This window comes from Lysinibacillus sp. JNUCC-52, from assembly GCF_015999545.1.
Lineage (GTDB): Bacteria > Bacillota > Bacilli > Bacillales_A > Planococcaceae > Lysinibacillus.
Genome location: NZ_CP065546.1, coordinates 2,037,501 through 2,095,171 on the forward strand (window position 1 = coordinate 2,037,501; position 57,671 = coordinate 2,095,171).

Sequence of the window (57,671 nt, forward strand, 5' to 3'; positions counted from 1 at the left end):
AAGTCCTGCACCTTCACGCTCACGGAATTTACGGTTTACTTTTGTTTTATGCTTGCGAATTTGTCGCTCTAATTTATCAACAATTAAGTCGATTGCAGCATACATATCATTATGACGTTCTTCTGCACGAAGTGTTAAGTTCTTCATTGGAATCGTAACTTCCACTTTTGTTTGCTTGTCATTATAAACCTTTAAATTTACGTTAGCATTGGCGTTAACATCTTCGTTAAAATAACGTTCAACTTTTTCGATTTTATTTTCAACATACTCTCGAATAGCTGGCGTTACCTCAATATTTTCACCACGAATGTTAAAGTTTAACATGTAAACTCCTCCTTTATGACTGCTATACTTCTTATTTCTACACAAGTGTGTGAAATTCCTCTAAAATAATTCTTTTTTTCACAATAAATTTTAAGAATTAATTTTTTTAGCTTTTGCTTCTGCCGCTTCTTTTTTACGACGCAATTTCAGCTCGTCAACAATCAAATCCTCAATAGCGCCTTGATTATTGAAAAATACACCGTATTGTTTCCCATTCCCATAAGGACGGCTCCAAATAACTTCACCATATACTCGAATTTCTCTTGTATCTAGAACAAATCGCAAATCAAGAGGAGAAGGACGTAAACCTAAATCGACCTCAGTAAACATCTTTAAACCCCTTGGACTGATATCCAATAAATCCGCCATTGCAGTTTGCGCATGATTCACTTTTCCATTCTCATATATCGCAAAAGTCATATTAACAGGCTCGTCAAATTTAAAACGAAAGCCTTCTTGACGCTTAAATATCATTTTCCCCACCCCAATACTTTTCAAACATATAGTTAGCTTGATTATGACATGAATACATGATTTTCATCTAGAGGGAATTAGTAACATATTTTACCGTTAAATCACCTAATTTATGACTATATGTAAAGTTCCTCTTGTCGATTTTTGTATAATCTTAATAACTTTTTCGTTTTTTTATTTGCATAATTTGTCTAATAAACAAAAGAGACCATCATCAAGCGATGGTCTCTAATTTTTTATTAAACTTGTCCGTTATTCCCATTACCGAATTGTTGTTGTCGATTAATGCGAATAACTTCTTTCCAAGTATCCCTAAATTCCGTCACTAAGCCTTCAACCTCTTCAATAATGCTAATATCATTTTGGATATTTGCTTCTACTAACCGACGATTCATATATTCATAGAGTGCTAACATATTTTTCGACACTTCAATATCCATATTAAGCGTCGCCATAAGCTCACTAATGATTGTTTGAGCTTTTATCAAATTTGTATTTTTGTCTTGAATATTTTTATCTTGAATCGCAAGTTTAGCTTTATTTAAAAACTTTAAGCATCCATTATAAAGCATTAATGTTAGCTCACCAGGTGAAGCAGTTGTGACACTATTTTGCTTATACGCGTTTTGTGCTGTTAAATTTGCTGCCAATAAAGGACAACTCCTTTTAGATGTTACTTATTTACTATTTTAAACCATTAAACAAAGAAAAGCTAATAGAGAAATTAATTTTTCTTATCGTAATACATACCGTCCATCACACGGACATTACCATAAGGATTAAAATATTGCACTTCACTTTTTTTCGTTTTTTGAAGGTTTGCCATATCCTGCTTTACTGCGCTCATTACAGCAGCCAATCGTTCTTTAATGCCATTATCTAATTCAAGCAAAGTACGATGAACGCGATCCTGTTCATCATAATGAAAACCTTCTTGTTTCAATCCATTGATAATCGTTCCACGCTTGTCCAACATATTATTAATAGTATCCACATAGTCATCACGATCTTCGCCATTTGGAATGTCACCTAATAATTTATATAGATTTGCAGACGCCTGTAATAGTTGATTGGTTAGTTGCATAAATTTCTCCTACCTTGCTTCATTAAAAACTTCATCAACCTTGAGCGAACAAGCTTGATTGTGAATTGGCTTTATTAATCGCTGACTCCATAGCTGTGAATTGCTTCCAATAGCGAGCTTCGATATCTTCTAGTTTTCGCTTCCAAGTACTAATTCGACTTTCTGTATCCACTAAATTTTTCCCAATCGAATATTGAGCGTCTGTCATTGTTGAGCGGCCAGCTTTTTTCTCGATAGTAATTTCGAAAGATTTCATCGACTCCCGTAGCTTCTCTAAATAACCACGTGAATCTACTGTTTTACCATCTATTACATCCTCTTTTTTACCTTCACTATTTTTAAAAAGCTTTTCAACCGCATCTGGATCTTCTTCTAAAGCTTTTCGTAATTTTGCTTCATCAATTTCTAATGTGCCACCATCATTATAATTTTTAGAAGTAGAAATCCCAATATTATAAAGCGTATTATACTTAGAATCAATAGATGGATTAGATTGATACACTAATGAACGCATATTTGAAATTCCTTCACGAATAAGAGTGTCTCCTCGAAGTAAGCCACTCTTCGCTTTTTCTTCCCAAAGCTTAATTTCACTTTCCGACATTTCTTCTCTTTGATCACTAGTTAATGGCGTATAATCACGATATTTCGTTTCTTTCGTTTGATCATTTAAATCTTTTATAAAACCATTATAAGTAGTGACAAATTCTTTAATTTTAGCCATAATGTCGTCAACATTTGTTGTTGATGTCATCGTCACTGCTTGTGCTTTTGGTGCGGCATTTACGATTGTATCATCTACACTGCCATCTGGTTTTAAAATACCAGCTGCATCAGCATCTGCTTTGGCCGCATTTTGCGTACTAGTAGCTTCATTTAAGCGTGTAACAGCAGCTTTTTCTTCAGCATCTGCAGTTAAATATTCGTTTCGCAGAATATTTTGATCCGCAAGTGCGTAAAATTTATTTTTTTGATCAGCTGATAAGTCATTCCAAATCTTTTTTTGGTCATCTGTTAAATTCTCTTCTTTTACAGTACCATTTTGTAAACCTTTTAATACAGCATCGCCAAATTGACTATACTTTAGTTTTAAATCATCTCCTTGCGCTTTTTCCGCATACGTTTTTAACGTTGCTGAATCTGTTGCAATTAAATTAGTTAAATCATCTTTACTTAATGATTTTAATGCATCTTTTACTTCTTGTGAAAATTCCGTATTATCGTCAATATCTTTATGAATTTTATCAATAGAATCATTAGCATTATACGGGAAGCGTTTTAGTGCATCAATGGCATTTTGATCAAAGTCTTTTAATATTATCCCATACTGTTCGTAATCAGCTTGAGTTTTAAATGCTTTTAGTTGCGTTGTATCAAGAGAAGATAAAGCTTGTAATTCACCATCCGTTAAAGATTGGAATTTTTCTATCTTCTCTGGACTCATACCACTTTCATCTATTGCCTTCCTTATATCCTCGACCGATTGACCTGCAGATAATTTATCATTAATAAAACTAGCTTCATCGTTTGCTAAGCCTTTCCAAAAATCGCTTCCTAGTTTATTATATTGCACTTGTTGTGAAAAAGTTAAAGAACCACCAAAAGCATCTGTATAAGCCTGGTTGTGTGCTGTTGTGTAATTATTAATATCGCTCGCACCATAGGCTCCTTTTTTAGTTGCAAGGTTTGCTTGTTTATTTGCTAAATTAGTTGTAGCATTTTTAAATTCTTCCACAGCAGCCTTATATTTATCTGCTATTGTTTGAACACCGTTGAACGTTTCTTTTAACGTAACATTATAACCCGAAATATTAAACGTATTAGTTGTTCGTTCTGTTGCTATACCATTCACTGTAAAAATAGCATTTTTTCCTTCTGTAGTTTGGACTTTACTAGGGTCAGCAAATCCTAACTTATTGAAAATATCTACTCCACCTGTAACTTTAATTTCCTCATCGCCTTTAACATCACCAGTGTTCTTGGCAGTAAATGAGAATCGGCCGTTTTCAAATACAGCACTAATCCCTGCATTGCTATTATTCACTTTATTAATAAACTGATTTACAGTCATATCAGAAGTGATTTCAATTTTTGTTGCTTCACTAGCTAATTGACCATTGTTTTGAATAGCTTTAAATTCAATCGTTCCTGTTGCTCCTAAATCAGCCATTTTTGTTGAACCTACAGCACTTACTTGATCACCGACTTTCCGACCTGCTGTAGCTAATTGTGATACCCCTTCAATGGAAAGTGATCCTGCAGCACTTCCCGTTGCAATAGCAGAGACTAAATTAGAATTTGAACTTGCTGCAGTTTTAGAAATGAGGCTCTTTAATATTAGATTATCTGAAATGTAAGTATCGAATGTTTTAAGCTTAGTATTTACGCTACGATACGCATCACGTTGCCACTCATATGTTTGTTTCTTTTGATATAACTTATTTAACGGTGCTTTCTCAGCACTCATTAATTTTTTTACTATCGAGTCTATATCCATTCCGGATGCTAATCCACCGATTCTATTTACCATAATATTTTCCTCCTAGATGTACTTATATTTTTTCGTCTACAATCATTCCTAATAACTTTTGCATCTCATAAAACGCATCTAAAAGTTTTTTTGGCGGAATTTCTTTTACAACTTCTTCTGTTTGGGTATTAACAACCTGTACGAAATAACGATCTAAACCGTCATGTAACACAAACTTAGAAGCATTATGATTTACTTGTAAAAACTCATTTACAGTATCTACCGCATTTTGCAGCTTGTCTTTTGATATTTCTTGGTCTTCGGCAGTTGGTAGTTCTCTTGATTGCACTACCGACTGCGATTTAACAGTTGTCATCGGGAGTTCCTCTGAACCAACTTTTTTAGAAAATGTTGATGAAGTTGCAGTTCCTACATCTGTAGATTGTCCTTGAGCTGCAATACGCATAATATGTAACCTCCTAAACATTTCTTATTCTTATATTTAGTATCGGAAGTTTTTTGGAATGTTTCACCTTTTTACTGTAAACTACTTTTCATGATATTTTTTTCGAGAAAAAAAGCCTCTAGTTCAAAAAATATCAAACTAGAAGCTTTGTATATTATTAAAATATTTTTTTAAGTGAACAATTAATAATCAAATCTTATTAGAAACTCCCTTATTTTAAATCTTTTATAGTAATTCTATCTAAGACATGCTGAACATTACATAATGTACTGCAGTTAATTACTGATCATTACAAACATATGGCCCATTGTAGTGTATCCAGAATCTTCCATTCCTTTACGAACACCTTGTAAATATGAAGAGTGATGTTCAATGGTTTTTACTAATTGCTGTATACATTCAATTACCATGTCTTGAGTTAATTTTTGCTGTTTTGCTGCAATACCAACAATATGTAATTTAATGAGTGTAAAGTGAATAATAAGCATCATATAGCTCTCGAACATTGTATTATAATCAAATGGAAAAAGATTTTTAAATATATAGTTAACAACATAATTTTCAAGTATATGGCCTTGCTTTTTCATAAATGGTTCATACAATTCTTGATAGCTATGTTGATATTTTGCAATCGATTGACCCATGTCCTGAACTTCGTTATTGTTGTCTTCGTCTAATAATAGTCCATCTAATAGTTGATGTAAAATAGCTAAATATTTTTCCGATGACACTCCTCCTGCAGACATGCGATAACGTATTAAGTCTCTAGCTAAATTCAGCTGAAAATTCAAGTTCCCTTCGACGTTCTTCAAGGATTCAATAAATTCTACGTTATCTAAGCGATTTAAATAGTCTGCCATAATTTTAGGTAGTTGTTGTTCTAAGTCGTTTTGTTTTAACTGCTCAATTTTTTGAATAAATAGACCCAAAATGATTAATCGAATTTCAATAGGTTGTGTACGGTTTTGCATCAGCTCAATAGTAAAAACTCTTATATCCCAAAAATGTGGATATTTATTTAAATTTAGTTCATGACCAATCAAACCACGTGTATCTTTAGGCTCCTCAGTCTCAATAAAACCTAAACCTTCCTCACGCAAAAGTACGACTCTAGCTGCCTCGGGGCAAGATAAGGTTAAACTTTTTTCGACAAAGGAACCTACTTTTGTAAATTGTCTTGGATAAGTAGCGCAAGTATTACATAAAAATTGTTCTCCCAATTCTTTATGAATACCACATAGCCCATCCTCTAACATCATATGACAATTCTTATTTTCGTCTAATAGTAATTTTGCATAACTCGAATCATCCTGCTGTTTTCTATTCCGCTTCACATACCGTTCTAGCTTCTCACTAATTTCAGGATGCTTTACTTTACGATAATTTTGATATGTCTTTTTATCTACTGTAATATTCCATCCAGCACAACAAGTATCTTCACAAGCTCCACCAATACAACTAAAATCTTCTAAATACTCAGGAACCAAAATAGGTCTCATATTTGCACCTCCTGCTTTAAATTTAATTAAACTTACTGATTTTACAAACGCTACAACCTCTTGATTACCAAGAGCTTAATCCACCATCAATCATAATGTTTTGTCCTGTTACATAACTTGAAGCATCTGAAGCTAAATAAATTAACGCTCCAACCATTTCGTCGGCTTGAGCCATTCGACCTAACGGAATACGATTTGAATAATTTTGTTTGAATATTTCATTTTGTCCACTTTCCACTCCACCAGGGGTGATTGTATTTACACGTATTTTATCTTTCGCCCAATAGGTGGAAAGATATTTAGTTAATGCAACTACGCCTCCTTTGGATGCTGAATAAATTGCTGGTGTATTAATTTGACGATCTAAATAAAAAGAACCTTCATAAATACGATTATCTGGAGCAAGTACACCATAAATAGAAGCAGTTTGAATGATAGAACCACCATTTTTTTGTTGTTTCATTACTTTTCCTACATATTTAGCTACAAGGAACATCCCATCTAAATTCGTGCTCATAATTTCTTTCCATTGGTTCAATTCATATTCTTCAAATGGGGCAAAAAAGGCTTCTAAGTTACTAGATTTTCCAGCTGCATTATTATGAAGAATATCGATTGTCTTAAACTCCGATACGACACTATCAACCATTTCTTTTACTGATTGTTCAGATGTCAAATCGCAATAAACCGCTAGTGTTTTTACTCCATAATCTTTTTCAATTGTACGTGCAAGTTCATTCGCCTTTTCAATATTAATATCAACTACTGCTACATTAGCACCTGCATCAGCCAATCCCATACAAAAATGGCTACCTAAAATGCCTGCACCGCCTGTTACAATAGCAGTTTTTCCACTTAAATCAAATAATTTTATAAATTGCTTTTTCATTTAATAACCTTCTATTCCTAAATGTTTATACAAATCATCCAAAACTATTTTTTTATTCTCTTCTTTCGACATTTTCCCAGCTATCAGTAGAATAATTGAAATAAGTGTATTTTCGGGATTATAAAGAATCTCATTTGTTTCTACCAACTTAGTAAATCTAAATAACATACGTCTAAACATTGAAAAATTATCTTCTACTTCAATATTTGCTCTTTTCGATTCTCCCCAAATCTGTATATTAAACGTTTTAGGTGCATTTCCAAGAATATTAATAGTCCAAACCAAGCCACTTTCAAAGCTTACGACATACATTTCAGTACTACTATTAATATATTGAATAGATTTAGGTTTTTGATTTAATAATCCTAATACTCCATCAATTATATGTATACCGTATTTTTCCCAATCGTTAATTACTGTTGACTGAATAAATTTTAATTCTCCGAATGATTTTATATTAGCCTTAGTTTCATCTAATTCGATTGCAAATCGCAATCCTGCTACAGACATTAACTGACCTTTATAAAGATATTCTTTAAAATATAATAAATCTGATAATTCCATTGTAAGTGGTTTATCTATTAAAACTTTTATCCCAGCTTCTAAGAAAGGCTTTGCCATTTCTAAATGATGCTCATAATCATCCCTTGCAATAATTACCGCATCAACTTCTCCAATCATCTCTTTATAATTTTCTATTACCTTTTCTGCACAAATCGCTTGTTTTAAATTTTCACTTAAATATTTGTCCTGAGTCCAAACATGTGTAACTTTAATATTATTAAACTTGAATTCAGAAATATCTCTTTTCTTAATATAATTATAAATTACATCCCAATTTGCATTTTTAAATGCTGATTCATCGTATCCATTAAGAATAGCACCCCAAGAATAAGGATGACCATTACCTTCTGTTAAGCCTAGCAAACCTATCTTTTTCATAATATTTTTTTATACCTTTCATCTGCAGTACCTTTTAACCACTCAATTCCACTAAGTTCAGGTTTAAGTGGAATTTGATATCCTAACCAATATAATCCTTCTGTTATCGTTTGTTCATCTAAATTAAGTAAATAATCTACAGTTGGATGACATACTGACGGATCCATTACACCATTAGGCGCCATTTTAGTTTTACAAGGTCCTGGACTCATCAAATTAATTTTAATATTATAATCCTTGTACTCCTTTGAAGCAGTTTCAGTAATTGCATTTAACGCTGCTTTTGAAGCACTATAGGCTGCAAAGCCTTCCATACAATTTAAAGGTGCACCTGAAGTAAGATTAATAATTCTTCCATAATTGTTTAACTTCATTAATGGCAAAAGTTTATTCATTATTTGAAGTGGGGCATATGCATTTACTTTAATAGAATACTCTAAATCCGTAAGACTTAAATTTTCAATTTTAGATTGATGCATAATACCGGCATTATTAATTAAATAAGGTATATACCCTTGCTCTTCAACTATTTGGTCTAATAGATTGTCTAATTCTTTTTCTTCTATTAAATCCACTTTATATTTAAAAACATTATCTTTCTCTATAATCTCTTCAGTATTTCTAGCTAAAGCTATAACATCATATCTTTCTGATAAGAATGAGACTAAGGATGCTCCAACACCACTGTTAGCCCCAGTAATTAAAATTTTATTTTTCCCCATTTATTACTACCTCCGCTACAAGTAAATCTATTGGATGATCGATATCAATAGAACGCTCTTTCGGCATAACAATTGCCCCTATGCTTCCATTCATTAAACCAACAGTATTTTCATCAATTATTCCTACTTTTGTAAGATAAATTGCTCCATTTAATTGATAAGACTTCGGTAATTCCTGTCTTGGTAACCACGGATTTACACCGTCTATAAAACTCATTGGTTTATTATCAGCGATTTTCCAAGCTCTATGAGGATTTAACTCCGCCTCTTTATATGTAGCAACTGAATCTAACTGTTCCGTTTCAATTAGGTTTATACAGGATCTTATATCTTGGTCAGAACGTAAAGGGCATGTTGGTTCTAATAGCAACAAATAATCGTCATCATTTAAATCATTTTCCATATTACTTAGGACATATCGAACTGTATCAATTACTAAAGAGCTATCGCTTGCTAATTCACTCGGTCTTTCTTGTACCTTTGCACCAAAATTATTTGCAACCTCTGCTATTTCTTTGCAGTCTGTAGAGACTAATATTTCATCTATAAAATCAATTGATTTAGCTACTTCGATTGACCAGGCAATTAATGGTTTACCACCTAACAATGCTATATTTTTTTTTGGTATTGATTTGCTTCCACCTCTTGCTGGAATTAAAGCAATTATTTTTTTTCCATTTATCACTTAGAGATTCCTCCTATTTCATTATTCGCTCTTTCAAAATCGCCTATTTGTCCAATATCTAACCAATATTCATGGATTGGAAAAACCGTTGTTTTCATCCCTTCTTCTACCAATCGCTGAAACAATGTAGGCATATCAAAAAATTCATCATTTGGTATGTAACTAAAAACATCCGGGCTTAATACATAAATACCAGCATTAACAAAGCTACGATGAATAGGTTTCTCCTTTATAGTCACTAAATCTGTTCCAACTGTTTCAATAACACCATAAGGAATTTGATATTCATATTCTCTTACACACATCGTGGCAACAGAATCTTGTTCTATATGAAATTGCATAAGTTGATCAAAATTAATCTGTGTTAATAAGTCACCATTCATCACGAAGAATGGTTTTTCCGGTCTATTTTTCAGTAACGAAAGTGCTCCAGCAGTTCCCATTTTCTTGTCTTCCTCGATATATTCAATCGTTACATCAAATGCTTCACCATTTTGAAAATAGTCCTGAATTATCTCTTTTTTATAATTGACTGAAAAAATAAAATTAGTATAGCCATATTGCTTAAAACCTTCTATAATTGTTTCTAAAATTGGCTTATTACCAACTCTAAGCATTGGTTTTGGTGTATCATTTGTTAATGGTCTCAGCCTTGTACCTAACCCGCCTAGCATTAATACAACTGTGTTCTTATTTAATGAAGTTTCAATATTATCCGCAAAAAGTATATTTATAATTTTATTATTATCATCTACTATAGGTAACTGCTTAAGCATTTTCGATTTCATTAGTTGCTTATATTTGTGATATTTTTGACCACTTCCTGCGCTTATTGGATTTGGGTTCATAATGGATGTAATTTTCACATCCAGTCCCTCACCTCGTAAAATACCTCGGCGTATGTCTCCATCTGTAACAGTCCCAAGCAAATGTTGTTCTTCATCTACAACTACTGCAAATTGCAAAGAGGAATTATCAATAATTTTCATTGTATCTAGTAAAGTATGATTTTGATTAACTAATGTTTTTTGCCAATGTTTCATAGCATTACACTTCCTTTGCAGGTACGCCAACTGCTTTTATGCCATTTGCAATATTATTAACCACAACAGCTCCTGCACCAATTAAACAATTTGATCCTATATGAATGCCTTGGATAATTGTTGCACCTGTTCCGACATGTGTGCCTTTTTCTATATGAACACTACCCGATATTTTAGTGCCCGGTGCAATATGTATATGGGAACCTATTTGACAATCATGATCAATCAGCGCACCAGTGTTTATAATACTATTATCGGCAACTGTTGTATTCGTTTGAATAATAGTTCCAGCCATTATTTGTACTCCTTGTCCGAAATGAACGGAAGGCGCAATAATGGCTGAAGGATGGATTACAGATTTAAAATGATACTTCTTTCGTGTAAATGTATTAAAAATTTTTTCTCGTAATGGTGACGGTTTAATTGTCCCTATAGCGAGTACTAGTTCAATGTCAGATGGATTATAGTCTTCTATTACATCATCAGATCCTAAATAAGATAAACCAAATGCATTCTCTTCTAAAGTAGGTGCAGTAAATCCGGTAATCATTTCCTTCTGTGCTAATAAAATTTCAGTTAATACGGAGGCATGCCCTCCATTCCCAATCATAATAATCGGCTTATTCATCGATTAACTCATCCTCTTCGTATGATTTTGAAGCAATTTTACCGATGAGAGACCAGTATTTAGAAGGTTGCATACCATCTCCAGGTCTTTTTACAGTTAAATTATCAGTAGTAAATACCTCACCTACATTTATAGGAGTTTTAGCAACAAGGCTTTTTCTGACAGGAATCCGATTTTTAATCTCTACTGAGTTAGGTTTTTTAATTCCATCCCCCAGTGCCAGCTCTACATCTCTAATTCCTTTTATCATGGACTTTAACTCTGTTGGATTTAAGGAGGCAATATGATCAGGACCTTCTAGTGTTTTATCCAAAGTAAAGTGCTTTTCTACCACTTTTGCTCCAAAGCTAACAGCTGCAACGGGTATATTGATACCTTCTGAGTGGTCTGATAAACCAATCGATAAGTGGAAGCTCTTCTGCATTTCAGTCATTGCATTTAAATTAATAGAGTCCATAGGTGCTGGATACTGCGTTGTACAATGTAACAAGGTTACATACTTTTTTAACACTTCTTTCGCTTCTTCAGTAGCATAAAAATTATTTACGCGCTCTATCGTAACAGGTTCCTTCGATTTTACTAAACCATAAGCTATAAATGCTAATGCCTCATGTATTTCCTCAACTGTTGCCATTCCAGTAGATAAAATCATTGGTTTTTGTTTTGTTGCAATATAATGAATAAATGGAGCATTTGTTAATTCTCCAGAAGGAATTTTAGCTATCGATATGTTCAATTTATCTAGCAAAAAATCGACACTTTCAAAGTCAAAAGGTGTCGATAGAAATTCTATTTGCTCTAAATGACAAAATGATTGCAATTCAATAAATTCCTCATAAGTTAATTCTAGCTTTTTCAACATCGCAAATTGAGATGAAGCCTCACCTAAATTTTCAACTTGATAAGCTGCTTGCTGTGCTTGCTTTGTCACTAAATTTTCCGCTTTAAATGTTTGAAATTTTACCGCGTCAGCTCCAGCTTCTTTCGCAACTTGGACAAGTTCTTTTGCCATTTCTAATGATCCATTATGATTAACGCCTGCTTCAGCTATAATGTAAGTTTTCATAAAACTCGCTCCTTCAATAGCATAAATGCTTCTGCTGCTTCAAAACCACTTGCAGTCCCACGAATATAAGCTAAAGATTGAATAGCCTTTTCACTTCGTGGAAATGGAAATGCACTTATTTCTGATTCATAAATTTTCATAATTTCAATTTTCTTGCCAAGAAAGGACTCGATATTTACAAATACATTTGGTCTAAAGCCATTTGCATCGGGATTCATTATAAAATCTGTTTCCGATAAAGTTTCATAACCTAACACTTTTTCTACAGATGGGTATCTAAACCATTTTGTACAGGCCATTGTTCCGTCAAATACTGCTTTATGATCTGAATGTATATCACCTGGATAAGGTACATATATGATATTTGGCAATATTTCTTGAAAAACTTTACCTATTTCTCCGATTAAATCCCCGTCCGGGACTTGATCTAATGTTGCTGCCTCAAAGCCAAGTTCGAATGTTTTTTCAAATTGATAACTTGTAGCTACATTTTTGATTTCTTTAGCTCTTTTGATCTTGATATCACGCTCAAAATTATTTCCCATTGACGTAACAATTAGCCAATATACCTTATCTCCTTGACTAATATGCTTTAATAACGTTCCACCACATCCTAGTGTTTCATCATCAGGATGGGGAGTTAAAATAACCACATTTTTACTCATAAATATTCCCCCTCTTTTGGTATAAAATCACCTTCATATTCTAATATTTGCAGCAATTTATCCGATGTTTTAACAATAAAAGAATTTTCATATACATTTACTATTTTTCCGGGTTCTATATTTTCCATATCTTTACTTTCTAATATTCTTGCTCGCCAAATAATAATATCCTTATTATTATATTGGAAATGAGCACCCACATAAGGCTTCGTTAACGCTCTTATTAACTGTAGAATTGATTTAGCATTCATCCGCCAATCTATCTCTCCATCTATTTTACTTCTTTTTCTCCAATAGGATGCTTGTTTATCATCTTGAGTTATTGGAATGATGGTTTGATTTATGATACTATTTGTCATTTCAACTACTTGTTGTTCGCCAACAAGTAATAGTTTTTCATATAATGAATTGGCATCTTCAGAATCACCTAGAATAATTTTTTTTTGACTTAAAATATCTCCAGCATCAGGAATATCCGTTAAGTAAAAAAATGTAGATCCAGTTTCTTTAAGTCCTAATACCAATGTCCATATTATAGGGTGTCTTCCACGATTTTTTGGTAGTAATGTTGGATGATAACCTATCGCACCTAAAGGTGGTAATGAATAAATCTCTTTTGGTAATAAATATGACCACCCAAAGCAATAGATGATATCCGGATTTTTTTGTTTTACCCAGTTTAATAGTTGTTCATTATTTTTATAATTCAACCATTCGATATTTTTCTTTTCACAAAACCCATCTAAAGATACGTGGTCTGCATTATAATTAGATTCAATTTTAGTTACAACACCAATTATTTCAGCAGTCGTTTTATGGTAGATTGCTTTTAAAAAGCGTTCGCTGGATTTTACACATCCAATAAATAATATTTTCATACTTACCTCTTCAAATCGTAAAATCTCTTTATAATAATATTTTCAAGATTTTTAGTTTTTAATATTTCTACAATTTGCTCTGATGTATTTCCCTCTCCATATACCATTGGGATTGTCTTTATTTTTTCTTTAAAGGTTGTTGACAACCCATTTTTTATTGCATTTATTATTTGATTTTCATCAAATGAACAATCTATTACTGATCCAGCCTTTAGACGACCCCTTTGACGTAAACCTATATTAACAGTAGGTTTCCTAAAAAACGGTACTTCTAGTAATCCACTAGAGGAATTGCCGATTACAAGTTGACAATGTTTAATTGCACTTAAATATCTCAATTGTCCAAGAGAATCATACACACATGCTCGATGTGAATTTTTTTTCACATATTCTTCTATGTAATGATTTATAATACGACCGTCTGTGTCAGCATTTGTCTTGGTAAATATAATTTGATATTGAGGAAATTTATCTAGAGAATTTAATAAAGTTTGAATTTGGATTTCCGCTGTACTATCTTGTAAAGTCGTAGGATGAAGAGTAACAAGGAAAAATTTATCCAAATCCAGGTGAACACTTTCAGAAAGTTCCTTTTTACTAAGGCATTCTATTTTTTTTATCCCTTCTATTCCTAGTGTTCCTACGTTAAAAACAGTGTCAGGTTGTTCCCCCATTTGAATAACACGATTTCTATATTCATTACTTGCTGTAAAATGAAGGTGAGCCATTTTTGTAATAGAATGTCGTATTGGATCGTCAATCAATCCTTCGGTTAGCTCGCCACCATGAATATGAGCAATAGGTATCCTCATAATCATCGCAGCTTGAGTTGCAGCGAAAATTTCAAATCTATCACCTAAAATAACTAATACATCAGGCTTCAATCTTGCGAATGTATCTGCAAAAGATATAGCTCCTAAACCAATAGATTTTGTAATAGCTGTTGTAGTGTCGCTCGAGAGTAACATTTCAACCTTTTCATTAATAACAAATCCATCTTTTTCTATTTGTTCAAATGTTAAACCAAATTCAGGAGAAAGATGCATGCCAGTCGCTACTATTTGTAATTCTAGATTTGAGTCACTTGCAATGCGTTTCATTAACCAAATTAAAAGACCGTACTCCGCTCTAGTACCAGTCACAATACAAATTTTTCGTTTCATCGTTATCCCTCACTTAATGGTGTACTAGGTATATTGACAACTATTCTATTCAACTGTTCTGTTACACTTAAATCTGATTTCGGACAGTTTTGATAGATTGCTAGGTGGTGCATTGGCGTCCAAATTGGGCGGCTCATTACACCTTGCTCATTTAAAAAGCTTAATACTTCATCACGATTAAACTGCTCATCTAGTAAAATAGTTTGTAGCCAATAATTACTTCTAGTATTTGCAGGCTCTTTAAATAAATGGACGCCATCTAAATTACCTAACCATTGCTCATAGTGCTTCATTAAATCGCGTTTTTGTTGAATAAACGTGGGCATTTTTTCTAATTGCGCACAACCTAACGCTGCATTTATATTCGGCATGCGGTAGTTAAATCCGATTTCATCGTGCTCATAAGCCCAACGATGTGGAATTTTAGCAGTCGTTGTTAAATGTTTTGCATAATCCGCTATTGCATCATCATTTGTTACAATCGCGCCGCCACCGCCTGTTGTCATTATTTTATTACCATTAAAGCTTAACGCACTTACTTTTCCAAAGCTGCCTGTATGTTTGCCTTTATAATAAGTACCTAATGATTCTGCTGCATCTTCTATAAGAGTCAAATTATACATTTCACATACTTTAAGTAAACCTTCCACATCAACTGCATGACCAAAGGTATGCATCGGTACAAGTGCTGAAATACGTCTTCCCGTTTCTCTATTATAAAGCTGATTATTTTGTATTTTTCCAATTTTCTCTATATAGATTTGTAATTTATCTGCATCTACACCTAAAGTATTAAGTGAAACATCTATAAAATGTGGAACAGCGCCTAAATATGACACAGCATTGGCTGTTGCAATAAAAGTAAGTGACGGCATCAACACTTCATCTTCAGCTTTTACGCCTGCAACTTTTAATGCTATATGCAGTGCAGCTGTACCATTTACAACAGCAACCGCTCGCTTTACACCGACAAATTTAGCTAAATCCTCCTCAAAACGATTAACATAAGCGCCAACTGAAGAAACCCAACCTGTTTTGACACAATCCGTAACATATTCAACTTCTTTTTCATTGAATGTAGGCTCATGTAAAGGCACAAAATCTTTTCCGTAAAACTGTTTTACATTATTCGCAAATTCCACCCATTGAGTATTCATATATTATAAACATCTGCCTTATATTGAGATAAGTTCTTAGGATTTGTAAACCATTCTATTGTTTCTTCAAGACCTCTACGGAAGCCATCTTTGCCACCATATTGTGGCTCCCAACCAAGTAGTTCCTTCGCCTTTTTATTCTCAGCCCAAAGACGTTCGACTTCACTTTTTTCAGGACGTAGGCGTTGTTCATCCGTTTCGATTGTTAAATCTACACCCATAATATCAGCAATCATTTCTGCAGTTTCACCAATAGAAACCTCATAATTTGATCCGATATTAATGACTTCACCGATTGAATTAGTTGAATTCATTACAGATATAAAACCGTTAACTGTATCTTTTACATAGTTAAAATCACGTGTAGGGCTTATAGCTCCAAGCTTTATATTCGTTTTGCCGCTTGCCAGTTGGCTAATAATCGTCGGTATAACCGCGCGTGCAGATTGGCGTGGTCCATATGTATTAAACGGACGAATAATAGATACAGGTGTATCAAATGAGCGATAAAATGACAAAGCCATTTGATCAGCGCCTATTTTTGATGCTGAGTATGGCGATTGTCCTTGTAATGGATGCTCTTCATCAATTGGCACATATAACGCTGTTCCATATACTTCACTTGTAGAAGTATGAACTACTTTTTCTACATCTAACTCTTTCGCTGCTTGTACAACATTTAACGTCCCTGTCACATTTGTATCTACATAAGTTGCAGGAGAATGATAGGAATAAGGAATTGCAATTAGCGCTGCTAAATTAAGGACATGCGTACACCCCTTCATAGCTTCTTTCACACCATACGGATCACGAATATCCCCTGAAAACACATCCAATGAAGATTTAATTTCCGATGATGATTGGTCTAACCAGCCCCATGAATTAAATGAATTATAATAAACAAATGCACGAACATCAAAACCTTGTCGTATCAATGTTTCTGTTAAATGCGAGCCAATGAAACCATCAGCACCCGTAATTAATATTTTCATAAAAAAACCCCTTCTAAAATGCTATCTAATTTATATTACCATAACTAGTTAATTATATTTACTATCGACATTTTTTTAAAAAAATCAACCAATCGCTTTTGGATTGGTTGATTAAATCTAAGTTTATTTATACCCATAAAAGGAATTAAAGACCATTTCAAATTATTAACATAACTTTAACGTTATTAATTCTTTAATATTCTATTAAAACCAATTATTGGATAGTACCTGTCGCTACTTGTACATCTTCAAAAAAAGGTGCAATTTCATATTCAAATAAGTCGGCGACTAATGCATAGTCTTGACGTTCTAAACCTTCATTAATCTCAGATAAAAACTCACGAATTTTATTAATTGCTAAGGGAGCTTCACCTTTATTTTCAATTATTAATTCGCTAGCATGAGTTAGCCACATGACCCCTTCAGAGAAATTTTTAATACTTTCTAACGCTTCTCCAATTTGGTTATCACGTAAATAATTAGCTATAGACATGGTTCCCTTAGGAATTTTATTAATATATTCATTATAACTCTCGATTACTTCCATTAATTCTAGCATTTAATTCATCCCCTAACTTGATTGCTTCTTCAGTATAAGTTTTAGTTTTCGATACAGCCTCTTGTAAACGGCAATATAATTCTAAATTTTGATTAAAAACTCTGTCAAATTTCTCTTCATCATTTTCACTTTTTTTGCCTTTATAATTTCTCAGAACATCTGCTATTAAAGGATCCGCTATCCTATCAAACATCAAATAATCTAGCTTTTCACTTAGGAATTTATCCATATTATCAAGTAATTTAATTGTTTGTGTAGAAAAGAACTTTTTCAATCGATCTTGTTTTAATTTTAATATTATATCTTTCAACCTTTGATCAATTGACTTATATACTCGTATTTCTTCTTCTAACCCAAGATGAATAATATCCCATTTTTTACCGATTGTATTTAGCTGTTTTATTATCACTTTTGGATTTTTGGCATATGCTTCACAAAATTCTTTGAACTCAATTTGTTCGAATCCCTTTATTTTCACTCCACCTTCTGTACAGTTAAAAATAGTAGAGCTATTTGGTAAAAACTTTATTAAGTCCTCAAAAGCTAATTTCATCGAATGCAGGGGATAATCCGTCATTACTTTATCCTCATAATAACCTTCCGTTTCAAAGGCATCTCGATTTTTTAAAAATGCGTCATCGATTTCCATAGCAAACTTATTACCACTAGCATGAGTTTGTAAATTAGTATATGCTAAATCTTGCCCAATTAATGCAATCGGACCAGATGACAATTTTCTAGCCACAGTTAAAGTAAAATTGGCAACAGAACCTCCGCCAGCTATTAATGGTAATTCGACTCCATACTTATCTTCTATAATTTTTTGAACTTTCACATCTCCAGTCGTTAAAAAAGCATATCTCTCGTTTGTCCATTCATATTGAATTTTATAATTACTTGATAGTCCATAAATTAATTTTGCGTTTTTTATAGAAATATTCTCAAAATGATGATAGTTTGCTTCACTACCATCTATCGTTACTACATAGTCAGGTTCTATATTATGCTCAAGTAAAGAATTGATCGTAGACCCTGCTGCTACTAAAATAATATTATTCCGAATACTTTGTAGCAGAGGAAGCTGTTTAATTAATGAAGGTCCTCCTGATGCTATAACTACAGGTGTATCTTTTAATTTTTCAATATGCGTAAGAGGGCAATCCTTCATTAATAAAGGTAAATTTTTCACGTAGTTTTCTTGCCAACTTTCGCTACCTAAACGAATCGTATTTTCATCTACTTGATTTGATCGCTGAACATCTTTTACACATTGTAATACCTCTTTATAAAATTCAGGGGCGATTTTCTCGTAATTTAAACTACAAATCACTTTAATTTCTCTACTTAAATTTTCTAAACTAGAAGATAATTGGGTTTGAAATTCTTCTATCTGGTCTATTCCATAAATTGTATCACCATTTAAATTTAACTCTTCCTTAAATGGATCAATTACTATAATTACTTCATCATCTATCAATTTTTTTAATTCATCAACTAAGTAGCCGCAGCCATAACCAAAAACGATATGTAGGAAATTTTCTGTGTATTCCTTTTCGGCAATTCTTTGTGCCTCTTTTATAGGATCGTATTTACTATGTAATAAGTAACTATCAAATTCTATTGTCTTTTTTCCCGTTTTCGTATCAATATATTTAATTTCATGAGTCAACTCTATCACCTCAATAGAATTATCGGCTAAAGTTTATAAAAATGAAATAAGACTTTCCTCTATTTGAGGAAAGTCTTAAAATTTCTCTAATTATTAATTATTGTAATAATTGAAGAACGCCTTGTGGTTGTTGGTTAGCTTGAGCTAACATAGATTGAGCAGCTTGCATTAAGATATTGTTCTTAGTGAAGCCCATCATTTCTTTCGCCATATCTGTGTCACGGATACGTGATTCAGCAGCTGTTAAGTTTTCAGAAGTAGCACCTAAGTTGTTGATTGTGTGCTCTAGACGATTTTGAACAGCACCTAGTTTAGAACGCTCTGTTGATACTTTTTCTAGTGCATCATTAACTGTTTTAATTGATTTATTAGCTAAAGATTGTTTATCGATTTTAATACCTGACAAGCCTAATGATTTAGAACCCATATTTCCGATAGTTAACTTTAAGTTTTGGTTAGAGTTAGCACCGATATGGAATACTTTTGATTTAAATGAACCATTTAATAGTTTTTGCGTGTTGAACTCAGTATCAGTAGAAATACGGTCGATTTCTGATACAAGTGCATCTACTTCTTTTTGTAGAGCTCCACGGTCTGCATCAACGTTTGTATCATTCGCAGATTGTACTGCTAATTCACGCATACGTTGTAGGATAGAGTGAGTTTCGTTAAGTGCACCCTCAGCAGTTTGGATTAAAGAAATTGAGTCTTGAGCGTTTTTAGTAGCCATATCAAGACCACGGATTTGTCCGCGCATTTTTTCAGAGATTGCTAAACCTGCAGCGTCATCGCCAGCACGGTTTACTTTGTAACCAGAAGATAATTTCTCAAGGTTTTTTGAAGCTTCAGTGTTGTTGAAAGTAAGGTTACGGTGTGTGTTTAAAGCTGAAATGTTGTGTTGAATTCTCATTTGGAATTCCTCCTTGAATGTTTGTTTTGTTATTCCACATCCGTGTGGAATATTGTCGGTTTAGGTTGTATGTATGTACTTCCCTTACCCTACAATCTATATATCGTTAGTAGTTGGAAAAGTTTAATAGTTTTTTAAAAGTTTTTTTATTTTTTTATGTAATAGATTTGAAGCTTCAGAAGACTACTATTTTTTCTTCAGCTGATTTAAAAAAGTCGAAGATGAAGCAAGTGCTTCTTTATTTTGCGCTTGAATAGCTTCGAAAACTTCCGAACGATGTACTTTTACTTTTTTAGGCGCAACTATTCCAAGTTTAATTTGGTCACCTTCGACAGCTAATATTTTTATTTCGATTTGATCGCCTATCATAATAGACTCATCTTTTTTTCGAGAAAGTACTAGCATTATTTCGCACTTCCTTCCAATGGCAGCATCGGATAGCGTAATGGATATGCTTTATTGTCTTGGAGAACGATTTGTTTCCCACGTTTTTTATTTATATTTAAAATAACTGGTGCTAATAAGTTTATTGTAGACTCTTGGAATGTTTCTTTCATTGTGACAATGGCATATGGAAGAACATCTTCTTGTTTATCAATTTGTAATTGCTCGCGATCCTCTTCGCTAATGTCAAAGCTATAATCTTTTTTGAATGCAAATGGATAGGCAACGACAAAGCCGATTTCTACATGTTGAATAGATTGAAGTAATGCAAGGGGCAAGTCTGCATCAATTGGAAGCAATACGAACTCTTTTTCTTCTTCTAATCCTAATAAGCCATGTTCAAATGTCAGGATATCTTGTTCAACGATTTCGACTTCTCCTAAAAATTTAGTAGCAATTTTCATATTTTCGGGTGCACTCCTTTAAACGATGACATCAATGTCAACGTCTGGTCTTTGTATCATTGTACCAGTTACTTTACCTGGTGTGTATTCATGGATCGGTTTGTTCACTTGGGCGTCAATTATTGGTTCTCTACGCTGAATATTGACGTCGGTTGTGCCTGGTGTATAGTCAATTTTCACAGATCCAACAGACGGTACAAATTTTACATTGAATTGAACGCGATGGGGGCCGTGGTTTTGCTTGGCGATATTTTGAATCGTTGCCCTACCTTGATCTTTGCCAGCGCCCTCCATCATTTGCCGACCTTCCCTTGCTCTTCGTGCCATGCCCTTCATTGCCTCTTGTTTCCCTTTTTGCGCATAATTTGCACTTGATTCTAATGGTCCAATTAAGCCTAAGTCACGTCTTGCTTGAGATGAATCAATTTTCAGCACACTGCGTGTTGTATTAATCTCGAGTATTGCAGCAGGCTGTTCAATATGCTGCGTAGCACTTGGTTGTTTAATGTATTGCTGTGGCTTAGCAATATTAAGGTCAATTTGTGCGTCCGTTGTACGAATTTGGATTTGTGGGAGTCTCATGTACACTTCTCCTTTCAAGAAAAGCGTCTGAACAAAATGTTCAAACGCTTGGTTTTATTTAGTAGGAAAATCAATTGTATTTATCTAATAAAATCAACTAAAGATTGTTGAATAATTTTAGCGCCGACAGACAATGCTGCCTGATGAATCGATTCTGACGTTACCATTTCTGTAATAGCTTTTGAATAATCAACGTCCTCGTTATTCGACAATTGCTTCGTTACGCTGATTTCTCGGATTGATAAGCGGTTTTCCATTAATTCCACACGGTTTTGACGCGCACCAACATCTGCCTGTGCTTCGAGAATTTTATTGTGCATTGTTGTAATATCATCAGTTGTACTATTACTTGTAACGCCACCTAATGTAGAGCTGATTTCTTCACTTGTTGCAAGAGGAATTCGATTTGGATCTAACAAACCTGAAATTTTGCTCATCATGTCATCAACACTTTTAAATAAATCCACACCAGCAGTATTGACTTTCATTTCAATACCCTCATATACTTCAATCTTAACATCTTCGGAATTGACATTCGCATTGTTAAGTGTGCCATTTATGAATAATGGTTGTCCTGTTTTTGTACCACTGAATATATAGCGGTCTCCAATTTTCGTATTGGCCACATCCTGAAGCTGTTTTTGAATTTGGTCAATCTCAGATTTAATCTTTGCTCGTTCATCTGGTGTATTTGTATCGTTCGCTGCTTGAATAACAAGTTCACGGACTTTCTTCATTTGTTCGCCCACTTGATTTAATGATTCATCCGATGTATCCAGCCAATTATTAACCTCATTCATATTACGTGAATACTGTTCTACTTTACCTAAATCACGTCGGTAGCCCATCCCTTTTACTGCTACAACAGGGTCGTCTGAAGGTCTTGTGATTTTAGAGCCTGAAGTGATTTGGTCTTGTAGCTTGGACATTTTTCCGTAGCTATTATTTAAGTTTAGAAGCATGTTATTCGATAACATGGATTGTGTTACGCGCATGTTTGTAAAAGCTCCTTCCTTTAGTCGTACTCATTTATTTTTTAGTTAAATTCCTACTCGGCCCATGCCGTTAATGATTTTGTCTAATGTTTCATCGATAACAGTAATCATACGAGCATTTGCGTTATACGCTTGTTGGAATGTAATCATATTCGTCATTTCTTCATCAAGCGATACCGAAGTGATGGAAGCACGGCTGTTGCTGATTGTCACAAGTAGTGTTTCAGAAGTGGCGTTTAGGCGCGCTGCTTCTTCTCCATCGACACCGAGCTTACCAATGATTCCTTGATAGAATGTATTAAATGTTGCGCCGTCTAAATTTGCTTGAACTTTTGATTGGATATTTGAAAGCTCAAGTGCCCATTTACCGTTCCCTTCTTCATTTGGTTTGCTAGATGCAGCCAATTTTGAAGGATCTTTTAAAAGGTCAGCATTCACTTTAATATTTCCTGCAGACATCGGTTTTGTATTATCAATTGGTTCAAAGAAATCGATTGTACTTTGAGCACCTGTTAAATCATACCCTTGCTTATGCATCGCATTAAAGACATTTGCAAATTCTGAAGCAAGTTTGTCGAGGCTAGCCATCGTTTCTGGATAATAGCCTTTAACATTTGCTCCATCTTGATATCCATAAGAGTTGATCAATGATAATAATTTACCTTTGCCAGGCTCTAACTGGTCATATGTAATCGTGCCTGAGTCAGCTGTACCTGTGCCAACTACATTGATGCTCGTAAATACTTTTGATAAATCCGTTCCATCAATTTGTGTAGTTCCACTATTTACTTCAATGCTAGCAGCATCTTTACCATTCACTAATTTAATAGCTGTGTTTGTGCCATATGGTTTAAATGTAATAGTTACACTGCCTTCAGCTACACTTGAAGCAAGTCCACCCGAAGGAACGCGTTCAATTGAGACTGGGATGTAACTATTTAATTCATCAATTAACACATCGCGAGCATCATATAAATCATTTGGAACATGACCATTTGGCTCAACCTCTTGCACTTGCTTATTAATAGAAGCAATTTGCTTTAGTAAGGAATTGATGCGGTTTGTCGAAACACTAATTTCGTTACCTAAGTTACCTTGAATTGTTTTTAATTGCGTATCGATATAGTTAAATGATTCGGCTAAATGGTTGGCACGTTCGATAGCTACTTTACGTGATGCCGCATTTTCTGGACCTGTACTAACATCTTGTAGACCTTTCCAGAACTGTTCTAATGCTGCGTTTAAACCGTACTGAGAAGGTTCGTCCATAATATCTTCCATTTGAGAAATAGCATTTGAACGTGATTCCCAATAACCTAACTTGTTTGTTTCCTGACGATATTGACGGTCAATAAATTCATCGCGAATACGTTGAATAGATCCTGTCTCTACCCCTGTTCCCATATGTCCAGGGTAATTAGGCGTGTTTAAACCGGCTGTTGGAAAACCTGGTGTAGCTTGCATGTTTACTCGTTGGCGTGAGTAACCTAGTGTGTTGGCATTTGAAATATTATGACCTGTTGTATATAAAGCAGATTGTTGTGTAAATAAACCGCTTCTACTAGTTTCTAAGCCCATAAATGTTGAGCGCATCATTATTCCTCCCTTTAGTAACGATTAAAAATTAAGCTTGTGAATCGAAGTACGATTTTTTGGCTACTGTATTCGTGCCACGCACCTCACGACCAGAGTAATTTATTTGCTCTGGGCGTGGGCGTAGGGCATCTAATGTTAGATTGACAAATTGTAATGATTGGAATACCATTTTTTGATTGAGTTCGTTTTGTTTTCGTAAATCATTAATGATGAGCATTAGTCGATTGCGAACAGCTGAAAGTGCTTCTTTTTCAGTTTCTAGTTCAGCAGCATCGATGACATCAGCAACAGACATTTTGTCAGTTAAAGCAATTCCTTTTGCTTTAAGGTATTCGGTTACCTGTACCTGACGCTGTTGCTCGAGCTTATCAATGGCCGCTACATGTGCCTGCTCATCCTTGAGCATTTGGTCTAGTGCTTCGATATCGCCAGCTTTAATAATTTCTGTTTTTCTAAAGGCTAGTTCGAGTAAGCTTTTATGCATTCTCTCTAATATTGTTAATGTAGAACAAATTGTTTCTACAGTCATATTACTAAGCACCCTTTCTGTATTTCCTAGAAGCGATAATATTTCAGCATATCTTCAGCAACTTTACGAGCATTGACCTTATATTCTCCAGAATCAATATCTGCCTTTAATTGTTGCACGCGTTCAGCTCGTTCAGTGCTGTACGTCGTTACACCTTGCATTTCTTGAGCTGCTTTTGAAATTTCAATTTTGTCAGCGAATGACGCTTTGTTGTCGCCAGATTTGACATTACGTACTTGATTTTTATATGCGTTTACAGCATTAACACCATACGATGTAATTTTCATATTCATCCCCCTATCTTAAAAGCTTATCTTACTATTATTTCGGATTGTCTCCAACAATGTTAAGTTTTCAAATATAAAAAAGTGTGCTAATTTTGTTTAAAATTAACACACTTTCGCTTATCAACCATCTTTAAGGTGTATAATTTAACTTCGTCATTTTGAATTTCCTGTTACAATTTGCATGCTGATTCGCATTAGCATTGAACATATGTAAGTGAAGGAAGCTCAACTCTAGTGTAAAAAACAACACGTTTCATCTTGTTATTTTTTACGTTCAGCATGATATGTTACACGATCATGCTCAGCCACACTTTCACGGAACTCCTTAGCTGCCTCAAATGTACGAAGTTCTGACTTTAATTCGTCTTGGCATTTTGTACACAGTTTCCCCGTTGTCGTTAAATGACCGCAGTTATCGCATGGATAGCCTAAGTTCGGAAACATTGCTGGCTGCAAACGCCCTTTACGAACCCATTTATATAATAGTTCTTCTTCAGCACCAGTTGCCTCCACAATTCGTTCCACTGTAGCCGCACGATTTTCGCGTTTTCGTAAAAAACGATATACTATTTGATATAATTCCTCTTCTGATTGTGCGCATTTATGACATACGTCTCTGACCCCAGTATAATTAAAAAACTCATTACATTTTGGACAATTTCGAACCTCAGCCATCTCTTCTTCCTCCTCTTGCATGATCACTATTTAATTACACGAATCCTAAATTCGTAATCTATTATACATGATGTATTAGCATTTTCATCCATTAATTAATGTGAAGGTTCGAACATTTCGGGCACCTGCTTCTAGTAAAACCTGTTTAGCATGCCGCATTGTTGTCCCTGTAGTTTGTATATCGTCAAAAAGGAGATAATCTTTATGTTCAACTTGTGCTACAGGATTTAGTCGAAAAAGTGAAGCTGATTTTAGACGTTGCTCCCTATTTTTGGAGCTTTGTGTTTCTACTGTCGTTTTTTCTAAAAGTTGTGTATAGGGAATATTTGCAGCTTTCAGAAGCTCCTCGGTATGTGAAAAGGTACGCTCTTTTTGTTTAATCGGATGCATTGGAATCGGAATAATTGTTGCTGCTTCACATTTAAATTGTGTATGAATCTGCTGTCGAAATACTTTAGCAAGTGCAACGTCTTGAAGAAATTTATATTGATGCAAATACTTCTTCATTGCATCGTTATATTGATAAAGTGCTGTCGTTGTTGAGGAAAGCTCAAATTTGGAGAAACATTTTTCACAAAGACAAGGTGGGAAGTGTCTTATAAAAAGTGTTTTCCAGTTAGGAACGATTCGCAAAGGCTGAGCACATAGCAAACAAAACATTTCTACTTTATTCATTGGGAGAACCCTACCTTATTGTTATAAATTATTTTCTCGCGCGCTTCATCCATGGCGATTGTGATGCCATGATGAAAAAACACGACATCTCCCTCTGCATATGCTTCATGTCGCCCAACTCGTCCTGCAATTTGAATCAATGCACTTCCAGTAAAAATAGCCGATTCTGCCCCAACAACAGCGACTTGTACATTTTTTATCGTGATACCTCTTTCTAAAATCGTCGTCGTTACTAATCCAGGAATTTCTTCATTACGTAGCTGAAGTACTTTTTCTTTTCGTTCTGGGTCGTCAGCATGAACGGCTAAAATATTTGCATGTATCCTTTGAAAAAGTGGCATGGCAATTTTCAACAATTCAACTTTCGGTAAAAAAATAAGAAATGGTTCTTTTTTAGTTAGCCGCTCCTCTATCCAAACTTTTAGCTTTCTCGGGAGTCTTCCCCGTTTTAAGCTTTTTTCATATCCCCATAGCGAGCTAAAGCGTGGCACTGGCAAAGGATTATTGTGATATCTTTTTGGAATAGATGAGCAATATTTAAACTGATCAATTAATGTCTGTGATGGTGTTGCTGTAATAAAGTAAGTTGAGGCTTGTGCAGTTTTGGCTTTTTTCACGGCTCTTGCTAATGTTTCATCGAATGAATAAGGGAATGCATCCGCCTCATCAACAATCATGACATCAAATGCCTGTTCAAAGCGATATAGCTGATGTGTCGTCGCCAGTATTAATTGCGCATAACCGTTCTGCTGCGGCGCTCCACTATAATAAGCGTGAATGACGGTTTCAGGAAAAGCCTTTTGAAAGCGTGGCAACAACTCTAGCACAACATCTGTTCGTGGCGCTGCAATACAAACGCGCATCCCTTTTTCCAGCGCATACTGTACTGGTTGAAAAAGCAGCTCTGTCTTACCAGCCCCACACACCGCTGAAATCAAATGACATCGACCTGCTTCAATACTTTCAAGCAACTCATTCGCCGCCTGTTGTTGAAGTTCCGTCAGTTGGCCTTTCCATTTGAGTGGATGCTGTCTTTTTCTATAAGCTTTCGGCCCTCGCCATATGATCAGTTGCGTGCAGCTACTCACTCTGCCCATACTTAGGCAATGTCTACAATACACACATTGTTGTTGGCATTTTGAGCAATCAAACATCGTAAAAAACTGAGGCTTATCATTATAGCAACGGTTACATCTTAATCGTGGTCTTGTTTGAATACCTTCTATTATATGAAGATACTTTTTATCAATAGCATACTGTATGTCATAATTAGCAAATGGTGAATGTTCCATTAACCATATACGCCCTTCATGAAAATCTCGTAAAGCAGGAGGCAACAGCCATCCTTTATATTTCATTTTAATTTGCTCCTTTCTTTTTGTGATAATGGTTCTAGCAGGGGGTTCTGCAGGGTTATCGGCGATTTACTCAGGTTTATCGGCGATTCCTCGTGTTCTATCGGCGATTCGATAGAGTTTATCGGCGATTCACGCGGTTCTATCGGCGATTCCTCGTGTTCTATCGGCGATTCGATAGAGTTTATCGGCGTTTCATGCGGTTCTATCTAAGATTTCAACCAGGTTTACTGGCGATTCGCTCACGCTATCAGAGATTTCTCGCCTACAATAAATAAAAAAAGCCCCTACAACAAGTTGTAGAGACTTTTTTATATTATTTTTTTGTCCAGCCTAATCCCATCGCACCTTCACCAAGGTGTGTGCCAATAACTGGGCCGAAATAGCTCAATTTAAAGTCTACGTTCGGATAGGTTGCAGCGAGCTGTGCTAACCATTCTTCAGCTTCTTTTTGGCAGTTACCATGTATGACTACTGCATCCATCTTGTCATACTTGTTTGCATCTTCTGCTAGTAATTCTTCTGCACGCTTTAGTGCTTTCTTACGTGTACGAATTTTTTCGAAAGGTACAATTACCTTATCTACAAAATGCAAAACAGGCTTTACTTGTAATAAACCTCCAATTAAAGCTGCTGCTGAAGATAGACGGCCTCCACGTTGTAAGTGCGCTAAGTCATCTACAATGAAGTAAGCACGAATAGACTGCTTCATGTCCGCTAATGCTGCTAATATTTCTTGTGCCGTGCAACCTTGCGCCGCCATTTCAGCTGCACGTAGCACGTAAAAGCCTTGAACCGCACAAGAAATCTCGCTGTCAAATGCGAATACATCAATACCTTCCACCATTTCTCCTGCTTGAACAGCACCTTGATATGTACCGCTTATACCACTTGATAAATGAATAGAAATTACTTCGTCATAATCATTTGCCAACTCTTCAAAGAGAGCAGCAAACTCACCAATTGGTGGCTGTGTTGTTTTAGGGAATTCTTTTGCCCCACGTACTTTATTATAAAATTCAGAAGCCGTAATATCTACTTCCTCTGCGAATAATTCACCTGCGATGTTTACACTTAACGGAATCATACGAATATTTAAGCGCGCTCGTTCTTCTGGCGTAATGTATGCAGTACTGTCTGTTACGATTGCCGTCCTCATTCATGTCCACTCTCCTATGTTCCAAGTTTACCTCAAAAAGAAATGAATGTGAATTGAATTACGACCTAACGTAATTACATCCTAATTGAACTACTAGTAAGTACGAGTTCAAACGATGATGTCCACTTCACATTCATTTCCTATGTATAGTAAGGGAAGAATTTCCCTTATTGATTGCCCGTGCTAGATTTTGAATCATCACCAATATAAAAGACGCTCGTCACTTTCCAAGCCCCATCCTCTTTTACAAATACCGTAACTTGTCGTCCAGCACTATCGTGTTCGACATTCGTCTCAAGTTGTAAAGAGTGCATCGTCATATTAGCAAATACTTGTGCTTCTTCCTGACCATACTTTGCAATCGTTACATTAGTAACATCACGTTTCGTATCAAATTGGTCAAATATTTCTTCTGCAAATACTTTTTCTTCATCATATTTAAAGCCTTTTGGGTTCTTAGATATCGTTTTCATATAACGATGAATTTCTTCTTCATTTAATGCGGCAATATATTCTTCAAACGCCGCTAAAATTGCTTCTTCCTCATTAACTGGTACATTCGTCGCTTTTTCGACTTCTCCACCCATCATTTCAAAGCCTACTGTACCATCCTCAATAACCTTTTCTCGCTCTTTTGCAGTTAAGTCTTCATCTTTATTGCCACAGGCAGTTAACACTAATAAGGTTAAAACTGCTAGAATACTTTTCTTTAACATCATAAAACCTCCCGCGCAATATTGTAGCATATAAATGCATTAGTAGGAATTTTGTTGCGCATTTTCTACATTTAGGTGCTTATATCATTCTTATGACGTCTTTTAATTTAAAATGTTGCACAACAAAAAAAACTGCCTTAAAAGCTACTTTATCTGTTAAAGTAGCTTTTAAAAACAGCCTTTAATACTATACTATGCAGTTATCGTACTTCAACCCAACCATTTTTAATGGCAGTTACTACGGCTTGTGTACGGTCGTTTACATTCATTTTTTGTAAAATGCTTGAAACGTGGTTTTTAACCGTTTTTTCAGAAATAAACAGTGTCTCACCGATTGTACGGTTAGATTGACCGTCTGTTAGTAATTGTAAAACTTCACATTCACGTTTTGTTAGTAAATGGAATGGACGACGAATTTCCGTTTGATGGAAGTTACCTTTGTTTTCATGTTCAGAAAGGCGACGGAATTCTGCTACTAAATTTTTTGTTACTTTTGGATGTAAATAAGAGCCGCCATTTGCCACTACTTTAATCGCTTCTACGATTTCATCAGCATCCATCTCTTTTAGCATATAGCCAAGTGCACCTGATTTTAATGCATGTGTTACATATGTTTCATCATCATGGATAGATAGCATGATGACTTTTGCATCTGGAAATTCTGCAATTAAATCAGCTGTTGCCTCTACACCATTTTTTCCTGGCATATTGATGTCCATTAAAACAACATCCGGTTGATTTTCCGCATATAAGTTTACAACATCTGTGCCATCGTCACCTTCTGCAATTACATCAAACGTATCTTCAAAATCTAAGATACGTTTAACCCCTTCTCGGAATAGCTGGTGATCATCTACAATAATTATCTTCGTCATAAGTCTTTACCCCCTAAAATTCTGCAACACATTCTTTAATCTACTTCTAACGGAATTTTAAATAGTACCGTTGTACCTCTATTAATCTCGCTTTCAATTGAGATTGTACCATTTAATATTTCAATTCGTTCTCGCATTCCTAAAATACCAAAGGAATGATCTTTTACAACTTTTTGATCGAATCCAACGCCATCATCTTTCACGACAATATTTACCGCGTTATTCAACCATTCAAGCTTTACCCAAATATCCTTACATTTCCCGTGTTTCATAGCATTTGTTACACATTCCTGAACTAAACGGAAAATGGATACTTCATAGTTTGATGGAATACGTTGTTCTGTACTCCTTGACTGAAAATGGATTTCAACTCCCGGATTATATTCGGTCACAGTCGACAAATATTTCTTTAATGTCGGTACAATACCTAAATCATCGAGTGCCATAGGACGTAAATCATAAATAATACGTCGCACTTCTGATAGCGCATTGCGCACTGTTTTTTTCAAATCAGCAATTTCAGCCAAAGCATATTCAATGCCCTTTTCACGATACGTTCTTTCAATTAAGTCCGTACGCATTAAGACATTGGCCAACATTTGCGCAGGTCCATCATGAATTTCTCTTGATAAACGTTTTCGCTCTTCTTCTTGCGCTGCGATTATTCGTATACCAAAATCTTGCTTCATTTTCGCTTGTTCAAGCGCTAACCCAACATTTTTTAAATCAGACGTTAAATAATTTAAAATAACATTTACTTGATTAACAATATGATCAGCACGTTCAATTGTATCGAGTAATCCTCTTAGACGTCGCTCTAAATCATCTCTTTTGTCGCGCAGTTGCTTTTCTTGTGTTTTAATGACGGAGAGCTTCAATTGAAAATCATGGGCCGTTTCATATGCATCTCTAACTTGTTCTTCGGTATAATTATCAAAAGCTTTACTCACTAACACAAGTCTTTGCTTAGCAAGTTGCGTGCTTTTTTCTAAAGCATCGCCTTCATCGATGACAGTTGAAATCTGTTTTCGAACAATTTCTAGCTCTCGTTGCATATCTTCAAAGCTTCTACGGCTTTGTTCACTTATAATGAAAATATCGTCTTTAGAGCTCATTATTGTTTCTAACATTCGATTGAATACGTCATCAAGCGACTTTAAATCGAAGGTATCATTTGAAAACATAGTGTACTCCCCAGTCTAATGTCCTTATTACCACATAGTATTTTGAAAGACCAATTTCATAGAATCTAAGTCTAAACCTATTATAGCATCACAATGATAAAAATTAATGCTTTTTCTTTATGAAATTTATAGCATACAACCCTACTTTAAAGGAGAATGACACATATGAGAGATAACTATTTAACTGTAAAAGGCTATGGAGAAAGTGAAATCATAATATCTAAATCTCGCTTTCTCACTTATATAGAACGCGCTGAAAGCGAAGAGGATGCAATGTTGTTTATTGAGCGCATAAAAAAAATGCATCATAATGCGACACATAATTGCTCTGCTTATATAATTGGGGAGCATGATTATATCCAAAAGGCAAATGATGATGGGGAACCTAGTGGCACGGCAGGCGTCCCTATGTTAGAGGTTTTAAAAAAACAAGGCTTAAAAGATACGGTCGTTGTCGTCACACGCTACTTTGGTGGCATAAAATTGGGCGGCGGCGGTCTTATTCGTGCTTACGGTAAAGCAACAACAGAAGGATTACTCGCTGCACAAGTTGTCGAACGCAAGCTACACCACCTAATGAAAATTGTCATCGACTACACTTGGCTTGGAAAAGTAGAAAATGAGATTCGCAACTCCGCATACTCATTAGAGGAAATTCGCTACTTAGAAGGTGTCGAAATCATTGTTTCCGTGTTGAAAGAGGAAGAAAATCAGTTTACCAATTGGATTACAGAACTTACAAATGGACAAGCTTCTGTCTCATTCGAGAGTGCGCAATTTATCGAATTTATTGTGAAATAAATAGTTTTAATTGTCTAATGCTGAAGGTCCATAGTATAATTTTAATATTGAGCTAACTTACTCAGTTACGCCTCTGTGCTATTATGAATAAAATTTAGTTCAATCGCGTAATTATTCCCAAAATCAAGAGGAGAATATACCAGATATGAAAAGAACAAATGTAAAAAGGAAAAAGAGGTCTTCTAAAGCGTCTTTCATTATAAAAGTAGCATTACTACTTGTTGCTAGTTTCCTAATTTGCGTTACGGCCTACGGAGTATATATTACAAAGCAAGCCGAGCACGCTGCAAACTCAGCACATGAAGAATTAGAAGGTCGCGATGTTTCTACACTAAGAGAAGAAAAAGTAGAACCAGTTCATGATAATGTTTCGATTTTATTTGTAGGTGTTGATGATAGCGAAAATCGTGGACAAGGTTCTGATCACTCACGCTCAGACGCTCTGATTTTAGCGACTTTAAACAACAACACAAAAACGATTAAAATGTTAAGTATCCCTCGTGATTCTTACGTTTATATTCCTTCAGTAGGTTATAAAGATAAAATTACCCATGCACATGCTTTAGGCGGTACACTAGCAACAATTGAAACAGTTGAAGGACTTCTAGATATACCAATTGACTACTACGTGCGCATGAACTTTAATGCATTTATTGATGTTGTCGACGCATTAGGCGGCATCGAAGCAGAAGTGCCATATGCATTACACGAAAAAGATGAATTTGATCGTAATACAATTAATTTAAAACCAGGTTTACAGCATTTAAGTGGTAGTCAAGCACTTGCACTTGCCCGTACTCGTAAACAAGATAATGATATTCAACGTGGTATTCGCCAACAAGAAATTTTAACAGCTATTACAAATAAAGTAGCTTCAGTCGGTTCTATTACAAAGTATGATGATGTCATTAAAGCAATTGGTGATAATATGAAAACAAATATGACATTTAGTGAAATGAAATCATTCCTGTCATATTTAAAACAAGGTAAACCACGCATCGATTCGTTAACTTTAGAAGGTAACGATGATATGTCTACAGGTGTTTACTATTATCAACTAGATCAGCAATCAGTTGATGACGTATCACAAATTCTTAAAAATCATTTAGCTTTAAAATCTTCATCTTCAACGTTAACAAATAATAATACAGATAAAGATAATGCAGCTGGCGAAGACAGTTCGACTAACGAGTCAGCACAATAGAGTTTTTGAGAAACAGCCAGTTGCGGGTATTTAACCTGTGACTGGTTGTTTTTCGCTTCCGCTTTGTTATTCCGCGCTTCAAGACCCTTTTTCCGCGATACGGCATCTTTTTTCCGCGTTACATGGGATTATTCCCGCGCTTTAGACCTATATTTCCGCGAAGCAACAAGGTTTTTCCGCGATAGTACAAAAAAGACAGAAGACAAACTCAAATGCCTTTGAGTTTGTCTTCTGTCTGAGCAACTATAGTCCAGTATAGTTGGTTCGAATGTTATTTATTAAAAATCCGCATGAAATTTAAGAGCGGTTTATAATTTTTGCCAGCGAGTCCTATGATTTCAACAAAAATTTCAATGGCGATTAAAATAACTGTAATAAGCAATATTGCTCCCCATAATTTAGCCATTGAGAAGATAATAGCAGCTAAGCCGAACATCATCGCAATGCCATAAATAATCAGTACAGTTTGACGATGTGTAAAGCCCATATCCAATAATCGATGATGTAAATGCGATTTATCTGGATCCGACCATTTTTTCTTCATACGTAAGCGACGAACAATTGCAAAGAATGTATCAGAAATCGGTACACCTAGCATAATAACTGGGATAATTAACGAAATGATCGTAAAGTTTTTATATCCTAATAATGCTAATACTGAAATCATAAATCCTAAAAATAGTGCTCCAGTATCTCCCATGAAGATTTTTGCTGGATGGAAGTTATAAAATAAGAAACCAATTGTCGCTGCAGCTAAAATTGCTGCAAAGGCTAATACGAACATATCGCCCATTATAAATGCCATACCTGATAATGTGATTAGTGCAATAGAAGAAACACCTGCAGCTAAACCATCTAAGCCATCAATTAAGTTAATCGCATTCGTAATACCAACAATCCATAGTATAGTAAATGGAATACTTAAGAAACCGAAATCTAATTGGCCACCAAATGGCAAGTTAATAAAGTCAATTTGAATTCCGCCAACAAAAATAACGATAAGGGCCGCTACTACTTGCCCAAGCATTTTTGCCTTTGCGGAAATTTCGCGCATATCATCAATGACACCAGTTGCTACAATAATACAAGCTCCGATAATAATCGCTAAACTATTTTCACCTTGTGGCTGTAAAAACGCCACCCCTATTAAAAACGCAAGGAAAATTGCCAGACCACCAAGCCTTGGCATTATGCGTGCATGTACTTTTCGATAGTTTGGCGCGTCAACGGCACCAATTCTAAACGCTAAACGTTTAACTAGTGGAGTTAACAAAATGGAAGCAACGAATGCTGCTATTAAAGACACGTAAAGCATGTCTCTCCCCCTCAAAAAATTAATCTACATTTGAATCCAATTTGATTATAGCATGAACAAGCTCTGAAATATACTTTTTCTATTCATTTTCCACCATTTCACAATTTACATTTTTCTCTATTATTCTACTTGTATTACTTAATGTCAAATGTAGTCATCATTCGTAAAATTTGATAGAATAATGAGGTGTCTAGCATTTAGACAACTTTAAAGGAGCGTAAATTCATGTTCTCAATTTTTAAACGCAACAACGAGCAAACAAGTGCTCGTCAATTAAAACGCTACTATAAAATAGTAGAGCAAATTAATAATCTAGAAGAAAACTATGTCAATAAGTCAGATGCTGAATTAAGAGAAATGACTTTTATTTTCAAGGATCGCTTAGAACAAGGCGAACCAATTACATCAATTATCCCAGACGCATTTGCAGTTGTACGCGAAGCCTCAAAGCGTGTTTTAGGAATGCGCCATTTTGATGTACAGCTGATTGGTGGACTTGTATTAACAGAAGGCAATATTGCAGAAATGCCTACAGGTGAAGGGAAAACGCTTGTCGCTTCACTGCCCTCTTATGTACGCGCATTAGAAGGTAAAGGTGTTCATGTCATCACAGTCAATGACTACTTAGCTAAACGTGACTTTGAGCTTGTTGGACAAATTCACCGCTTCCTAGGTTTAACAGTTGGATTAAATATTCCAATGATGGAACCTACTGAGAAAAAAGAAGCGTATAACGCAGATATCACGTACGGTGTAGGTACAGAATTTGGTTTCGACTATTTACGTGACAATATGGCACATAGCTTAGCGGATAAAGTGCAAAGTGCTTATCATTTCGCCATTATCGATGAAGTCGATAGTGTGCTTATTGACGAAGCAAAAACGCCACTAATTATTGCTGGTAAAATGCCTGCAAATGATGAGCTACACCGCATTGCAGCAATGTTAGCTAAACGCTTTAAAGCTGAAGAAGACTATGATTTTGATGATGAAACAAAAGCTACTTCTTTAACAGATAAAGGCATTGAAAAAGTAGAGGCTGCTTTCAATGTTGATAATTTATATGATTTAGAACATCAAACACTTTATCACTATGTGATCCAAGCTGTTCGTGCCCATGTCATGTTCCAGCGTGACGTTGATTATATCGTTAAAGAAGATAAAATCGAGCTTGTAGACATGTTCACAGGTCGTATTTTAGAAGGTCGTTCTCTTTCTGATGGCTTACACCAAGCTATCGAAGCAAAAGAAGGCGTAACAATTACAGAAGAAAATAAAGCACAGGCACAAATTACAATTCAAAACTATTTCCGTATGTATCCGAAGCTTTCTGGGATGACAGGTACAGCGAAAACACAGGAAAAAGAAATTCGTGAAGTGTATGGCATGGAAGTAATTCAAATTCCAACAAACCGTCCACGTCAACGTGTTGATCAACCTGATATGATTTTCAAAACGCAAGCTGCCAAATATAAATTTGTAGCTGCTGAAGCGAAACAACGACATGCTAAAGGACAACCAGTGTTAATTGGAACAACATCTATTCTACAATCCGAAATGGTTGCAGATCATTTGAAAAAAGAGGGCCTGAAATTCCAATTGTTAAATGCAAAAACGGTTGAACAAGAAGTTGAGCTTATTTCTCAAGCAGGTCAAAAAGGACGTATTACCGTTGCTACAAATATGGCTGGTCGTGGTACAGATATCGTGCTAGGCGACGATGTCCATGAACTTGGTGGACTGTATGTTATCGGTACCGAAAAGCATGAAAGCCGACGCGTTGATAATCAGCTGCGCGGTCGCTCTGGTCGTCAAGGTGACGTAGGTGAAAGTCGCTTCATTCTCTCTATTGAAGATGATATGTTCCGCCGCTATGCAAAAGAAGAAGTTGAAAAATTCTCTGCAAAAATGGTTGTGGATGAAAATGAGGTCATTCAAAACAAAGATGTACAAGAGCTAATTAATCGTACACAGCGCATTGTTGAAGGCTCACAATACGGCATGCGTGAGTACAATTTAAAATTAGACGATGTTATCAATGATCAACGTACTGTTATTTATGGTTTACGTGACAAGATTTTAGCTGGCGAGGATTTAATGGGTGAGTTGAAAAAAATGCTGAGCGAAACGGTCGATTTTGCAGTGCGAGATGCTGCGCCTGAAGAGCTCCCTTCTGTAGAATGGGCTTATGACCAAATGGAAAATTCACTTAATTCGTTATTCATTACTCCAGTCACGATCGATCGTGAAGTAGGTAAAGTGAAGCAAATTTTAGCTGATGTCCAGCCTTCTGAGCAAGAACTCCTTGATCATATGCAAAAATTTGCAGAAAATGAGCAAGTAATGGCTGTTATTCCACAAGTTATGTTGAGTTATTTAGATAGTGGCTGGGTGAAGCATTTAGAAGCAATGGCTCACTTAAAAGAAGGTATTGGCTTACGTCATTATCAACAAGAAGATCCAATGCGTATTTATCAACGCGAAGGACTTGAATTATTCGGAAAGAACTTCCAGGAATTACGCCGTTCTATTATTATTGAAATTACAGGCTTCATGAAAATGATTGAAGGACAACAGGAGGTACAATAATGGGTTTATTTTCATTTTTTAAGAAATCAGACAAAATCGTTCAAGAAAACACAATTGATTCTAAAGATTTACTAGGAAAAGTTTCAGCAAATAAAGGTGACAATCGTGACGTTGTAACGAAACTTTCATTCCATCCTGAATGGGATGTACCTCAGGAACAAAAATACATTTTTAACTTCCTAGCAAATGACCTAGAGCCATTAAAACCAAATCAATTATCACTATCATCTATTAGTATTGAAGAGGAGCCACGCACGGGCAAATGGCTTGTACGCGCCTTCTTCCGTTCATCATTAGCAGAAGCAATTGAACTAGGTGAAATTGAATTATTCATTATGGATAAAAATGATGAGCTAATAGCTTCTAAAAAATTCGATTTTAAAGCGCTTGGCACAATTCCAGCTGAAAGTGCACGTCCATGGGTATTTGAATTTGAAAAATCAACTATTAAAGTTGACGAAGTACCAGAAGACGGCTGGAAAATTGCCTTTAACCTTGTCTCATTACGTGGTCACCAATTAGAGTTAGACCCTACATGGGAGAAACAGTTACCAGCTGCACAAAAGGAAGAGCTTGCAAAAATCGTGAGTACATTACCAAAGTTAGGTGAAACGGAAGTTAACTTCACTGGTCTACAAGCAAAGCTTGCTGATAATGGGAACCTAAATGTATCCATCTTTATCCGTAATGGTCACAACAAAGCGATTAATTTAGAGCAATTACCATTAGAAATCATCGATGCAACAGGTAAACAAATTGCAAAAGGTTCCTTTACAATGGATCCAATCTTAACTGTCCAACCGAACTCAACAAAACCTTGGACATTCATTTTCCCAGCTGAACTTGTTGATGCACAACAAGCTGATCTTTCTCGCTGGACAGCACGCGTTACTCAATAAAAACAGCAAAAATCCTTCTTTTTTCGGAAAGAAGGATTTTTTTAGTGAAAATATGGTGCTCACTTTCTCGCGGAAGTTGAACAGCGCTTCACTCCAGTTTACAGCGTTTCATTGACTTCTATCGGCGGTTCGTCCGAGTTATCGGCGATAAGCACTGTCCTTCTGGCGATTACCGTACTTTACTGGCAATCCGCACGTCCTTCTAGCACATAAAAAGGCGATATTTGCACAATGCAAATATCGCCCTTTCCTTATTTCACTGTATCGAATCGTTTATAAGCTACTAATCTAGTTGACCAGTAAGAGTACGTAACATCAGAAAGTTCTACACCATCCGTACCTGCGTGGATAAATTTATTGTTACCGAGGTAAATACCCATATGAGAAATACCTTCTTTATACGTATTTTCAAAAAATACTAAGTCTCCTGGTACAGGATTTTTCACTTGCGTTGTACTGTTATTGAAATAGCCTTCGCTGCTATCTCGTCCAATTTTCAAACCGCCTTGATTGAAAGCGTAAAAAATAAATCCACTGCAATCAAGACCTTCTGGTGTGTTTCCGCCATAAAGATATGGCGTTCCAATTAGTTTATTAGCCAGTTCCACCGTTTTTTTGTATATAGCCTGTCCATTCGCTGTCGGATCTTGATTTGTTACTTTTGATGGTGCCCCCGTATCTGAAGTCACATTGTTATGTATTGTATCACCCTCGGGTATTACGGCTACTGGAGAAATTTTTAACACTTGTCCAATATAAATCGTGTCGTTCTCTATTCCATTCCAATCTTTAAGCTCTTTTAATGTCACATTGTATTGCTTTGCAATTTTCGAGAGCGTATCGCCTTTAATAACTGTATGAACGGCAGTCGATGGCTTAGAAGGTGTAGTTGTTGTTGGCTTTGACGGTTTAACTGTTTCCGTTGTAGGTTTTGACGGTTTTACCGTTTCAGCTGTCGCCTGCTTTGTAATCTCTAGTTTTTGGGCTACATAAATCGTATCCTTTGATAAATTGTTCCATTTTTTTATGTCTTGAATTGTCACTTGGTGGGTTTGGGCGATTTTGGATAACGTATCGCCTTTTTGTACTGTATATGTTGCAGCTTCTGCAGTTTGTATTGCAAAAAATGAAGTAGCAATAGTGCTTAAAGCGAGAATTCTCCATTTTTGTGATTTTAGCATATCAAATAGCCTCCGTTCATGGTAGAATATTTCCTTGTGTGTCTATCATACTAAAGATATGTCTAAACAAAAATCGGAAAAACTGACTATTTTTCAAACAATTTATGAATCCTATAGAATACTACAGAATCCGACTATCTACTATTAGTATAATAATTGCAAGTTTTATAGTCCTATGATAACATACATGTCTGTATTTAAAATTTTTAGAAAGTTTTATTTTTTCAATTATAAAGGAGTTTTAGTATTTATGAGAAACATCTTGATTTTCATCAAAGAGAATTTAGCTGTAGGCTTACTACTTTTTGCCTTGTTCCTAGGGGCGGGCAACATTATCTTTCCACCGTTACTAGGCCAACAAGCCGGTGAACATATTACAATTGCTATGATTGGATTTTTAATAACGGGTGTAGGTTTACCATTACTTGCTATTGTCGCTGTTGCAAAAGCAGGTGGCGACTTACAGCTACTTTCAAGTCGTGTTCACCCTGTTTTCGGAATCATTTTCACTTCAATTGTCTATTTAGCAATCGGGCCATTTTTCGCCGTTCCGCGTACTGGCTCTGTGTCTTACGAAATCGGCATTGCACCATTTCTTTCAGAGGCAGCACAAGCACATTGGGCTCCTCTATTTATTACATCGATCGTATTTTTTGCGTTTATACTTTATTTAGCCTTCAATCCTTCTAAACTAGTAGATCGTGTAGGCAAGATTTTAACCCCTGCACTCTTAATAGTTATTTTACTATTAGCTGTTAAAAGCTTTATTACACCAATGGGTGAAGCAGGAATGGCTGTTGGGAAATACAATGTTTCGCCATTTTCCGAGGGCTTTGTTCAAGGCTATTTAACGATGGATGTTCTCAGTGCACTTGTTTTTGGTATTGTCATTTTACAAGCTTTAAGTGATATGGGAATGAAAGATACTAAAAAGCAAGTTAAAACAACAATTTTTGCAGGCATTGTGGCTGCCATTGGTTTAGCCTTCGTATATATTTCACTTGGCTATATCGGCAATACAAGTATAGGAGCAATAGGTACATCTGATAATGGTGGCGTCATCATCGCAAAATCTGCAGAATACCTTTTCGGCAGCTTCGGAAGTATTATTTTATCTCTTACTATTTTATTAGCTTGTATTTCTACTGCTGTCGGCTTATTGACAGCCAATGCACAGTTCTTTAATAAGCTTTTCCCAAAAATTTCATATAAAACGTTCTTAATCGTATTTACATTATTAAGTGTAGCCATTACAAATGTTGGATTATCAACAATTATTAATACATCACTACCCGTACTACTAATTATTTATCCACTGGCAATGGTTTTAATGGTGTTATCGCTTGCTGATCATTTCTTTAATGGTGGACGAATTGTTTACATTTTAGCGTTAATTCCAACATTCTTTGTTAGTGTTTATGACGGCTTAAAACAAATGGAAATTAAAATTACTTCCTATGAAAATATTTTAAAAGCATTACCACTGTACGAGCAAAGTCTTGGTTGGCTTGTCCCTGCAATGATCGGTGCGCTTATCGGCTTCATTATTCATAAGCTTTTCAAGAAAAACTAAATAGGTAATGCTAGCAGACACGTTCTACGATAGACGTGTCTGTTTTTATTCGACGTCAATATGGAAATTCATGTATAATATATGTAAATAATTCTGAAAAGAGGTGTCTTATGAAAAAAGTATTATGGTCTTTCTTGTTCGTATTGAGCTTTGTCATTTTTCCATTATCAAACGCTTCTGCTGCAAATAATAATGACCAGCAACTAGTTGAAGAAATAAAAGAAATTATAACAGAAAACTATGTTGGGAAAATTAATGGAGATCTACAAAAGGCAACAACCATTTCTGACATTATTAATATGTTAGACCCTTATTCAACATATTTTACTAAACAAGAATTTGAAGAATTTATGAATAGCATCAATCTATCCACAATTGGTATTGGTGTTGTTATTGAGGAACATGATGATGGAATACACATTTTACAAGTAATCGACGAAGGTGGAGCATCTGATGCAGGTGTCGAGGCTGGAGATATCATCATTTCCATTAACGGTCAATCCATAGTAGGTAACTCCATAGAAGAAGCCTCTTCCCTACTAATCGGTAATGAAGGTACACAAGTACAGGTTAAGCTATTACACGAGAACGGGTCTACATCCACAAAAACAATTACACGTAAAAAATTCACACTGCCAAACGTAGAATCTGCTTTATTATTTGGTAATGTTGGTTACATAGCAATGTCTTCTTTCTCTGAAGATGGTGCGCAACTAGTAAAAGAGGCACTGATTCAGCTTAAACAGCGTGGCGCTACTTCTTTTATTTTGGATTTACAAAATAATGGCGGTGGCTATGTTACAACAGCAGAAGAGCTTACTGGTTTATTTCCTAAAGCAAAAATAGCTTATTTATTGCAAGAAGCACATGCCTCTTACGAAGTACGTGCTAAGCAACAAAACGTTAAATTTCCAGCAGATACTCGTATTTTAGTAAATCGATATAGTGCAAGTGCATCTGAAATGCTCTCAGCTTCGTTACAAGATCAACAATCTGCCATTCTATATGGTGAAACTACTTACGGTAAAGGGGCTATGCAAGGCTTCTATGAATTGCATGACGGTAGTTATTTAAAGCTTACTGTCGGTAAATTTACTGGTCCTGCAGGTCATACAATTAATGAAGTAGGTGTGAAGCCTAATATACAAACGAAGACTGCTCCAATTTTCCAAGCACATTATGATGCTATTAAGGCACAATACAAAGATTATCAAGAACTAACTAGCCTAAAAAATGTACCTACTACTAAAACGTTTACTGTGAAGTTTTCACAGGCATTCTCTACACCAATTCCTGAAGGAAGCGTACAGCTAGTTGCTTTAGGTGGAGATGAAGTTCCATTTACAACAAAGGTGGAAAAAGATAATTCCTTAATTATTAAACCTGCTGAACCACTTGTTGAAGGGCAAGAATACATGCTGCTTGTGCATCCAACTATTCAAAAATCTTCAGGTGACAAACTACAAAAGGGGATTTATCTCCATATAGCAGTAACTAATTAAAAATAGATTTTTCCATAATAGAAAGCGTTTGATAGTCGCGCCAATGCGAAATCAAACGCTTTTCTAATCCATAAAAACCACTACAAAAAAGTGTTAGATTGTCTATAATCAATCTAACACTTGCTGTCGACGTATTGAGACCCTCTCTATTGGTACTTCCACAGGCGTAGCGTATGCCTTAGGAATCCTTTCCTTCGTCCCCAATGTTCTTGTGTGCCGTAGTCTTAACGCTCTCTCCAAGCTATGTGGAGATGGGTTTTATACTTCTAATAAGCTACATCTACATTCCCGACTTATGCGTTTCTCTTAGGAGAAAAAATACATGCACTAAATTGCGTGCAAGTTCACACGGCTTGCTTTTTTGTTCTAGTAAATTTGTTAATATTAAACGTTCAAATGAGCCAACTAAACTATCTGCTACTATTTTTATATCTATATTTTGTAATTGAAATAGACGATCACAATCATGACGATAAACTAGTTCAATAAATTGCTGTGTTAATTGTGTTTTAACGCATGATGATTGTTTAGATTCAAAAAAGCCAATTTTCGTTAGTTTCGGATTCTCAATTATATAAAGGAACAACAAATATAGCTTTTGCTCCAACATTTGAATAAAGCCCTCTATCCCTTTTTCCACTTCTTCATTTTGATTGGACATGATTTCATTAAATCCTTGTTGGAATTTTATATTCAAATCATTATAGAGCGATTCTTTACTTTTAAAATATAAATAAAATGTAGGCTGAGTTACATCTGCCGCTTTCACTATATCGCTTATTTTTGTAGCATAATATCCCCTTTCAGAGAAAAGCTCCACAGCTTTTTCAAGTAATAATTGTTTACTTCTTTCTCCATTCGAATTAATCTTCCTACCTCTTGCCATACTAGTCACCTTACTCTATTAATAAATATTCGTTTTGTTTTGTTTAAATATGGTATTAAAAATATTTAATACCATATTTAAACCCACCATTTACCTTTTCACTGCCTGAATAATGTTAATTATAATACAATTCAAAAAATTACACTATGCATTTTTAACAATAATATGATACATGATACTTTTCTTGCCTCTTACAAACTACTACCATCAAAAAAAGAGACTACCCCACTCTTCATCACAACCCTTTACAAATGCCCTTTCACTAGCTTTAGATACAATATAAAAAGCATGTCGGAAGTACTCCCGACATGCTTTGATAAAGATAATCTGTCTAAAATAAGCATATTTTTAACAAAGAAGAAAACGTTGATTTTTTAGCTGACTGTTTATACAGTCACTCATTTTTATTGTTTTAACAGCTTCTTTTTCAGCTTATCATAATATTCTTTTACTTCATTAATGCCAAATACTAAGTATGATCCAACAAAGACAGCGATAAAAATAGCTAGACCTACAATGAATGTTAACCACTTGTATTCAAACACTAAATAATGGCTTGAGAAATACATGACAATCGTAATGATAATCATTGGCGGCATCGCTCTGAAAAAATGTAACTCTTTGCTGAAGATGCCCATTTTCAAGTCATACTTCGGTATTGCATAAGCGACTAGCATAATAAAGTTTGTAATAGAACTAATTAATGTACCCCAAGCAATTGCTTCAGCACCGTAATTATCCACCATCAGCATAATAACCGCAATATTGACACCAAAGACATTAATTAAGCTAAAAATAACAGGTGCCATCGAGTCGCCTTTTGCATAGTAAAAGCGTGTAATGTACGTATTCGCAGCTAAGAAATACATGGATAATACGAATATTGCTAAGACAGGTGCTGTAATGGCAGTCGAATCAGCATCGAATTTACCATATTGGAATATAACTTGTATAAGGTTTTCTGAGTAGAAGTAAGAATATATTGTTACTGGTATAAGTAGCAACAATAGATAATGTAAACCTTTTGAATACAGGCTCTTAATAGAAGCAAGATCATTGTTAGCTTCTTTTTGGCTCAGAATTGGATAAATGACCGTTGTCACAGCTGTAATTAAAATCGCTTGCGGGAATTGCATTAGCTTAGAAGAATAGTTCACAGCTGCAACTGCCCCTTCTGAAAGCATTCCAGCAAATACACGCTGTAATAAGGCATAAAGTTGAATTGTCGCTCCTCCAAGCATAATTGGTAAAACCATTATCCAAAGTTGCTTTGAGGACATATTGTGTTCAAAAGAAAACCCAACTTTATGGGAATCTAATTTACGATAACCAACTATTAAGAAATAAACCATAATAACCGCACTGGCTAAAGCACTAATACCGTACCCAATTGGGCCGATCCAGAGAGATAAGCCAACAGCAATTACTAAGAAAATGGCATTGTAAATTAAAATGGCAAAGCTTGATAAGTGAAATTTTTCATTCACATTCAGTAAGCCGCTATACCAAGAAGATAACACAAGTAATATAGATGACGGCATCATCCAAAAGTAAAGATGTTTCAATAAGTCTAAATCACTTTGGGTATAATCTTCCGTATTTTTATCTTGGTTAAATATGTCCATAATTGGGTTTGTAAAAGCTAATAAGATGACAGTCATAATGGAAACTGTTAACAATACAATCGTAAAGGACTGTTTTACAAATAATGCTCGGTCTGTCGTTTCCCGATTATAAATCGAGATAACGGCCGTTGTAAAAGCCCCACCTACTACTAAATATAAAAAATTCGGAATGGTATAAGCAGTGAAGATGCTATCTGCAATATGTGTACTACCATATTGGTAACCGATAATCATTTCACGTAAGAAGCCGAAGACACGGGCAACGATATTAATAATCGCTACGGCTCCTACAACTTTTATAAATTTATTCATAAGTCATCCCCACCTTTAATGGCCGACTTATAAATGGCAATACATCTTGCAGTTATATTTTTTTCATCGTGAACGTCTAATACTTCTTCGACCGCTTCACGATTCATATATTGTTCTTTCGGCGTGTTCACGGCACGCAGCATCTCCTCAGATAAAGCGATTGCGTCTTCAGGCTCCACTAAATGCCCTGCACCTTCACCAAGTAGTGATACGAGGCCACCAACTTTAGAAGCGATGACAGGTGTGTCTGTCGCTAATGCCTCTAATGCTACAAGTCCGAATCCTTCTAAATGTGATGGTAATACGAAGACATCGCTTGCCTGGAACCACTTTACAAGTTCCTGTTGTTTTAGTGGGTCTATAAATTTGACGTCTTCACTGAAGAATGGTTGCAAAGATTGGAAAAATCCCTCATCTCTTCTAGAGCCTACAATAACTAGCTCTATAGGACGCTCCACTTTCGTCTTTAACATTTGGAATGCTTGCAGTAGCTCTTCAACACCCTTTTGTTTAATAACATTTCCTACGAATAGAAAAACAAAAGGCTCTTTGGCTAATTGCAATTGTTGTCGTGCTTCTGCTTGTCTACCTTGTGAAAATACTTCACGATTCACGCCCATGCTAACTACTGAGATTTTGTCGGGAGCTATATCAAAGTCTTGCTCAATTTGTTGTGCTAACACAGGACCTACTGCAATGACATGCTCACTTTCACGTAAAATACTCGCTGTCCAGTTGCGAATTCTCGCACTTTTCTTTGCCATACGTTCAATGTCTCCACCATGAGCAGTAACAATGTACGGTATACCAAACATTTTCTTTAAAAGTAGCGATAACATCCCTGAAGGAAACACATAGTGCGCATGTGTAATATCGATTGATTTTCGATTTTTTAACCCCTTCAATAATGTAGAAAATCCCCATTTAGCATATTTTACAATGGTGTTTTTCTTGCCTGTAGCTGGGTTTGTATTCACTGCTATTTCAACGTCTAGTCCAGCTTTTTCAAGAGCTGTAACTTGATTTTTTACAAAAATACCGAATGATAAATGATCAGATGTTGGATACATATTACTAATGACGAGTATTTTTTTCATAGACGTGTCACTGCCTTTTTCATTAATTCCTGACCATACATGGCCTCTTTATGAATATGTGTAGCAATTTGTTTCGTCTCTGCAATTGACTGTTCCCAATTGCTACTTAGTTTACCAACTAATTTAGAAAGAGCATTCTCATCATCTTCTATATCCTGCATCTGTAAGCAACGATCTGATGCACCAACAAAGGACATAAAATCTTGCACTTTTGTATGATAGGATACAGCAATAATGGGAGTCTCTGAATTGGTCGCCAAAATAAGCGAATGTAAACGCGTACCAATTATTATATCTTGTTCGCCCGTAACTTCTAGTAAACGCTCAGGCACAAGATTGCCCTCAATTATTTCTGTCTGTGCACGATGCTGCATTTTCTTCTGAATATCTTGTGTCACGGTTACATCTTGAGGAAATTTCGTTGCAAAAAATGTGATGTGAGCATTTTGCTCCGAAATGACTTTATCTAAGTTTTTCGCCATACCTGTTACATATGCATCATATTTTGCTACATTACCTTCTGGCCAATAGTTTGCATTATAATACGGAACGGCAGATACACCAATTTTTCTTGGCTTTTCAGCATAATCTTTGCGATCGCCTTTTAATGTAAACGCAGGATCACCAATCACTTCTATCGGTTTTTTGACCCCGATACTTTGTAATAACTTTTTAGACTGCGGATCACGCACAGAGATATTTGCTGCATAACGGCACATGAATCGGATACTAATTTTACCTGAAAATGTATCTAGTGGTCCTGCGCCACATCCGTAAATAATGTAGGGAATATTATTTTGTTTTGCCATCATTGCGTATGTTCCATAAAGATGGGCTTCACGTTTATAAAAATCCATTAAAATACCACCACCACCAATGATGAGGAGGTCAAAGTTCGATACATATTGTTTGTTATTTTTATACGTATGGATAAACGTTTTATATAGATTGCCCTTTTTATGATACAACGGATAGCTATGTACCCCATAACGCTCGGATGTTTGTTTTGTGTTATTGCTAAAAACGGTAATGTCGTCACTCGTTACCGAAAATGTTTGTTTTACTTGTTGAAGAATGCCGTATAATATTGATTCATCACCATTATTATCATTGCCGTAATTCCCCACAATGCCTATTTTCATTAAAAAACATCCTTTTACTTTTTAATACAGAGATTATACCACAATTGCACTTATTCGTTCTTTTTAAAAATAGTAAAAAAAAAGGGAACCTCGAATATCTACGAGATTCCCTCTATTTCTACCGTCTTATGGCTACAATTCATAGCTTAAAACAGCAAAAAAGTACTACTTCATTTTTAAGCGATTATTTATTAATCGTTCTGTAAAGGAACAGACCAAAATGTGCTCGACTGATCGCTTCGTTCGGTTTATAAATGTTACCGTCATAGCCAGTCGTAATGTTGTTTGCTGCTAGTTGTTGTACATATGTGTAAGCCCAATGATCTTTTGGAACATCCTTAAATGCAATACTACTTGTTCCTTTTAAATTATAGGCAATTGCCACAATTTTCGCCATCTGCGCTCGTGTCAATGTTGCATTCGGGTCAAAAGTATTATTTTCACGACCACTCATAATCCCTGCTTCTACAACAGCTGCAATTTCTTTATAGTAAATGTGATTTGCCTGAATATCTTTGAAGCTTGGATTTTTCACATTTTTTGTATCTAAATTTAATGCACGGCTAATAATGACTGCTGCATGTGCACGAGTTAGCTTGTCATTCGGTCTAAATGTACCATCAGCCTGACCTGTAATGATATTGTGCGTCGTTAAATATTCAATCTCTTTATAGTAGACATAATTATTCGGAATGTCCTTAAACAACGCTGGTTTCGCTACAGAAACTGTAGCAGCTACATTTTTCGTTCCTAAAGTAGCGATTACCTTACCAGTCGCCCCTGGATTTTGCGCTGTAAACTTACCAGTGCTTGTAATTGTACCGATGTTACCTTCTACAGACCATTTCACTTGAGAAGGATTATAAACAATAGGCTTACCTGCGTCATCTTTTGCATCAATCGTAAAGTTAACAGATTCGCCTGCACCTACCGTTTTAGAGCTTGGTGCAACAGCCATTGTTGTAGGGGCATCTACTACTTTAACTTGATATGATTGCACAGCAGCGCCGTCATAGCCGATATAGATTCGGTCATCCCCAGCTTGTGTTGCTGTATAGTTCAAGCCATTAATCTGTAACGTTTGGTTTTGAGATGCTAACGATAAATGACCATCTAGAGGTAGTGTCGTATAGTTATCATCTAAAACATATTGAACAGCTACACTTGATGAAGCACCTACTAAAAGTGTTGCGTAGTTTGTACTATTCGTAAATTTGATATGTGTTGCCTTGCCAGTTGGCGCTGTACTTACTGCTTGTAGTGTGGCAGATACAAGACGTTGCGTATTACCTGAATTGGATGGCAAATTCGCTAAGACCACATTATTACTGCCGTAGTTTCGAATACCCATTGTTGTTGAGCCACCGCCATCTAAGTTAATGGCTCTGTCGACACCAAGTGCTACTAAATAATTCGCAAGTTGCACCATATTCATGCCCTTACTATGGGTTTGACGCCCGTCTACTGTAATAAAGTGCACTGTTTGTCCATTATTACTTGTAGCTACTACTGTACGTGGTGCAACTTCTTTTGCACGTGAGCTTGAAGTGCTCATCATAATATAAGGTTTACCATCCTTTACTAAGTAAGGACCGCTCGCCAATATAAATTGTGCATTTTGCCAAAGCTGATCAATTGAAAAATTAACACTCATTTCATCGCCAACAGCTACTTGGCTTAACTTATTGTGCCATTCACCGCCCTGTAAAGATACAACAAAGCCAGTAGATGGAATCGTTAATTTTTCTTTCGATCCATAAGGCTTAATTTGTGTTACTTTACCAGTTAACGTTTGTCCAAATGTATTTTCTGTAATCGGTGAACCAGTGTCTACCACTATTTCAAAGCCGTATTCATTAGTATCTGTTGTTTTGCTATAAAACTGTGGTGTGTAAATAATAGCTTCATATATATTACGTGTACGATTTAAGCCTGACATCTCGTAATTCGTTCCGTTATGGGATAGTGTCACGTCAAAATCAAAATAATCAATAACACCGCGACCATCAGATGTCATTCCAAAAGCCGTCGGAACATTCATATATTGGTCGGAACCGCTTGAAACTGTTCCACCGTTCAAAATAACATTATTTTTAGCTAGTAAAAATAATGGGTAACCTTCTGACATATTATAAAAACTTGCATTAATAGCACCAACTACTCGATTTCCCTCACGAGAAAGACGATTCGCATTTGCTACTGTCGATTCTTTTCCATTGACTGCTGCGGGCATCCCTAATTGTACTTCTGTCGTCGGATCTCCAACATTAATCGATAAATGATTAATAGAGTTTGTATAGGTATTACTGTATGTATATTGTTTATACTGTACACCTTTTGAAAGCGGGTAATCCTTCTTTACTGTTTGAAATGCATAGGCATTTAGCGGACTAACAACGATCGACATCATTACAACTAAAATCAGTAAAATTTTTGCTATTTTTTTCATTTTTTCGCGCTCCTCAAGTAATGTAGAGCCCTCACCTTCCCTTCTTTGTTTTACTTCTATAAGATTATCAAAAATATGCCAAAATAGCTATGGAACATTTAAGCTATTTTCCAGTTACATATAATTGGTAAAAAAACTATTTATATTGACGCATTTTACAAGAATCCATACATTTGACCTTATCTCGACTCTCTAACTTTGGTAAAATGATGTTAAAGTTTAGGAGGGAAAAATATGAAAAAACTATCAATCATTGCATTGCTTATGGCAGTGGTTAGCTTGCTCTTTTGGCAACCCCAAATGGCATCTGCTGATGAACTTTCAGGGCATGCTCATGAAAATGGTCTGCGCTACTTAATTTCGAAGAACGCTTTAGTAACGGATGCTAATGGCAGTTATCGTCCAAATGACAATGTCACGCGTGGTGAATTTGCTTCTTATTTAGCGAAGGTAATGAATCTTGAAGCAAATAACGGTATGGCATTTACAGATGTTCCAGATACATATGTGTATGCAAAGGACATTCAATTGGCTGCTACAGCTGGAATTATTACTGGATACACAGACGGTTCATTTAAACCTGATGCAGCCATTTCAAGACAGCATATGGCAATTATGCTGGAGAGAGCTATTGATTATTTAAAGATTCCTAAGGGTACTTCATCCATTACGTTTAAGGATAATGCATCCATTATTAAAGACTATCGCAATGCCGTAGCAATCGGTGCACATTTAGGAATCATTATCGGTTCTGATGGCTACTTCATGCCAGAAAAAAATGCAACAATTGGACAAGCTGCAACGTTTATTCAACGTTTAATGTTACTTGCAGGTGATGCTGCTGCTGACTTCTCTACTTATGCGATTAAAGAAATTTCAAATGGTACACTAGTTGGCAATCAAGGCTTCACAAGCTTTGATGCTGCGGAAAAAGCCTTAACAAAAAATACGCAAGTTATCGTTCAAAAAGATAAAATTGTAAAAATGACCTCTGGCTATGTTGTAACTAATAAATATGTTGCACTTTATTCAGAAACGATTAAAGATCAAATCGCTGTTGCTGGTAATACAGAAATGGAATATATCAGCAGTGATGCAGCACAAGTAAAAGTGCGATTAGCTGGTCAAGTAGGCTATTTAAAACAGGCCGATGTAACGCTAATTCCTTTTTCACTAAGTAAGGGACGTTCTTACTATTCAAACGAAAATGGTGAAATTAAACACACACTATACGATTACGCAACAAATAAATATTCTTCAAGCTATGTTTACGGAAAAGCACCTGCCTTCATGAAGCAAGGTGAAAAATACTATAGCTGGAATGGTATTTACTTCACAAATGGTAATGGCTCTTCTAAAGGTGACGCTTATAACTATTATCAATTTTTACCTGCTCGTGCAACAACACAATACACAGCAGAAGAAATCGATGCTTACATTATGAACAAGCTTGCGGAAATGGAAAGTACAGGTATTACACTTTATAAAGATGCCACTACGAAAAGTAAGCTTATCGGGTTAGGCCAAACATTAAAAGAGGTTGAGGCAAACTCGCATATTAACGCCATGTTAATTTTGGCACTTGCTCAGCATGAAAGTGCTTATGGTATGAGTGATCATGCACAAAACTTAAACAACCTATTTGGTTTATATGTTTATGACACGAATCCCCTTAATAAGAAATTTGACAGTGTAGCTGCAAATATTAATGAACTGGTTGATAAGTTCCTACAACCAAACTATATTACACCAGGTGGTGCTCCTGGGAAAAACTATGCAAACGGGGCAGTAGTCGGTTCAAAAGCACTTGGTTTTAACGTAAAATATGCTTCTGACCCGTACTGGGGAGCTAAAATTGCTGGACACTACTATCGTGCTGAAAAAGCGTTAGGCTTTAAGGATGCAAATAATCCTTATAAAATTGGCTTAACAACAACGACTGGTTTAAATGTACGTGTAGACACTTCTACTAGCAATAGCCCGCTCTTCACATATGCTAGAAGTGGGATGCCTGTTATTGTTATCAACACAAACCTTAACGGCTGGTATGAAGTACTATCTGATAAGCTCCACACTGGTTCAGCTTACATTAGTAAAGACTATATTCAGTTTATAGATACAGTGAAATAAAACAAAAGCTCCATCCAATAATGCTATTGGATGGAGCTTTTTTACATGCAATACGGTAGATTCCGCGATATAAGGCTAGGATTCCGCGATTCTACTCCTTTTTTCCGCGGTATGACGCTGGAATTCCGCGGTTCTGCACCTTTTTTCCGCGGTGTGACGCTGGAATTCCGCGATTCTGCACCTTTTTTCCGCGGTATGACGCTGGAATTCCGCGATTCTGCACCTTTTTTCCGCGGTATGACGCTGGAATTCCGCGATTCACTCCCCCTATGCAGGAATAATAAAAGGGCTGTCCTTAATAGGGCAGCCCTTTACTGTTAGTATCGAAGTTTTCTTTGCTCTGTTTTTATAATTGCTGATGCAATTACTACAAAACCTAACATTAATATAAAGATTAAATCAAGTAAGCCTGTGTGCATCGACACTGTAAACAGTGTAATGACAAATGCGTAGGCTACTGAGTGGAAGCTACGGATGCCACCTTGTTTAACTTTATTATAGATTAATGAAATTAATACACCATATAATAAGAAGCCAATTGCTACAAGCGCATAGCCACCATCTAGGAATAGTTGTCCGATAAAGGTAGGTGTTGTTGTTCTTGTTGGACGTGTAATATATTTACCTTCTTCCACGCTCAATGAGTTCACAACTTCCGTCACCTTCATACGAGGTGAAATTTGCTCACCAGGAAGAATCGTATTAAAGATCCCTTTGTGAATTTCGCCTTTTAAATAGCCTTCTTCTTGCGTGTATTCGATAATTTTACTTAAAACGATATGACCTGTCACACTTTCACCATTAATAGAACGCATCCATTTAGGTGTTAAATTTACTTTTTGCTCAACAGTTAAAAGCTTTTCTTTTTCTGTTTCTGTCAATTCAACATCTGGTTGATCACGATTATTGAATTCTTTCGTTGTATCTTCTGTTACTACTCGTAAGAAACCAAACATCGAGAACGCAACACCGATTACAAATAATGCTGTTAGGAACCAAGTTAATTTTACACGTTTCACAACATAGTGGAAAATAATAATTCCAGTAAATAGCATAATAATTAATGGCGTACGATAACCCATTAAAAGGAACAAGAACATTACAACAGCAAAGATCGTGCCGTATACAATTGCTTTCTTCCATGTCATATGCTTTTCTAAAATCATTTTGTAAGATAATAACAGTAAAATTCCATACCATAATAATTGGCTGAAGAAGTTTAGTTTTGGATCGAGATTACGACGATTCGATTCATCTGAAATCCCTAAACCTCCACCAAAAATCATCATTAAATAAGAAGCTAAACCGATTATAGTTAGTAATACAACAATGTGGATAACATATTTACCTAAGAAAGATAGCCCAAATGATGGGATTGTCCATTGTAATTTATCAATAATATAAACACCGATATAATAGCAAACAAGTGCTACTAGTACCGCTGGCAAAATTGATACACGAACGTTAAATAATTCAAATCGATGGAAATCGAATAGACTTGTAAAGAAATATAGTACTAATATAAAAGGTAAAAAGAAATACGGTGAAAACGTATCAATCTTATTGACCTTTGCGAAAACTTGCTTCAGTTTATTCATACATGTAATACATCTAAATAGATGTTATTGCCCTCCTCTATCGTGAATCAATAGTTGTTATTCACTATTATATTCTTTAGTTTTCCCTACAAAAACAAAGGTTATTATATCATAAATACGGATAGACTTATAGAAAGTATTCTATGGATTTTACATAAAAATGCTCAAATTTTTCATTTTCACCTAAATCTCTACGATTCAGTAATTATTTGGGTGTATGATGAAATGAAGTAATACTATTTTTGAGAAAAATACAAAACAAGGATGTGGATTTATTGAAGTTATTTCTTTCATTAATTACAGTCTGCGCTTGTTTGCTTGTTGTATTCCTATTACCGACGCAAGCTCAAGCTACAACACAAAAAATTGGCATCGTTTTCTCTGAAAGTAGCGAGAAATATGCCAACGCCACACACCCTGGTGGTACATATGAGGGACAAACTGTATCTCCAAAGGTAGATTATAGCTCTACATACAACAAAGAGCTAAAAGCTTTCCTTTTATATCAGCAACAAGGCTTCAATGTAGAGAAAATTTACGAAAAGGACTTAAATAGCTTAGAAAGTTTAAGCCAATATGATGCAATCGTCTTTCCTTATACGGTCATGATGAACCATCAACAACGCGAAAATGTCAAAATGTACGTTCGCAACGGTGGCGGTGCCATTTTTGCGTTCCAAACAGCTCGTAACGAGTCTGCCAAATTTCCAAAGGCTGGCCAAATGGACCTCTCTCCGTTAATCTATGATGTCGACTCATGGGTCATGGAATGGGATAACCTATCAGAAGTTTTCAACTCACGCTTTATCGACGATATCGTGTTGGGTAACGGAACAATTAGCAATAACAATTCAGTTCATCCAATTATCCAAAATGCTACTAACGAGCTCGGCAAAAGCCAACTAAGTTTTAAAAAATCTGATCGTGAGTGGGTTGAAATCATTAAACCATGGCAAGGTGGCTCTGCGTCACCGCTATTATATTTTTCGAATTACGATTATACTGATAAGCCACAAACAATGAAGAAAAATGAGTTCGGTGCAGCACATGCTATTGAATATGGCAAAGGTAGAGTCGTACAAATCGGATTCAAAATTTATGATTACATTACTATTAATACCAAAGCAGATTGGCAAGATAACGAAAACGGTGTTGCTTACTCTACAACACAAGGCGACTTAGACGCTCAAGTATTTATGAAGCACGCTTTACGTTGGGTTGTCGAAAATCATGATAGTGATGTGCCACGTCGCTATAATCTTTCGCTATACTCTGACGGTGTGCAAAGCTATGTAGCGCCATCTGGTAAATTCGTCTTCTACTCTACTGTAACGGTTAAAAACAATGGCAATGTGCCAGCCCGCGGTACACTAAAAGTAGAAATTCTCGATGCAAACGATCACGTTGTCGGTAAAGGGCATGATCGTTATATACCAGGCCTTGCTGCAGATGCAACAACTACTAATGCTGACCGCAAAGATATTAGTACCCACTCGGAAAAATATCAAATTTTTATGCCAGGAAATTTAGCCACTGGAACATATACGATCCGTACTTCCTTCATAGAAGGCCGCGATGATCGTAAAAATGCTGACGAAAAATTTGCAACCATTGCAGAAATTAAAACGCTCACACGTACAAAAGGTTCCAATAAGGCGTCTATTGAGGTTGCCCCTTTTTTTCCAGATGTATCAACATCAAATGGTGCTTATTATGACATAAAAAACTTACATGCATTAGGTATTGTGAAAGGTAGTAATGGTAAATTTAACCCCCAAAGCACACTCACTCGGATACAAGCTACTGACATGATATTACGTGCACTTGGTATCACCCCTTCAAGCTCAGCAAGCTTGAACGCCAGTGATATAAATGCGGGCGATTATGGCTATGCGGTTTTAGCCACAGGTGCTCGCTATGGGATTCTTTCGTTAGAAGATGGCAAAATTAACGCCCATCAACCAATGACACGTGCAGCAATGGCACATGCACTTGTAAAGGGCTTTAAGCTACAAGGCTTTACTAAAAATACATTCATTGATGTCCCGATATCTCATGTCAATTTTAAAGATATTCAAGCTCTCTTTGCTTTAAATATAACGACAGGCTACGCGGATCAAACTTTTAAACCAAACAACACGGTAACACGCCAAAACTTTGCCCAATTTGTAAATCGTACACTTCATGCAAATGCTAAATAACTTGATTGTTAGCGCTGATAGATTGTCTGTAATCTCCTTCATCCAATAAAAAAAGAGCTACGTCGTTCTAAAATATGAACGATGTAGCTCTTTCGTTTTATTGTTTTGCGTAGTATTGAGAAATACCTTTATAAATAGCTTCAGCAAATAACTCGATATATTGATCATCTGTCATTTTGCCACGGTCTTCACCATTTGTAAGGAAACCTAGTTCAACTAGAATCGCAGGAATTAATGTATTGCGAATAACATAGTATTGTTGTTCTTTAACTCCACGATTTTTCATGTTTAAGTTATTAACAATTTGGTTATTTACAAAAGTAGCGAGATCAACATCTTCTTGATACATATCTCCAGTTGTTACAGCATAATATGTTTCAGTACCTTGTGCAGAGGTGCTAGATGCTGAGTTGACATGTATACTAACGAAGATTTCGCCAAAGTTTGCATCGGTAAAATCAACACGGTCTTGCAATGAAGGATATGTGTCACCTGTACGAGTCATTAACACTTTCGCTCCAGCTGCTTCAAGTTTCTGTTTTACTAGTGTACTAACTTTTAATGTAATAGATTTTTCTGAAGTGGAACCTACTACAGCTCCAGGGTCTTTACCACCATGACCAGGGTCAAGGATGATAATACGATTTTTCAGTGCATTACCACTTTGGTTTAATAGTTTTAAGTAAGATTTATGCACATAGCCTGTTTGTCCATCAAAAGTAATTTGAGCCCAGTAGCCACTAATGCTGTTAACATGCACATAGTCGCCTTTACTTAATTTACCTAGTACCGTAGAAGTTGAGTTCGCTTCTTTGCGGACATTTAAACTATCAACAGTTGCACGACCTAGTAAGTCTCCTGCCACTGGTGGTGGAGTCGGATCTGGTATAGAAGGTTGTTCTACTTCCACATCCTCTGTACTATTTGCAACAATATAACCTGGTAAACCATTTACTACTGTTAAATAGTAGCCATTAACCGTTTTATAGACAGGCAGTTTAACATTACTATTGATTGTTGAAATTGTTTTAGAAGATGAAGTAGCCTTCACATAAAGATTGATACCTTGTGTTGTCTTCACTTCTTTTTGGATTTTTCCTAACGCATTACCGTCCGCATCTAAAAATTGTGCGTACGTTTTATAAATATAAGCAAATGCACCTTTATATGTTACTTTTAACCAGTCTCCTTCAACTGCATAGACTGATAGTTTTCCACCTTTATCGACTGTACCTACAATGTTAGTACTAATTGAAGAGTCTTTTGATTTACGAATATTCAAGCCATCTGTTGTCACTTGAATTAAACCGATAACCTGTGTTGTATCAGGAACAGTAACACCTTTTACAGGTAACTCTAAACGGTATTTTTCACTTTTAGCACGAGCAACAAATAATGCGAATTGT

The 57,671-nt window shown here is 35.7% G+C and carries 54 protein-coding genes (2 of these 54 cut by a window edge); 9 read left to right on the top strand and 45 right to left on the bottom strand.

Going from position 1 to position 57,671, the window contains the following annotated elements:
• The 36 genes from hpf to JNUCC52_RS10480 all read right to left on the bottom strand — a co-directional run.
• On the bottom strand, positions 1-324 hold the 5' portion of the coding sequence (hpf, locus tag JNUCC52_RS10305; RefSeq protein WP_173479666.1) for a ribosome hibernation-promoting factor, HPF/YfiA family. It extends 228 nt beyond the left edge of the window; only the first 324 of its 552 coding nucleotides appear in the window; the start codon lies at positions 322-324; its stop codon lies beyond the left edge, outside the window.
• A gap of 90 nt (positions 325-414) precedes the next feature.
• Positions 415-798 carry a PilZ domain-containing protein gene (locus tag JNUCC52_RS10310; RefSeq protein WP_173479667.1) on the bottom strand — a complete coding sequence of 128 codons (384 nt, stop codon included), beginning with the start codon at positions 796-798 and terminating at the stop codon, positions 415-417.
• Between the two features lie 239 nt (positions 799-1,037).
• Complete coding sequence (gene fliS, locus JNUCC52_RS10315) at positions 1,038-1,448, bottom strand: flagellar export chaperone FliS (RefSeq protein WP_337982023.1); 411 nt, start codon at positions 1,446-1,448, stop codon at positions 1,038-1,040.
• A 74-nt stretch (positions 1,449-1,522) separates the two neighbouring features.
• On the bottom strand, positions 1,523-1,882 hold the full coding sequence (gene fliT, locus JNUCC52_RS10320; RefSeq protein ID WP_337982024.1) for a flagellar protein FliT: 360 nt from the start codon (positions 1,880-1,882) through the stop codon (positions 1,523-1,525).
• 34 nt (positions 1,883-1,916) lie between these two features.
• Positions 1,917-4,412, bottom strand: coding sequence for a flagellar filament capping protein FliD (gene fliD / locus JNUCC52_RS10325; RefSeq protein WP_337982025.1), 2,496 nt, complete (start codon positions 4,410-4,412; stop codon positions 1,917-1,919).
• A gap of 22 nt (positions 4,413-4,434) precedes the next feature.
• The gene (locus tag JNUCC52_RS10330; protein WP_337982026.1) at positions 4,435-4,818 is read right to left on the bottom strand and encodes a flagellar protein FlaG; all 384 of its coding nucleotides are present in this window, start codon (positions 4,816-4,818) and stop codon (positions 4,435-4,437) included.
• Between the two features lie 275 nt (positions 4,819-5,093).
• The gene (gene fliB / locus JNUCC52_RS10335; protein ID WP_337982027.1) at positions 5,094-6,317 is read right to left on the bottom strand and encodes a flagellin lysine-N-methylase; all 1,224 of its coding nucleotides are present in this window, start codon (positions 6,315-6,317) and stop codon (positions 5,094-5,096) included.
• A 64-nt stretch (positions 6,318-6,381) separates the two neighbouring features.
• Positions 6,382-7,206, bottom strand: a complete 825-nt coding sequence (locus JNUCC52_RS10340; RefSeq protein ID WP_337982028.1) for an SDR family oxidoreductase — start codon at positions 7,204-7,206, stop codon at positions 6,382-6,384.
• On the bottom strand, positions 7,207-8,148 hold the full coding sequence (locus JNUCC52_RS10345) for a Gfo/Idh/MocA family oxidoreductase (protein WP_337982029.1): 942 nt from the start codon (positions 8,146-8,148) through the stop codon (positions 7,207-7,209). It lies immediately after the preceding gene.
• The gene (locus tag JNUCC52_RS10350) at positions 8,145-8,870 is read right to left on the bottom strand and encodes an SDR family NAD(P)-dependent oxidoreductase (protein WP_337982030.1); all 726 of its coding nucleotides are present in this window, start codon (positions 8,868-8,870) and stop codon (positions 8,145-8,147) included. The genes JNUCC52_RS10345 and JNUCC52_RS10350 overlap by 4 nt, the downstream gene beginning before the upstream one ends.
• Positions 8,857-9,555 (bottom strand): acylneuraminate cytidylyltransferase family protein, encoded by a 699-nt coding sequence (locus tag JNUCC52_RS10355; RefSeq protein WP_337982031.1) that lies wholly within the window; start codon positions 9,553-9,555, stop codon positions 8,857-8,859. The genes JNUCC52_RS10350 and JNUCC52_RS10355 overlap by 14 nt, the downstream gene beginning before the upstream one ends.
• Positions 9,552-10,598, bottom strand: coding sequence for a nucleotidyltransferase family protein (locus JNUCC52_RS10360; RefSeq protein WP_337982032.1), 1,047 nt, complete (start codon positions 10,596-10,598; stop codon positions 9,552-9,554). The genes JNUCC52_RS10355 and JNUCC52_RS10360 overlap by 4 nt, the downstream gene beginning before the upstream one ends.
• Positions 10,599-10,602: 4 nt before the next feature.
• Positions 10,603-11,226, bottom strand: a complete 624-nt coding sequence (locus JNUCC52_RS10365; RefSeq protein WP_337982033.1) for an acetyltransferase — start codon at positions 11,224-11,226, stop codon at positions 10,603-10,605.
• Positions 11,219-12,292, bottom strand: a complete 1,074-nt coding sequence (gene neuB, locus JNUCC52_RS10370) for an N-acetylneuraminate synthase (RefSeq protein WP_337982034.1) — start codon at positions 12,290-12,292, stop codon at positions 11,219-11,221. Before neuB ends, JNUCC52_RS10365 begins: the two co-directional genes overlap by 8 nt.
• Positions 12,289-12,957: a PIG-L deacetylase family protein gene (locus JNUCC52_RS10375; protein WP_337982035.1), complete on the bottom strand. Its 669-nt coding sequence runs from the start codon at positions 12,955-12,957 to the stop codon at positions 12,289-12,291. Before JNUCC52_RS10375 ends, neuB begins: the two co-directional genes overlap by 4 nt.
• A complete protein-coding gene (locus JNUCC52_RS10380; protein ID WP_337982036.1) occupies positions 12,954-13,835 on the bottom strand; it encodes a methionyl-tRNA formyltransferase in 882 nt (293 codons plus the stop codon). The genes JNUCC52_RS10375 and JNUCC52_RS10380 overlap by 4 nt, the downstream gene beginning before the upstream one ends.
• 2 nt (positions 13,836-13,837) lie before the next feature.
• Positions 13,838-14,998, bottom strand: coding sequence for a UDP-N-acetylglucosamine 2-epimerase (neuC, locus tag JNUCC52_RS10385; protein ID WP_337982037.1), 1,161 nt, complete (start codon positions 14,996-14,998; stop codon positions 13,838-13,840).
• A 2-nt stretch (positions 14,999-15,000) separates the two neighbouring features.
• Positions 15,001-16,155, bottom strand: a complete 1,155-nt coding sequence (locus JNUCC52_RS10390; protein WP_337982038.1) for a LegC family aminotransferase — start codon at positions 16,153-16,155, stop codon at positions 15,001-15,003.
• Positions 16,152-17,147: an NAD-dependent 4,6-dehydratase LegB gene (locus JNUCC52_RS10395; RefSeq protein WP_337982039.1), complete on the bottom strand. Its 996-nt coding sequence runs from the start codon at positions 17,145-17,147 to the stop codon at positions 16,152-16,154. Before JNUCC52_RS10395 ends, JNUCC52_RS10390 begins: the two co-directional genes overlap by 4 nt.
• Positions 17,148-17,361: 214 nt before the next feature.
• A complete protein-coding gene (locus tag JNUCC52_RS10400) occupies positions 17,362-17,706 on the bottom strand; it encodes a DUF8042 domain-containing protein (RefSeq protein ID WP_337982040.1) in 345 nt (114 codons plus the stop codon).
• Complete coding sequence (locus JNUCC52_RS10405) at positions 17,672-19,375, bottom strand: motility associated factor glycosyltransferase family protein (protein ID WP_337982041.1); 1,704 nt, start codon at positions 19,373-19,375, stop codon at positions 17,672-17,674. Before JNUCC52_RS10405 ends, JNUCC52_RS10400 begins: the two co-directional genes overlap by 35 nt.
• A 97-nt stretch (positions 19,376-19,472) precedes the next feature.
• Positions 19,473-20,285, bottom strand: coding sequence for a flagellin N-terminal helical domain-containing protein (locus tag JNUCC52_RS10410; protein WP_337982042.1), 813 nt, complete (start codon positions 20,283-20,285; stop codon positions 19,473-19,475).
• Positions 20,286-20,471: 186 nt separating this feature from the next.
• Complete coding sequence (csrA, locus tag JNUCC52_RS10415) at positions 20,472-20,690, bottom strand: carbon storage regulator CsrA (protein WP_337982043.1); 219 nt, start codon at positions 20,688-20,690, stop codon at positions 20,472-20,474.
• Entirely contained in the window at positions 20,690-21,133 is a 444-nt protein-coding gene (gene fliW, locus JNUCC52_RS10420) for a flagellar assembly protein FliW (protein ID WP_337982044.1), read from the bottom strand. Before fliW ends, csrA begins: the two co-directional genes overlap by 1 nt.
• An 18-nt stretch (positions 21,134-21,151) precedes the next feature.
• Positions 21,152-21,715: a DUF6470 family protein gene (locus JNUCC52_RS10425; protein WP_337982045.1), complete on the bottom strand. Its 564-nt coding sequence runs from the start codon at positions 21,713-21,715 to the stop codon at positions 21,152-21,154.
• A gap of 80 nt (positions 21,716-21,795) precedes the next feature.
• Positions 21,796-22,710 (bottom strand): flagellar hook-associated protein FlgL, encoded by a 915-nt coding sequence (gene flgL, locus JNUCC52_RS10430; RefSeq protein ID WP_337982046.1) that lies wholly within the window; start codon positions 22,708-22,710, stop codon positions 21,796-21,798.
• Positions 22,711-22,755: 45 nt separating this feature from the next.
• On the bottom strand, positions 22,756-24,303 hold the full coding sequence (flgK, locus tag JNUCC52_RS10435) for a flagellar hook-associated protein FlgK (protein ID WP_337982215.1): 1,548 nt from the start codon (positions 24,301-24,303) through the stop codon (positions 22,756-22,758).
• Between the two features lie 31 nt (positions 24,304-24,334).
• Positions 24,335-24,835: a flagellar protein FlgN gene (locus JNUCC52_RS10440; protein WP_173479683.1), complete on the bottom strand. Its 501-nt coding sequence runs from the start codon at positions 24,833-24,835 to the stop codon at positions 24,335-24,337.
• A 26-nt stretch (positions 24,836-24,861) separates the two neighbouring features.
• Positions 24,862-25,122 (bottom strand): flagellar biosynthesis anti-sigma factor FlgM, encoded by a 261-nt coding sequence (flgM, locus tag JNUCC52_RS10445; RefSeq protein WP_173479684.1) that lies wholly within the window; start codon positions 25,120-25,122, stop codon positions 24,862-24,864.
• 261 nt (positions 25,123-25,383) lie between these two features.
• The gene (locus JNUCC52_RS10450; protein WP_337982047.1) at positions 25,384-25,797 is read right to left on the bottom strand and encodes a TIGR03826 family flagellar region protein; all 414 of its coding nucleotides are present in this window, start codon (positions 25,795-25,797) and stop codon (positions 25,384-25,386) included.
• Positions 25,798-25,881: 84 nt separating this feature from the next.
• Positions 25,882-26,472: a ComF family protein gene (locus JNUCC52_RS10455; protein ID WP_337982048.1), complete on the bottom strand. Its 591-nt coding sequence runs from the start codon at positions 26,470-26,472 to the stop codon at positions 25,882-25,884.
• Positions 26,469-27,830: an ATP-dependent helicase ComFA gene (locus JNUCC52_RS10460; protein WP_337982049.1), complete on the bottom strand. Its 1,362-nt coding sequence runs from the start codon at positions 27,828-27,830 to the stop codon at positions 26,469-26,471. Before JNUCC52_RS10460 ends, JNUCC52_RS10455 begins: the two co-directional genes overlap by 4 nt.
• 313 nt (positions 27,831-28,143) lie before the next feature.
• Positions 28,144-28,986: a DegV family protein gene (locus tag JNUCC52_RS10465; protein ID WP_173479688.1), complete on the bottom strand. Its 843-nt coding sequence runs from the start codon at positions 28,984-28,986 to the stop codon at positions 28,144-28,146.
• A 167-nt stretch (positions 28,987-29,153) separates the two neighbouring features.
• Complete coding sequence (locus JNUCC52_RS10470) at positions 29,154-29,705, bottom strand: DUF3225 domain-containing protein (RefSeq protein WP_337982050.1); 552 nt, start codon at positions 29,703-29,705, stop codon at positions 29,154-29,156.
• Positions 29,706-29,902: 197 nt separating this feature from the next.
• A complete protein-coding gene (locus tag JNUCC52_RS10475) occupies positions 29,903-30,577 on the bottom strand; it encodes a response regulator (RefSeq protein WP_173479690.1) in 675 nt (224 codons plus the stop codon).
• Between the two features lie 35 nt (positions 30,578-30,612).
• On the bottom strand, positions 30,613-31,761 hold the full coding sequence (locus JNUCC52_RS10480; RefSeq protein WP_173479691.1) for a sensor histidine kinase: 1,149 nt from the start codon (positions 31,759-31,761) through the stop codon (positions 30,613-30,615).
• 165 nt (positions 31,762-31,926) lie between these two features.
• Here JNUCC52_RS10480 and JNUCC52_RS10485 point away from each other — a divergent pair, with 165 nt between their 5' ends.
• On the top strand, positions 31,927-32,562 hold the full coding sequence (locus JNUCC52_RS10485; protein WP_337982051.1) for a YigZ family protein: 636 nt from the start codon (positions 31,927-31,929) through the stop codon (positions 32,560-32,562).
• Between the two features lie 145 nt (positions 32,563-32,707).
• Positions 32,708-33,766, top strand: a complete 1,059-nt coding sequence (locus JNUCC52_RS10490; RefSeq protein WP_337982052.1) for an LCP family protein — start codon at positions 32,708-32,710, stop codon at positions 33,764-33,766.
• Between the two features lie 271 nt (positions 33,767-34,037).
• Here the strand turns inward: JNUCC52_RS10490 and JNUCC52_RS10495 are convergent, their stop codons facing one another.
• On the bottom strand, positions 34,038-35,081 hold the full coding sequence (locus JNUCC52_RS10495) for a glycosyltransferase family 4 protein (RefSeq protein ID WP_173479694.1): 1,044 nt from the start codon (positions 35,079-35,081) through the stop codon (positions 34,038-34,040).
• Between the two features lie 225 nt (positions 35,082-35,306).
• Here JNUCC52_RS10495 and secA2 point away from each other — a divergent pair, with 225 nt between their 5' ends.
• Together secA2 and JNUCC52_RS10505 are read left to right on the top strand one after the other, a co-directional pair.
• Positions 35,307-37,670, top strand: coding sequence for an accessory Sec system translocase SecA2 (gene secA2, locus JNUCC52_RS10500; protein ID WP_337982053.1), 2,364 nt, complete (start codon positions 35,307-35,309; stop codon positions 37,668-37,670).
• Entirely contained in the window at positions 37,670-38,569 is a 900-nt protein-coding gene (locus JNUCC52_RS10505) for an accessory Sec system S-layer assembly protein (protein ID WP_337982054.1), read from the top strand. Before secA2 ends, JNUCC52_RS10505 begins: the two co-directional genes overlap by 1 nt.
• Positions 38,570-38,820: 251 nt before the next feature.
• Here JNUCC52_RS10505 and JNUCC52_RS10510 read toward each other — a convergent pair whose 3' ends face one another.
• Positions 38,821-39,750, bottom strand: coding sequence for a C40 family peptidase (locus JNUCC52_RS10510; protein ID WP_173479697.1), 930 nt, complete (start codon positions 39,748-39,750; stop codon positions 38,821-38,823).
• Between the two features lie 250 nt (positions 39,751-40,000).
• On the opposite strand from JNUCC52_RS10510, the gene brnQ reads away from it, so the two are divergent.
• Entirely contained in the window at positions 40,001-41,323 is a 1,323-nt protein-coding gene (gene brnQ, locus JNUCC52_RS10515; RefSeq protein WP_337982055.1) for a branched-chain amino acid transport system II carrier protein, read from the top strand.
• A gap of 110 nt (positions 41,324-41,433) precedes the next feature.
• Complete coding sequence (locus JNUCC52_RS10520; RefSeq protein WP_173479699.1) at positions 41,434-42,825, top strand: S41 family peptidase; 1,392 nt, start codon at positions 41,434-41,436, stop codon at positions 42,823-42,825.
• A 280-nt stretch (positions 42,826-43,105) separates the two neighbouring features.
• On the opposite strand, the gene JNUCC52_RS10525 is transcribed toward JNUCC52_RS10520, so the two are convergent.
• The 5 genes from JNUCC52_RS10525 to JNUCC52_RS10545 all read right to left on the bottom strand — a co-directional run bounded on the left by JNUCC52_RS10525 (position 43,106) and on the right by JNUCC52_RS10545 (position 50,336).
• Positions 43,106-43,711, bottom strand: a complete 606-nt coding sequence (locus tag JNUCC52_RS10525) for a TetR/AcrR family transcriptional regulator (RefSeq protein WP_337982056.1) — start codon at positions 43,709-43,711, stop codon at positions 43,106-43,108.
• 404 nt (positions 43,712-44,115) lie between these two features.
• Positions 44,116-45,648, bottom strand: coding sequence for a murein biosynthesis integral membrane protein MurJ (gene murJ, locus JNUCC52_RS10530; RefSeq protein WP_337982057.1), 1,533 nt, complete (start codon positions 45,646-45,648; stop codon positions 44,116-44,118).
• A complete protein-coding gene (locus JNUCC52_RS10535; RefSeq protein WP_173479702.1) occupies positions 45,645-46,745 on the bottom strand; it encodes a glycosyltransferase in 1,101 nt (366 codons plus the stop codon). The genes murJ and JNUCC52_RS10535 overlap by 4 nt, the downstream gene beginning before the upstream one ends.
• Positions 46,742-47,887, bottom strand: a complete 1,146-nt coding sequence (locus JNUCC52_RS10540) for a polysaccharide pyruvyl transferase family protein (RefSeq protein WP_173479703.1) — start codon at positions 47,885-47,887, stop codon at positions 46,742-46,744. Before JNUCC52_RS10540 ends, JNUCC52_RS10535 begins: the two co-directional genes overlap by 4 nt.
• A gap of 184 nt (positions 47,888-48,071) precedes the next feature.
• On the bottom strand, positions 48,072-50,336 hold the full coding sequence (locus tag JNUCC52_RS10545; RefSeq protein WP_173479704.1) for an S-layer homology domain-containing protein: 2,265 nt from the start codon (positions 50,334-50,336) through the stop codon (positions 48,072-48,074).
• A 234-nt stretch (positions 50,337-50,570) separates the two neighbouring features.
• Between JNUCC52_RS10545 and JNUCC52_RS10550 the strand changes: the two genes are divergently transcribed.
• Complete coding sequence (locus tag JNUCC52_RS10550) at positions 50,571-52,466, top strand: S-layer homology domain-containing protein (RefSeq protein WP_173479705.1); 1,896 nt, start codon at positions 50,571-50,573, stop codon at positions 52,464-52,466.
• Between the two features lie 45 nt (positions 52,467-52,511).
• Positions 52,512-52,787 (top strand): hypothetical protein, encoded by a 276-nt coding sequence (locus JNUCC52_RS10555; protein WP_337982058.1) that lies wholly within the window; start codon positions 52,512-52,514, stop codon positions 52,785-52,787.
• Here JNUCC52_RS10555 and JNUCC52_RS10560 read toward each other — a convergent pair.
• The gene (locus tag JNUCC52_RS10560) at positions 52,784-54,064 is read right to left on the bottom strand and encodes an oligosaccharide repeat unit polymerase (RefSeq protein WP_173479706.1); all 1,281 of its coding nucleotides are present in this window, start codon (positions 54,062-54,064) and stop codon (positions 52,784-52,786) included. The genes JNUCC52_RS10555 and JNUCC52_RS10560 overlap by 4 nt on opposite strands.
• Positions 54,065-54,339: 275 nt before the next feature.
• Between JNUCC52_RS10560 and JNUCC52_RS10565 the strand changes: the two genes are divergently transcribed.
• Positions 54,340-56,265 carry an S-layer homology domain-containing protein gene (locus JNUCC52_RS10565; protein ID WP_337982059.1) on the top strand — a complete coding sequence of 642 codons (1,926 nt, stop codon included), beginning with the start codon at positions 54,340-54,342 and terminating at the stop codon, positions 56,263-56,265.
• 97 nt (positions 56,266-56,362) lie between these two features.
• Here the strand turns inward: JNUCC52_RS10565 and JNUCC52_RS10570 are convergent, their stop codons facing one another.
• Positions 56,363-57,671, bottom strand: the 3' portion of a protein-coding gene (locus JNUCC52_RS10570; protein WP_337982060.1) for an N-acetylmuramoyl-L-alanine amidase. Its footprint extends 587 nt past the window's final position; only the last 1,309 of its 1,896 coding nucleotides appear in the window; its start codon lies beyond the right edge, outside the window; it ends in the stop codon at positions 56,363-56,365.

Excerpts from the sequence above, each read along its gene's own strand:
- JNUCC52_RS10310 (WP_173479667.1), bottom strand. The coding sequence starts at position 798 with ATGATATTTAAGCGTCAAGAAGGCTTTCGTTTTAAATTTGACGAGCCT.
- fliT (WP_337982024.1), bottom strand. The coding sequence starts at position 1,882 with ATGCAACTAACCAATCAACTATTACAGGCGTCTGCAAATCTATATAAA.
- fliD (WP_337982025.1), bottom strand. The coding sequence starts at position 4,412 with ATGGTAAATAGAATCGGTGGATTAGCATCCGGAATGGATATAGACTCG.
- JNUCC52_RS10330 (WP_337982026.1), bottom strand. The coding sequence starts at position 4,818 with ATGCGTATTGCAGCTCAAGGACAATCTACAGATGTAGGAACTGCAACT.
- fliB (WP_337982027.1), bottom strand. The coding sequence starts at position 6,317 with ATGAGACCTATTTTGGTTCCTGAGTATTTAGAAGATTTTAGTTGTATT.
- JNUCC52_RS10340 (WP_337982028.1), bottom strand. The coding sequence starts at position 7,206 with ATGAAAAAGCAATTTATAAAATTATTTGATTTAAGTGGAAAAACTGCT.
- JNUCC52_RS10345 (WP_337982029.1), bottom strand. The coding sequence starts at position 8,148 with ATGAAAAAGATAGGTTTGCTAGGCTTAACAGAAGGTAATGGTCATCCT.
- JNUCC52_RS10350 (WP_337982030.1), bottom strand. The coding sequence starts at position 8,870 with ATGGGGAAAAATAAAATTTTAATTACTGGGGCTAACAGTGGTGTTGGA.
- JNUCC52_RS10360 (WP_337982032.1), bottom strand. The coding sequence starts at position 10,598 with ATGAAACATTGGCAAAAAACATTAGTTAATCAAAATCATACTTTACTA.
- JNUCC52_RS10365 (WP_337982033.1), bottom strand. The coding sequence starts at position 11,226 with ATGAATAAGCCGATTATTATGATTGGGAATGGAGGGCATGCCTCCGTA.
- neuB (WP_337982034.1), bottom strand. The coding sequence starts at position 12,292 with ATGAAAACTTACATTATAGCTGAAGCAGGCGTTAATCATAATGGATCA.
- JNUCC52_RS10375 (WP_337982035.1), bottom strand. The coding sequence starts at position 12,957 with ATGAGTAAAAATGTGGTTATTTTAACTCCCCATCCTGATGATGAAACA.
- JNUCC52_RS10380 (WP_337982036.1), bottom strand. The coding sequence starts at position 13,835 with ATGAAAATATTATTTATTGGATGTGTAAAATCCAGCGAACGCTTTTTA.
- neuC (WP_337982037.1), bottom strand. The coding sequence starts at position 14,998 with ATGAAACGAAAAATTTGTATTGTGACTGGTACTAGAGCGGAGTACGGT.
- JNUCC52_RS10390 (WP_337982038.1), bottom strand. The coding sequence starts at position 16,155 with ATGAATACTCAATGGGTGGAATTTGCGAATAATGTAAAACAGTTTTAC.
- JNUCC52_RS10395 (WP_337982039.1), bottom strand. The coding sequence starts at position 17,147 with ATGAAAATATTAATTACGGGTGCTGATGGTTTCATTGGCTCGCATTTA.
- JNUCC52_RS10400 (WP_337982040.1), bottom strand. The coding sequence starts at position 17,706 with ATGCTAGAATTAATGGAAGTAATCGAGAGTTATAATGAATATATTAAT.
- JNUCC52_RS10410 (WP_337982042.1), bottom strand. The coding sequence starts at position 20,285 with ATGAGAATTCAACACAACATTTCAGCTTTAAACACACACCGTAACCTT.
- csrA (WP_337982043.1), bottom strand. The coding sequence starts at position 20,690 with ATGCTAGTACTTTCTCGAAAAAAAGATGAGTCTATTATGATAGGCGAT.
- fliW (WP_337982044.1), bottom strand. The coding sequence starts at position 21,133 with ATGAAAATTGCTACTAAATTTTTAGGAGAAGTCGAAATCGTTGAACAA.
- JNUCC52_RS10425 (WP_337982045.1), bottom strand. The coding sequence starts at position 21,715 with ATGAGACTCCCACAAATCCAAATTCGTACAACGGACGCACAAATTGAC.
- flgL (WP_337982046.1), bottom strand. The coding sequence starts at position 22,710 with ATGCGCGTAACACAATCCATGTTATCGAATAACATGCTTCTAAACTTA.
- flgK (WP_337982215.1), bottom strand. The coding sequence starts at position 24,303 with ATGCGCTCAACATTTATGGGCTTAGAAACTAGTAGAAGCGGTTTATTT.
- JNUCC52_RS10440 (WP_173479683.1), bottom strand. The coding sequence starts at position 24,835 with ATGACTGTAGAAACAATTTGTTCTACATTAACAATATTAGAGAGAATG.
- flgM (WP_173479684.1), bottom strand. The coding sequence starts at position 25,122 with ATGAAAATTACATCGTATGGTGTTAATGCTGTAAACGCATATAAAAAT.
- JNUCC52_RS10450 (WP_337982047.1), bottom strand. The coding sequence starts at position 25,797 with ATGGCTGAGGTTCGAAATTGTCCAAAATGTAATGAGTTTTTTAATTAT.
- JNUCC52_RS10455 (WP_337982048.1), bottom strand. The coding sequence starts at position 26,472 with ATGAATAAAGTAGAAATGTTTTGTTTGCTATGTGCTCAGCCTTTGCGA.
- JNUCC52_RS10460 (WP_337982049.1), bottom strand. The coding sequence starts at position 27,830 with ATGAAATATAAAGGATGGCTGTTGCCTCCTGCTTTACGAGATTTTCAT.
- JNUCC52_RS10465 (WP_173479688.1), bottom strand. The coding sequence starts at position 28,986 with ATGAGGACGGCAATCGTAACAGACAGTACTGCATACATTACGCCAGAA.
- JNUCC52_RS10470 (WP_337982050.1), bottom strand. The coding sequence starts at position 29,705 with ATGATGTTAAAGAAAAGTATTCTAGCAGTTTTAACCTTATTAGTGTTA.
- JNUCC52_RS10475 (WP_173479690.1), bottom strand. The coding sequence starts at position 30,577 with ATGACGAAGATAATTATTGTAGATGATCACCAGCTATTCCGAGAAGGG.
- JNUCC52_RS10480 (WP_173479691.1), bottom strand. The coding sequence starts at position 31,761 with ATGTTTTCAAATGATACCTTCGATTTAAAGTCGCTTGATGACGTATTC.
- JNUCC52_RS10485 (WP_337982051.1), top strand. The coding sequence starts at position 31,927 with ATGAGAGATAACTATTTAACTGTAAAAGGCTATGGAGAAAGTGAAATC.
- JNUCC52_RS10490 (WP_337982052.1), top strand. The coding sequence starts at position 32,708 with ATGAAAAGAACAAATGTAAAAAGGAAAAAGAGGTCTTCTAAAGCGTCT.
- JNUCC52_RS10495 (WP_173479694.1), bottom strand. The coding sequence starts at position 35,081 with ATGCTTTACGTGTCTTTAATAGCAGCATTCGTTGCTTCCATTTTGTTA.
- secA2 (WP_337982053.1), top strand. The coding sequence starts at position 35,307 with ATGTTCTCAATTTTTAAACGCAACAACGAGCAAACAAGTGCTCGTCAA.
- JNUCC52_RS10505 (WP_337982054.1), top strand. The coding sequence starts at position 37,670 with ATGGGTTTATTTTCATTTTTTAAGAAATCAGACAAAATCGTTCAAGAA.
- JNUCC52_RS10510 (WP_173479697.1), bottom strand. The coding sequence starts at position 39,750 with ATGCTAAAATCACAAAAATGGAGAATTCTCGCTTTAAGCACTATTGCT.
- brnQ (WP_337982055.1), top strand. The coding sequence starts at position 40,001 with ATGAGAAACATCTTGATTTTCATCAAAGAGAATTTAGCTGTAGGCTTA.
- JNUCC52_RS10520 (WP_173479699.1), top strand. The coding sequence starts at position 41,434 with ATGAAAAAAGTATTATGGTCTTTCTTGTTCGTATTGAGCTTTGTCATT.
- JNUCC52_RS10525 (WP_337982056.1), bottom strand. The coding sequence starts at position 43,711 with ATGGCAAGAGGTAGGAAGATTAATTCGAATGGAGAAAGAAGTAAACAA.
- murJ (WP_337982057.1), bottom strand. The coding sequence starts at position 45,648 with ATGAATAAATTTATAAAAGTTGTAGGAGCCGTAGCGATTATTAATATC.
- JNUCC52_RS10535 (WP_173479702.1), bottom strand. The coding sequence starts at position 46,745 with ATGAAAAAAATACTCGTCATTAGTAATATGTATCCAACATCTGATCAT.
- JNUCC52_RS10540 (WP_173479703.1), bottom strand. The coding sequence starts at position 47,887 with ATGAAAATAGGCATTGTGGGGAATTACGGCAATGATAATAATGGTGAT.
- JNUCC52_RS10545 (WP_173479704.1), bottom strand. The coding sequence starts at position 50,336 with ATGAAAAAAATAGCAAAAATTTTACTGATTTTAGTTGTAATGATGTCG.
- JNUCC52_RS10550 (WP_173479705.1), top strand. The coding sequence starts at position 50,571 with ATGAAAAAACTATCAATCATTGCATTGCTTATGGCAGTGGTTAGCTTG.
- JNUCC52_RS10555 (WP_337982058.1), top strand. The coding sequence starts at position 52,512 with ATGCAATACGGTAGATTCCGCGATATAAGGCTAGGATTCCGCGATTCT.
- JNUCC52_RS10560 (WP_173479706.1), bottom strand. The coding sequence starts at position 54,064 with ATGAATAAACTGAAGCAAGTTTTCGCAAAGGTCAATAAGATTGATACG.